We start from the raw sequence: 56,511 nt of genomic DNA on the forward strand, positions 1-56,511 counted from the left end.
GGCACCGTGGTCCAGGTCATGGGCGAGATCAAGGCGGCGGGGATCGACAAGCTCGGCATCGTGGCCGAAGAGCCTAAACGAGAGAAAAACAAGTAATTCTCTAGAGTTGATATAGACATGCGGCAGGGCCTTGGTTTTATTCTATCTTTTTTGTTCCACGCGGGTATATTCGCCTTCGCGCTCTATGGCGTGAACTATTCGGCCCCGCGCGTGAACCTGGACCGGCCCGTGTACAATGTGGACCTCATTTCGTTGGCTCCGCCTCCGGCCGGTCCGCCGGTCAAGGTGCAGGCCGAAGCGCAACCTTCGGCCGAGACCGCGGCCGTGCCCGTGGTCGAAGCGCAGCCCGAACAGGCCGAGGCCAAGCCTGTCCCCGTGGTCGAGGCCAAGCCCGAACCGGAGGTCAAGGACATCAGTCCCAAGAAGGTCGAAAAGAAGACGGTGGTCAAGAAAAAGGAAGAGCCCAAACCCAAACCGGAACCGAAACCAGCGCCCAAGCCGAAGCCCCAGAAAACGACCCAACAGTTGCTTGCCGAGGGCATGGCCGCAGCCAAGGCCCAGGCCAAGCGTGAAGAGGCGGCCAAGCAGAAAGCCTTGGCCAGCGAACTGGCCGCTCTGAAGAAGCAGGAGGGCAGCAGCGTTTACGCTCACGGCGGACAGCCTGGTGGGCAGGAAGGCGGCCGAGAGGGCGGTTTCGTGGGCGGTTCCGGTTCGGGACTGTCCGAGGTTTATGCCCTCATCGTCGGGTCGGCCATCAAGAAACACTGGCGCTACCCTGCTTTTGCAGGCGAGGCCAACCTGATGGTCACCGTTGAAATCACCCTCGCGGACGACGGCAAGATTCTTTCCTCGAAGGTCTTGGAATCTTCGAATAATCCTGAATTCGACAGTTCCGCCCTTCGAGCCATCAAGGAAACCGAATATGTGGAGAAGCCGCGAACCGCGCGCGACCGGCTCATCCGCATCAATTTCAACAGCCAGGAACTCTCAGAGTAAACGGTATGAAACGGATAACAATTCTTTTTGCAGCGTGTCTGCTCGTCTGCCTTACGGCCGCATTCGCCTCGGCCCAAGGCCCCCTGACCGTGGATATCCATGGTCCCGGCCAGCGCTTGGTCAACATAACCCTGTTGCCGCCCAAAGGGCTCGACGGCCAGCCCGTGCCCGAGGCTGCTGCCAAAGCCTTCAAGGAGTTGGTGGCCAACGACCTTGGCTACATCCCGTTTCTCAAGCTGGTTCCAGTGTCCGAACTCCTCGGCGGCGATCCGAGTCATGGCGTGACCGCCCAGGACATCGACTTCAAGCCCTTCCAGCTCGCTCGTGTGGATCTCTGCCTGACTACGGGGTGGAACGGCCAATACCTTGAAGCCCGCGTCTATGAGACTTTCAGCGGCCGCCGGGTGGTGGGCAAGGCCTACCGCGACGTGGCCGACAAGCTGCCGCTCGTGGCCGACCGGTTCTGTTCCGCTTTTCTGGAAGCCCTGACCGGCAAGAAGGGGTTCTTTGATTCGCCCATCGTCTTCGTCAAGCAGGATGGCAAGAGCAAGGAAATCTACACCGTATTGCCGCAGGGCAGAGGACTGACCAAGATTTCCGACCTGGGCGGTTTCAACCTGAGCCCGGCCTGGTCCGCCGAAGGCGACCAGATCGCCTTCACCCACATCGGCGACGATCGTCACGAACTTTGTATCTACGAAGCCAAGACGCATAAAATCCGTCGCGTAGCCAAGGGGCTGGGCGATACGGTCATCAGTCCGGTCTATGGCCCCGGCGATGTGCTCTATGCCTCCCTGAACCTCAACGGAACCACCAATATCTACGAACTGAGCAAGTCCTACAAAGTCGGCAAGCGGTTGGCGGGCAGCCCGTACATCGACGTCTCGCCGAGTTTTGACCGGACCGGTTCTCTGATGGCCTTCACTTCCGGCAGGGCGGGCAATCCGCATGTTTATCTCTTGGATATGAAGACCGGCCAGGTCCGGCGCGTGACCACCACGGGCAAGTACAACACCCATCCTTGCCTGAGTCCCGATGGCCGGTACGTGGCTTATACGCACCAGACTTCGGACGGCCATCGCATCTTCCTGCACGATCTTGAAACCGGCAGGGAAAAGCAATTGACCTTCGGGCCCGGCAACGACGAATACCCGGCTTTCGGCCCGGACGGTTATTTCATCGCCTTCGCCTCCAGCCGGACCGGGACCTATCAGCTTTATTTGACCACTCGGCACGGCGACACGCCGCGGAAGATATCCACAGGCAAGGGGGCCGCTTTCGCGCCCGCTTGGGATACTTCCCTACAGTGGTAAATTGTAATATGATCAGGGTTGATTTTTGTTGGGGAAAAGGTACATCGTAAAAATTGTGAAAACAGGGTGTCCTCGAAGCACTGCAAATATGGCCGGGCGACGGCTTTACCAAGGAGTGAGCATGAGAATCAAATGGTATGTCGGTATGGTGGCCCTTATGGCCGTGTCTCTTCTTCTCTTTGCCGGTTGCGCAAAGAAGTCCACAACCACGGAACCGGTTCAGAGCCAGGTCGAGGTGAAGGACGATACGCAATGGACTCCGCCCAAGCAGGAAGAGCCTGTGGTGGATGAGGCTGCCCTGGCCGCTGAGGCGGAGGCCCGCGCCAAGTCCGAGGCTGTCCAGGAATTGACCAACGTGACCATCCACTTCGCCTTCAATTCTTATGATCTCAGCGACGAGTCCCGTTCCGTCCTGGCCCAGAAGGCCACCATCTTGCGTAAGTTCAGGGACGTCAACGTGGTCATCGAAGGCCACTGTGACGAACGCGGCACCGAGGAATACAACCTCGCTCTCGGCGAGCGTCGTGCCCGCGCCGCCTACGAACACCTGGTCATCCTCGGCGTGGAGCCCGAGCGCATGAAGATTGTCAGCTATGGCGAGGAATACCCCGTCGACCCTGGCCACAACGAAACCGCTTGGGCCAAAAACCGTCGCGACGAATTCGTCATCAAATAGCCCCGCGCGTGATATTGCGAAAAAAACGCCGCCCCGATGGGCGGCGTTTTTTTGTGCGTCTTCGACGGTTCGGCATCCCCGTCCCCTTGCTGACCGTTTTGTGCATTTCGCGGATGTGTGGGGAATGTATTGGGGCAAGCGGACCGACGACCGGGGGAGGGATTCCGCCTACTCGCGTTCGCACGTCTCGCGAAGTGGCGTCAACAATTTTTGAGTGAGGCCAGGGTGGTGTACCGGTCGCCGGAAGCGTCCTTCCTCTAGCCCAACCTGGACAGGAGAAAAGCGATCACGTGCAGGCAGCCTAGGGCATAAAGTCCCGCCACACCATCGTCGAGCATGACGCCGAATCCGCCGGGAAAGGCGGTTTCGGCCCATTTGACGGGCCAGGGTTTGAGGATGTCGAAGATGCGGAACAGGACAAAGGCGATGGGTAGGTACCAGATGGGCAAAGAGAAGAAGAGCAGGGTGAGCCACTGGCCGAAAAGTTCGTCTGTGACCACACAGCCTGGGTCTTTTTCGTTCATGATGATCTCGGCCCGCCCGCAGGCCCATGTGCCGACGAGGAAGATGCCGAGCAGTACCGTCAAGCGCCAAGGCAGGGCGAGGCCGAGAAAAAGCCAGGGCGCGGCCACCACGGCGGCCAGTGAGCCCCAGGTGCCGGGAGCCTTGGGAAAATGGCCCACGGGGCCGAGGGTGGCCAGGGCGACGGCCAATTTGTCGAAGGGATTGGATGCGGACATTTGGAGGCTCCGGGCTGTGTTTTTCGCCTTGATAATCGGAAACGCGACGGCAGGCAATGTTCTTGACGGATTCTCCGAACGGGAGCTACCCTTTGCACGTTGTTGCGGCCCCCTTTAGGCGACGGCCGAACAATCATAGGAGATTGTTTGCAACTTTTGTCTTTGGATCTTGTTCGTTAGTCCCGTACCGCCCGCGACCAACTGGGGCCGGGTGGGGATCAATTGGTTACCGCGCCCTGGTGGGCGCGGGTCTTATTGTACGGACTTGAACAACAGGATTCAAAAATGACTATACGCTTGGAAACAGACAACGACATCGCCGCCATCCGCGCGCTCGAATACACCGCCTTTCGCCATCATCCCCAACACGCCCCCGGGGCCGAACCCACCGAGCACCTGATCGTTGACGCCCTGCGCGACTCGGGCCACCTGAGCCTGTCCCTGGTGGCCGAGGAGCGGAACCGGGTGGTGGGACATTTGGCCTTGTCCCCGGCCGTGCCGGGGAAGGGCGGCCAGGGCTGGTATCTTCTCGGCCCGGTGGGCGTATTGCCCGAACGGCAGGGGGCGGGCATCGGCTCGGCCCTGGTCCGCAAGGCCTTGCGGATCATGCGGGACCGGGGTGCGCACGGCGTGCTTCTGGTGGGCGACCCGGCCTTCTATGAACGATTTGGATTCCGCTCCCGGCCCGGGTTGACCATGGGCGGCGTGCCCCAGGAAAACGTCCTGGGCATTTCCCTGGACGGCACGGAACCCGAGGGCGCCGTGGTGTCTGATCCGGCCTTTTTCGTGACGGCCGGAGAGTAATCGTGAACCGAGGTTGAAACGGGGAGCGGGCCAACGGGTCCGCTCCCTTTCTCTTTCAAATTCAAGGGCACAGGATGCCGCTGTGCCGTGCCCGGTACTTGCCTGGCGCGGGAAAGACGATTAAGGTCTGCCGACCCCACTTAGTTCGGCCATGGCCGACAATCAAGGAGCAGACGCATGCAGCCCGCTACTGAGCAGGACCTTCCACGGATCGTCGAAATCTACAATTCAACGGTGCCGACGCGCATCGCCACGGCCGACACCGAGCCGGTCAGCGTGGAATCACGGCGGGCCTGGTTCAACGGCCATACGCCCGGCAAGCGTCCCATCCTGGTGGAGCGGCTGGACGGCGAAGTGGCGGCCTGGGTCAGCTTCGAATCGTTCTACGGACGTCCCGCCTATGAGCGTACTACCGAAATCAGCATCTACATCGCCCCGGAACATCGGCGGCAGGGACTGGGGCGCAGGTTGCTCGCGGAGGCCCTGGGCATGGCTCCTGAGCTGGGCATCCGGACCGTAGCTGCCTACATATTTTCCCACAACGAGGGCTCCATACGGCTGTTCCGGTCCTTTGGATTCGAGGAATGGGGCAAACTGCCGGACATCGCGGAGATGGACGGCAAGCGCTACAGCCTATCCATCCTGGGCAGGCACCTTACTCCGTAGCCGGTTGGATACTCCCGGTTTTGACGGGAGCCCGGTCGATGCGTATCTTTCAGGATCGAGCCCTTTCAAATTCTATTTGGAGCGAACATGACCGGAACACCCAAAGCTGCCGGGAAAAGCAGCATCACCCATATCAATCTGGACCTCGTCCTTGACAACATCATGGTCGGTCCACGGGCCACGTACCTCGACCTCGGTTGCGGCGCGGGAAATTATACCTTGGCCCTGGCCCGTCGGTTGGGTGCGGGGTCCTTGGTCTACGCCCTGGACCTGTGGGAGGAAGGGCTCGTCGCCCTGTCGGAAGCCGCACGGGAGGAGGGGCTGGGCAACGTCGAACCCAAGGTGGCCGACCTCTCCCGGCCGCTGGACCTGGCCACCGGCTCGGTGGACGCCGCGTTCATGGCCACGGTGCTGCATGATTTGCCGGAAGCGGCCCGCCCCGGACTCATGGAAGAGTTGAGCCGGGTGCTCGTACCCGGTGGGATTTTCGCGCTCATAGAGTTCAAGAAATTCGCACACGGACCCGGCCCGTCGTCCCCGGACAACCGCATCGGCCCGAAGGACGCCGATCGATTGACCGCGCCCCACGGATTCATCCGGGATGTGGAGGTCGATCTCGGCGAGTTTACCTATCTTGTCCGGTTTATCCGGGAATAGGGTGCGGAGACGGCCGTCTATTCGATGAAGCCTTTCTCGCGCATGATGTCGGGTTTGATGAACCGCGCCATGCCCGTCTTCATGCGGCTGAATCCCTGCTTCCGGTAGAAGCCTTCCTTGCCGGGGGCTGCGTAGAGGATGACATTGCACCCGGCGACGCCTTCCAGCACGGTGTCCATGATCAGGCCCCCGAGCTTCCGTCCCTGGTATTCGGGAAGCACAGCGCAGTCGTACACGGCGGCCTGGTACGTGCCGTCGGAAATGGCCCGACCGAAGCCGACCAGTTTGTCGCCGTCGTAGACGAAGACGACCGTGTGGCTCGCCGTAAACGCCTTGGCGTGCACCTCGGGGGCGTAATGCGCCATGCCGACCAGCTTGAGGATGTCCGCCACGATCTGCCAGTCAATGCCGGAGCAGTCTTTTTTTATCAGTAATTCCATTTATTTCTCATTGTTAGGGTGAAGGGAGACGCAGGCTTGTACAGTTCGCGATGCGGTTCCAATGTGCCTGCCGGGAAAGGTCATCAGTAGTTCCGTGTGGCCGGTGTGCGCATCCCGCCGTTCCTCCTCCGCGTGAAACCCCTGTTGCTCGTAAAAACGCACGCTGTTGCGATTTTCCGTATATACAGTGAGCTGCAAGGTGTCACGAAGTCCCTTGGCCTTTTGCAGCAGCATCGTGCCCACACCCATGTGCTGGCGGGGCGGCGAGACAAACAGGGCGGCGACCGTGTTCCCATGCAACGCCAGGAACCCGTCGACTTCCCCGCCGTCTTCGTGGACGAGAATTTCACTGTTCGGAAGATAGAGCTTCCGCATGTCTTCGACTTTCGATTCCCAGAATTCGCTCGGAATGAAGTCGTGGGCAGCGAGGGAGGCAGCAAGCCAGATTTTGAGAACCGGGTTCATATCCTTCGGCTGGAAGGGTCTTATCATGTCTTGTTCACGTCCTTTCGTGGCGTGAGCTCGGCCCGCGGGGGGCGGTTGCAGAGCCGCTACGGTGCGGTTGTTCGTTTTTTGACGATCTCGTTGCCGTAGGAGTTGTCTATTGAGCATAGCCAGACGCCGTCCGGGGTTTTGGTGAAGACATATGCCGCTTTGCGCTCCGTCTCGGGCAGATTCGGCGCGGATATGATCGTGTTGGCATGCACCAGAACGGTATCCCCTGCCTCCAGGATCGTCATTCCGTTCTGCTTCACCTGGAGTCCGTTCTTGAAATATTGGGAGATGGCTTCAAAAGCCTTGCTGATGGCGTCTCTCCCCTGGACGACTCGTCCCGGTTCGACCACCAGGATCGCGTCTTCGGTGTAGATGCCTTTCAGCGTATCGAAATCTTTAGCGACTATGGCTTTGTCCGCCTTTTCTATCTGGCTTTCCACGGGATGTTTTTTCAAACGGATTTCTCCTATATTCAAAATGGGTCGGTCTGTATTGCCGACAGGCCGTGATTGGCGTTTTACTTATTCATCGGGACAATGGCGCCCCGTCTGAGCAGGATTTCTGTCACCAGTGTCAAGGGTAGCCCATGACGCTGAACCGGATGGAGTGGAAAAATGCAACACCTCAAGAAGTTGTGATAGGTACTTGGGGCGGGACGACGAGTCTGGGGCGGCCTGTCGTCGACCGATATTCCTTTAATTACCCCTCTGGGACAACAACACCCCGGTCCAACAGCATTTCCAGCACCCGCGCCAATGGGAGACCCACGACGTTGGTGTAGGAGCCGCGTATGGCGGTGACCAGGAAGGTGCCGATTCCCTGGATGGCGTAGGCTCCGGCCTTGTCCATGGGTTCGCCGGTCTCAATGTAGCTCATTAATTCGCCTTCGGTGGAGAGGCGCATGTCCACGTCCGTGCTTACGGATTCGGACAGGATTTTGCCGTCGGGCAAGACCACGCAAAAGCCGGTGACGACCTGGTGAGTCGCGCCCGACAGGGTCGTCAGCATGTCCAAGGCGTCGAGCTTGGACTGCGGCTTGCCCATTATCCGTTCACCCAGGACCACTGCGGTGTCCGCGCCGAGGATCGTCGCGCCCCTGAATCGCGTAGCCACGTCCAGAGTCTTGAGTTCAGCCATGCGCAGGACGTAGGCGGCGGGCGTCTCTCCCGCTTCGGGCGCAGGCTCTTCAAGCCGGCTCGGGTGCACGTCGAAGGTCAGCCCGAGGTCTGACAACAGTTCGCGCCGACGGGGTGAGCCCGAGGCCAGGACGATGGGGGAGCGGTTGCGGAAAGGACCGTTTTTTATCATGCCCGAAATGTTCCCCATATCCCGATCCGCGTCAACGACGGACTCTTGACGGCTTGGCCGCCTTTGCACTGATTTGACCGTTCACGAACCGACAGTATCCACAGCTTTTGTCGTCATTCCCAGTAATTGCATCCATGGCAGGATTCTTGCTGCATATCGTGCGCGCGAAAACGCAGGAGCGACAATGCAGGAAACGGATACGAAAAGCGGACTGGGATTCACCTCGTTTCACCAGATGGAAGGATCGGACCCGAGCCGGGGCGCCAACGACTGGGCCGTGCCCTGGGCCGACCTGATGATGGTCATGTTCGTGCTCTTCGTGGTGCTGTTCATCTACGCGAGCAACCGCCAGGATGTGAAGGTCCTGTTCAGCAAGCAGTCCGCCGAAAATGCACAGTCCGCCAGCGCGTTGGATCCGCTTATCGGACTCATCGGACAGATCGCCAGCCGGGCCGGGGCCGACGGGTCCCAGGACGTGGTCCGCGTGCCCGAGAATGAAGTCCTGTACCGCTCCCGGACCAATGGCATCACCGTAATCCGTGAGGCTGCGGGTCGGGTGCGCGTGACCTTGCGCGGCGATCTTTTTTTCGACGGGAACTCCGGGCAGCTTAAGCCCGAATCCGCCGCCTACCTTGACGAAATCGGGGATGTGGTCCGGCTGAGCGTGGGGTTGGTCCACGTTATCGGATTTGCGGATCAGAGCGAGGCCGAGGGGGCGCAGAGCTTTATCCTGTCATCCGAGCGGGCGGCCAATGTGGCGGATCAGCTCATCAACCGGCTGCACATCGACCCCAAGCGCCTGGTGGTCACCGGCCGGGGGGCGTATCAGCCCGAGCTGCCCGATACGTCGGTGGCCAACCAGACCCTGAACCGGCGGGTCGAAATAGTCATTTCCAACAACAGTTGATTCATCGGAGGCCGTCATGGGCAGAAAAAATCTTATCGGCATCGCCTTGAGCCTGATTATCTTCGCGAGCAGTTTCCTGCTCACCGGGGCGGCCGGGGCATACTTCAATCTGGCGGCCTTCCTGGTCGTCCTGTCCGGCCTGAGCGCGGCCATGCTCATCAGCTATCCGGTCAAGCACGTGGTAAACGCCTTCACCGTGGCCAAGAACGTCTATGGCAACGGGCGGACCACGGCGGAGGAGATCGTCAACACCCTGCTGGACCTGTCGGTCAAGTCCAAAGTGGACGGCGTACTCTCCCTGGAGCGTTCGGCCAACAAGGCGACCAGTTCCTTCATGAAAAGCGGGCTGTGCCTGCTGGTGGACAATTATAAGGAAGAGGAGATCCGCGAGTGCCTGAACGCGGAAATGGCCTTTTTCAACCTGCGCCGCCAGCAGAGCGAACGGTTTTTCCAGACCCTGGCCCGCACGGCTCCGGCCTTCGGCGTGGCCGGGTCGGTCATTGGGCTCATCGGCCTGCTCATGGGCATCAACGACACGGCCGTGATCCTCAAGAATATCCCGGTGGCCTTCATTTCCACCCTGTACGGGCTGATCCTGTCCCATCTGGTGTTCGCGCCCATCGCCGAGAACATCAATTATTCCACCCGGGCCGAACTGCTCAACCAGAAACTGGTCATGGAAGGCATCGTGGCCATCAGCAAGGAGCAGAACTCCTACAAGCTCGAACGCAAGCTGGCCTCATTCCTGTCTCCGTCCGAACGCGAGGGCAAGACCGAGACCCTGCGGCGTATCACCCGCAAGTATGTACAGCGCAAGCGGCAACCCGTGGAACTGGAAGACATGGCGGACGGCGCGGAAGCGGTTGGGGAGGCGGGGGCAAACAAGGCCCCCGAGGCCGCCTGATGGCGGAAGGGGGCGGAAGCCGTCGAATCAGCTAAGGAAGGGGCCTTCGGGCTCCTTTTCTTTTTACCCGATTGTGCTAGGGTGCGCTTCACGGAGGAAAGGGGCGCATGGCCAAGATTCTGGCCGCCGACATCGGCGGCACCAATAGTCGATTCGCCTTGTTCGAGGCGCGGGGCGACAGTCTCGAAATACTGGATTCCATCTGGCTGGATACGCACGGGGCGCGGACCTTCCCGGAACTCGTGGAGCAACTCTGGGATAGCGATTTTCCGGTGCGGCCCGGTAGTTTCGAGGCGGCGGTCCTGGCTCCGGCCGGAGCCGTGTACCATGGCCTGACCTGCCCGGATCTGCCCAACGCCCCCTGGGGCATCGACCTGCGCGAGGTGGATTTCGGCACGTCCGCCGTGCGCCTGATAAACGATTTTTCGGCCCAGGCCTTCGCCTGCCGCACCGCTGCCGTGGACGACGCCCTGGTCATTCAGGACGGCCATCCGGCGGATGGCGACACCATCGGGGTCATCGGGGCGGGTACCGGGCTCGGCTATTCCGCCTTGCTCAAGGCCGGCGACAAGTGGATGGCCCTGCCGTCCGAGGGAGGGCACATGGCTTTTCCCTTTGTCGGCCGGGAAGAGGCCGAGTACGCGGAGTTCAACCGCGTCGAGAGCGGCCGCAACTGGCCGGAAGGGGATTCCGTGGTTACCGGCCTGGGCCTCCGGTTGGTGCATCGCTTCCTGACCGGCGAAGACTTGACGCCCAAGGAGATTTCCGCCGGGTTGACTCCGCAGAGCGAGACCACCAAGTGGTATGCCCGGTTCTATGCCAGGGCGTGCCGCAATTGGGCCATCGGGCTGATGACCACCGGCGGGATGTTCATCGCGGGCGGAGTGGCGGCCAAAAATCCCCTGTTCGTACAGGTGCCCGAATTCCTCGATGAATTTCACAACTCCCATGTCTATCAAGATTTTCTTCATACTATCCCGGTCCGGCTCAACGCCAATCAGGCAAGCGGCCTGTTCGGCGCGGCATTTTACGGCGCGCAGATGCTGACGGAGCACGGCGGGAAGCGGTGATTTCGTGCCCGGAGTGACGGAATCGCCCACCTTCGGGTGAGAACGCGGGGCGCGCCCCTTGATTAATTGCCCGGACACGGGTACGAAGCCCGACGTTCCGACATCGTGTGAAGGAGTATACCCATGGTTGACAAAAGCCGATATCAGAAGATGTTTCCGGTTTCCTGGGAGCAGTTGCACCGCGACTGCCGGGCGTTGTCCTGGCGGCTGGTGGAAAAAGGTCCCTGGAAGGGCATCCTGGCCATCACCCGGGGCGGACTGGTCCCCGCAGCCATCATCGCCCGAGAACTGGACATCCACCTCATCGACACCATCTGCCTGTCCTCCTATAATTGGAAGGAGCAGGGCGAGGCCAGCGTGCTCAAGGCTGCGGACAACGACGGCGAAGGCTGGCTGCTCATCGACGATCTCGTCGACACGGGCAAGACCGCCAAGATCGCCCGCGACATGGTCCCCAAGGCGCATTTCGCCACGGTCTACGCGAAGCCCGCTGGCCGTCCCACGGTGGACACCTTCATCACCGAAGTCAGCCAGGATACCTGGATTCTGTTCCCTTGGGACGCCGGTGCCCAATTTGTGGAGCCCATCGCCTTGGTCTCGGACTAGCTGGGCGTTTCCCCCGAAAAACATCTCCTTGAAAAACAAGGGAATCGCCGTGGCTGGAATAAATTGGGTCTTGCCCGATACCAACCACTGATATATGCATTTTTGATATGCAACCGCTAACGGAGAGGTCCTCATGAAGAAACTGCTGAAATTGATTGGTCTGCCTGCGGCCCTGCTGCTGGCGCTGTCCCTTTTCGCCTGCGGTGAAGCCCCGCAGCAGGAGAAAAAAGCCGAAGAACCCGCCAAGACCGAAGAGGCTCAGGCCCCCGCCGAAGAGCCCAAGACCGTTCAGGTCGGGTTCATCTACGTGTCCCCGGTGGGCGACGCCGGGTACTCCTACGCCCACGACCTTGGCCGCCAGGCCGTCGAAGCGCTGCCCTGGGCCACCACCAAGTACGCCGAGTCGGTGCCCGAGGGCGCGGATTCCGAGCGTGTGCTGCGCAACATGGCCCGCGAAGGTCTGGACATCATTTTCGCCACCAGCTTCGGCTACATGGACCCGGTCATGAAGGTCGCCAAGGAATTTCCCGATACCAAGTTTATGCATTGTTCCGGCTTCAAGAAGGGGCCCAACGTCAGCAACTACTTCGGACGCATCTACCAGGCCCGTTACCTGACCGGTCTGATCGCCGGTTCCATGACCAAATCCAACAAGCTGGGCTACGTGGCCGCCTTCCCCATCCCCGAGGTCATTCGCGGCATCAACGCCTTCACCCTTGGCGCGCGCCAGGTGAATCCGGACGTCAAGGTCCACGTGGTCTGGACCAAGACCTGGTATGACCCGGCCCTCGAAAAGGACGCCGCCAAATCCCTGCTGGACGCCGGTTGCGACGTCATCACCCAGCATCAGGATTCCCCGGCCGCCCAGGAAGCCGCTCAGGAAGCCGGAGCGTATTGCATCGGCTACAACTCCGACATGTCCTCCTTCGCTCCCAAGGCCAATCTGACTTCAGCCATCTGGAATTGGGGCCCCATGTACGTGAAGACCGTGGAAGCGGTCCGCGACGGCTCCTGGCAGGGTGACCAATCCACGTGGTGGTCCATGCAGGACGGCGTGGTCGATATCGCTCCCATGGGCGCCATGGTCCCCGACGACGTCAAGTCCATGGTCAACGCCAAGAGGGCCGAACTTATGGCGGGCAAGGACGCGATCTTTGCCGGACCGATCAAGAACCAGGCTGGAGAGGTGGCCATCGCCGAGGGCGTTACGCCGGACGATGGCGCATTGCTCGGCATGGGCTGGTTCGTGGAAGGCGTAGTCGGCACCACCAATTAAGTCGGTCACGTGCTGAAAATCCGCAAAAGAGATGAACCCTGGAAGTGGGGCGCCCTGGTTGTATTCCTGGGCGCCCTGCTCTTTTCCCTCGCGATCAGCGGCCTGCTCTTGGAGGGGCAGGGCAAGGACGCCTTTTATGGCCTGAGCGTGTTGTGGCAGGGAAGCTTCGGCAATGTCTGGTCTCTTGAGGACGTGCTCCTCAAGGCCATCCCGCTCTTCCTTTGCTCGCTCGGCGTGGCCGTGGCCTTCCGCATGCAGATATGGAACATCGGGGCCGAGGGACAGTTCGCCCTGGGGGCCATCGGGGCCACCTGGATGGCCCTGTCCTTTCCGGACCTGCCCCGGTTCGCGCTCCTGCCGCTCATGTTCGTCATGGCCTTCATCCTGGGCGGAATATGGGCCCTGATCCCGGCTGTTCTGCGTTTGAAGCTGCGGGTCAACGAAATCATCTCCACGTTGATGCTCAACTATATCGCCATCCTGCTCCTGGATTACCTCGTCTTCGGCGTCTGGAAGGATCCGGCCAGCTTCGGCTTCCCCATGACTCCCGAGTTTTCGGCCAGCGCCATCATCCCCCCCATCGGAAACAGCCGCGTCCATTGGGGGGTAGCCTTTTGCGCGGCCGTGGGCTTCGGCCTGTGGGCGTTCATGCGCTTCACCCGGCTGGGCTTCGAGCTCAAGGCCAGTGGCGAAGGCGCGCGGGTGGCCCGCTATGCCAAGATTCGTTACGGCATGCTCGTCCTGCTGGTCATGGGATTGTCCGGTGGCTTCGCCGGTTGGGCGGGCTGTGTGGAGACCTCGGCCATTCTCAACCGGCTTCAGCCGTCGCTCATGGTCGGTTACGGATACACCGCCATCGTGGTCGCCTGGCTGGCCCGGCTCGAACCGCTGAACATCGCCTTTGCCTCCTTTCTCCTGGCCGCGCTCCGGGTGGGGGTGGAGAACATGCAGCTCAAATTGCAGATCCCTGCGGCCTTCGGGACCATCATGGAAGGCATTATCCTTCTGACCGTCCTGGCCGGGCAGTTTTTCCTGACCTACAAGCTGGTCCGCAAACAGGGGCAGGAGTAACGTCATGTGGGATTTCCTCATACCGCTGTTCGCGGCCACGGTGCAGTCCGGCACTCCCATCCTGTACGCCACCCTGGGCGAGATGATGACCGAGAAAGGCGGGGTGCTCAATCTCGGAGTGGAGGGCATGATGGCGGTATCGGCCCTGGCCGCCTTCTGGACCAGCTTCGTTACCGGCTCTCCCTGGCTCGGTTTTCTGGCGGGCGGGTGCGCGGGCATGCTCATGGCCTCCCTGCATGCCTTCGTCTGCGTCACCTGTCTGGGCAACCAAGTGGTTTCAGGCCTGGCCCTGACCATTCTGGGCGGCGGCCTGACCCATTTCCTCGGCGTGCCCTACGTAGGCTTGGCCGCGCCCGGTTTCGATCCTTTCAATTTTCCGTTGCTTTCGCAGATTCCGGTGCTCGGGGACATCTTTTTCAAGCACGACATGCTCGTTTACGTATCCTTCCTCGTCCCGGTCCTGTTCTGGTTCTTTTTCCGGCGGACCAGCCTCGGCCTGCATGTGGCCGCTACCGGTGAGATGCCCGCAGCCGCCGCGGCGGCAGGGCTCAAGCCCATTCGGTTGCGCTATTTCGCGATCATCGCGGGCGGGTTCCTGGTGGGGCTCGGCGGGGCGTACCTGTCGCTGGCCTACACCCACTTGTGGACCAACGGATTGTCCGGCGGCCGTGGCTGGATCGCGGTGGCGTTGGTTATTTTCGCCTTCTGGCGGCCGGGCCGGGCCGTGGTCGGCGCGTATCTCTTCGGCGGGGTCATGGCCTTCCAGCTCCGCCTCCAGGCCGCAGGCACCCACCTGCCGTCCTCTCTGCTGCTCATGCTTCCGTACCTGTTGACCATCCTGGTCCTGATCCTGTCCGCCTGGCGGGGGCGCCGCATCGACGCGCCCGCCGCACTCGGCACCAACATCGAGCCGGAAGGATAGGGGCATGACGACCGATTTGAAATTTGTCCGCCCGGTGCGCACCCGGCTCATTCCCGAAGGCACGCCCCCCATGGTCAGCCTCAAGGGCTTGACCAAGCGGTTCGGCAAGGTCCTGGCCAACGACGGCATTACCCTGGATGTCTACCCCGGCCGCATCAAGGCGTTGCTCGGCGAGAACGGGGCGGGCAAGTCCACCATGATGTCCATGCTCGCGGGCCGCTACAAGCCGGACGAGGGGACCATCGAAGTGGACGGCGTGCCGGTTCGGTTCAATTCCTCCAAGGATGCCATCCGGGCGGGCATCGGTATGGTCTACCAGCATTTCATGCTCGTGGATTCCATGACCGTGGCCGAAAACGTCCTTCTCGGCCAGGAAGGGGGCTTTTTCGTCTCCCCGCGCGAAATGGAGCATCGGGTGGGCAAGCTGGCCGAGCGGTACGGGCTGAATATCGACCCGGGTACGCGTATCTGTGAACTGTCCATGGGCGAGCGGCAGTTGGTGGAGATTTTGAAGCTCCTCTATCGCGAGAGTCGCATCCTTATCTTCGATGAGCCCACGGCAGTCCTCACTCCGGAGGAGACCCGCAATCTTTTCGAAGTGTTGTGGCGTATGACCGAGGAAGGCAAGGCGATCATATTCATCTCCCACAAGCTGGAAGAGGTCCTGGCCCTGGCCGACGAGATCGCCATCCTGCGGCGTGGCCGCATCGAGGGCGAGCTGGACCCGGAATCCATCGAGTCCAAGGCGGAACTGGCCTCGCGCATGGTCGGCAAGGAAGTGCTCCTCGAAGTGGACCGGCAACCCGCCGAGATCGGCGACACGGTCTTGGAAATCAAAAATCTTACCGGCCTCGGGCTGACCGAGGTGGACCTGAATGTGCGCCGGGGCGAGATCGTGGCCCTGGTCGGCGTGGCGGGGAACGGGCAGAAGGCGTTGGTCGAGGCCGTCACCGGCCTGATCAAGCCGCCACTGGATACCGTGTTCATCATGGGCAAACCGTGGCGGCAGTTCTTTGCCGAATCGACTTGGAACCGCTCCATGTGCTACATCCCCGAAGACAGGCTCGGCCTGGCCACCCTGCCCAACCAGAACCTGGTGGACAACCTGCTTTTGACCACGCGCGAAGGATTTGCCAAGGGACCGTGGTTGAACAAGAAAAAGGCCGCCAAGCACACGGTTCGGCTCATCGAGAAATTCGACATCCGGCCCGGCCGCATCCATGCCCTGGCCTGGCAGCTTTCGGGCGGCAATTTGCAAAAGGCCGTCCTGGCCCGGGAACTTTATCGCGAACCCAAGCTCATTGTGGCCGAGCAGCCCACGCAGGGGCTGGACGTGTCCGCTACCGAAGAAGTCTGGAACCGGCTTTTGGAGACACGCGGCATGGCCGGGGTACTCCTGGTAACCGGCGATCTCAACGAGGCTCTGCAACTGGCCGACCGCGTGGCGGTCATCTACCGAGGCCGGATTTTGGGCGTACTCAAAAACTCCGGCAAGGACATCATCCGCAAGATTGGCCCGCTTATGGCAGGCATCGTCGAGTAGACGTCTCGTCGAGGATAATATATTTCCCGGTTTCCCCGACCGGATTTGACCCTATTAATCGTTCAGCAAGGAGACGGATATGAAATTCAACAAGATGCGTGTCGTTCTGGTTCTCGCCACAGCCCTGACGCTGTGCGCTTTCTCCCTGGCCCAGGCCGGCACCACCCTCGACAAGGTCATGGAAAAGGGCGTCATCACCGTGGGTAATTCCCCGGATTACCCGCCGTTCGAGTCCATCGGTGACAGCGGTGAGCGCGTCGGTTTCGATGTGGATCTGCTTAACGCCATCGCCGCCAAGATGGGCATCAAGGTCAAGTGGGTGACCATGGACTTCGCGGCCATCGTCACCGCCACCCAGAGCGGCCAGGTGGACATGGGCATGTCCGGTTTCTCCATCACTGCGGAGCGCGCCGAGCAGGTCAGCTTCTCCGACCCGTATATCGCCAGCGGCCAGGCCATCGTCGTGCGCAACGACTCGGACATCAAGTCCGCGGCCGACCTGAAGGGCAAGAAGATCGCGGTTCAGCTCGGCACCACCGGCGAACAGGAAGCCGACAAGATCGCGGGTGCCGAAGTGGTCAAGCCCGAGAGCTACAACATCGCCTTCATGATGTTGGGCAACAAGGTCGCCGACGCGGTCATCGCCGACCTCTCCGTGGCCGACGAGTTCGTCAAGCAGGGCAAATTCAAGCGTGCCGACGATCCCTTGTCCTACGAGGAATTCGCCATGATCACCCGCAAGGGCAACGATGCCCTGTTGCAGGCTTTGAACAAGGGTCTGGACGAGGTGAAGGCGGACGGCACCTACGCCGCCATCGTCAAGAAGTGGAACCTCTAATCTAGTCGTAACCGGGCCGGGGGCGCGTGTCCCCGGCCTTCTTTTTTCAGGAGGCTTGGCGATGGATTTTTCCCTGCTCTTCAAACATCAGGACATGCTTCTGCACGGGGCCTGGATCACCCTCCAGGTGACCTTCGGGGCGTTGGCCCTGGGGCTTGTCCTCGGCATTCTGGCCGGGACCGGGCGCATCAGCCGCCGCGTGCAGATACGGGTGATCGCCGACGCCTATATCCAGGTCATCCGGGGCACCCCCATGCTGTTGCAGATATTCTTCTTCTACCTCGGCTTTCCCCAGATCTACATGCTGGCCACTGGAGACGGATTCACCCCCGAGCCGTTGATTACCGGCATCGTGGCTTTGGGCATCAACAGCGGGGCGTACAACGCCGAGATCATCCGCGCGGGCATCCAGTCCATCAACAAGGGACAGATGGAGGCCGCCCGGGGTACCGGGCTGTCGCACGGCCAAGCCATGCTCCATGTGATTCTTCCCCAGGCCCTCAAACGGATGATTCCGCCGCTGGGCAACGAACTCATCGTTCTGCTCAAGGACTCGTCGCTCATTTCAACCATCGGCGTGACCGAACTCATGTTCACCGCCAAGGTCCTGGGGGCGCGCTATTACACCTATGTGCCGTTCCTGGTGGGCGTGGGCTGCATTTACCTGGTCCTGACCTTCGGCTTTTCACGGCTGTTCAACGCCCTGGAGCGCAAGCTTTCCTCGGGCAGCGGGGCGCGCGTGGAGAAGAAGGGGGGCATCCCGGATCTGGGATAACCTGCGGGCCAAACGCCTGAAGGCCCCTTTGCGATCACCGCAAGGGGCTTTCGGGAAAACCCGGTCCCCGCTTTTCGAGGAATCGCGCCGAAGGCGCAACAAAGGGAAAAGGGGCGCACGGCAGCGAAATCAGCCGGTTTTTTATCGCGAAACGATCTTCAACGCGTGATTTTTGCAATCAGGGAGCCAGGGAATGGTTCCCTTTTTTTGAGTCGTTCGGAAAGCGGGGGATGGAGGGAAGGTGGAGGAGGTCCGCCGTGGGTACGGCCCGGCGTATGAGCCGGGCGCTTCGGCTGCGGGCTACTGCTCCTTGATGAGCTTTATTTCCTGTTTTTCCAAGGTCACTTGTTTGCCGGTTTCATCGGTGAAGGCATAGGTATCCGTTGTCACATCGTATACGGGATTGTCTTGAGCGATGTATATCTGGCCGGTCGTGGTGGTGATCTTGTAGTTGGCGGTCATACAGGCCGCAAGGCCTACGGTCAGGAGGCAGGCGGCGAGCAGTTTGGGCAATGCGGACATGCGAAACTCCCGTTTGGTGATACAATGAGACGAAGATAGCCCCGGATCGCCCCATTTATCAACGGTAAATTGGAGAAAAGATCCGAAATTATCCGAAGAGCTTGCCCGCGCGGCTCAAAAAAGCGTCCACGCGTTCCTCGGACAGACCTAGCCGTCTCGTGATCCGCTCGATTTCATCCTCCGCATCGTACAGGGGATAATCGCTGCCGAACAGGATGCGATCCGGGGTGAAAGCGCCCACCAATCGTTTCAGCAGGTCGTCGTCCACGAAATCCATGACGCTGGAGCAATCCACGAACACGTCCAGACCGGCCAGGTGCTCCATGGCGTATTCCCATTGCTTGAGCCCGCCCATGTGGGCCGCGATCATGACCGGTTTGGGAAAGGCCCGGCGGAGGGCGGCCATTTTCTTCGGGCAGGAGGGATTCAAGTCGGGCGGCAGGTCGTCGCCGACATGGAACATGCAGATAAACCGCTCGTCTACCAACTCCATGAGATCGTAGAAAGCCGGATCATCCATGCGGAATCCCTGAAAATCAGGGTGGAATTTCAAACCCTTGATGCCGTTTTGCGCCAGCCGTTCCAGCTCTTCGCCGTTGCGGTCGTAGCCGGGGTGCAGGGTGCCGAAGGGGATGAATCGGGGAGCGGTCTTCTTCAGTTGGATGGCCCAGTTGTTGGCCGGGACGACCTGGCTGGGCGAGGTGGCGGCGGACAGGACTACGGCCTTGTCCAGGCCCGCCCGGTCCAGGTGGGCGATAAGATCGTCCGCCTTGCCGGTTCCCACCGGGGTTATGCCGTAGTGTTCCACCAGATGATGGACCGCCTTGTCGGCGATCTTGTTGTGGAAGGCGTGAGTGTGGATGTCGATTCGCATGACGGTGTTGTACTCGGGTGACCCCGGGCATGTAAACCGTTGTTTGAATGCCTTTTCGAAAAAAACTGGTACCAGATGGTTCCGTTATTGAAACAGCTCTCGGAGCCAATCCGGGATGGCCACCGGTCGGCCTTCGAGATTGACGCAGGCGTGTCCAGTCATACCGGTGGCGTGGAGCACCGTTTTGTCGTCATTCCAGATTTCATAGGTGAATTCGACCGAAGCACGGCCCCATTTGGAGATGCCGCAACGCACGTGGATGCGGTCGTCGTAGCGGATGGGGCTGCGGTAGCGGCATTGTGCCTCGCGTACGGGGAGCATGATGCCGCGCTCTTCGGCCACGCGGTAGCTGATGCCCGTTTCGCGCATGAACTGGCTGCGGGCCCGTTCGAACAGGTGCAGATATTCGGCGTGGTAGACCACAGCCATGGCGTCGGTCTCACCATAGGAGACATAGTGGCTGTACCAACCGTCGCGTTCGGGGAAGGGAGCTTTGGGAGCCATTATTTCATTCCGAAGGTTTTTAGGGCGTGGGCCAGCAATTCATGTCCCCGGTCCAGCTTCAGGCCGGAGGTCGCGGCGCTCCGCTCGCTGAACCCGTTCACGCCGGACGAGGCGCAGCCTGGACCGTTCAGGAGAAAGGGCACGGCGTCCGAAGTGTGGGTTTTTTCCTTGATGGGCGTGAAGTGGTCGCAAGTGACGATCCAGGCGGTTTCTTCGTCCTTCAGGGCTTCGCGCAGGGGCGCGACGATGCGTGCGTCGAACCGGGAGATGGCCTCCACCTTGTCGGTGGCGCTGCCGCCGTGTCCGCATTCGTCCGGGCCTTCCAGGTGGACGAAGACAAAGTCGTGGTCTTTGAGAAAATCGAGCGCCGCCGTCACCTTGCCCTCGTAGTTGGTGTCGAGCAGTCCGGTGGCTCCGGGCACGTCGATGACGGCCATGTTCGAGGCGAAGCCGAGTCCCTTGATCAGGTCCACGGCCGAGATGACCGCGCCGTCCAGGCCATAGGTCGCCTTGAAATCGGGCAAGTTCAGGGGGCGGCCCTGGCCCCACGGCCAGATGGAGTTGGCCGCCGACCTGTTCAAAGACCGGTCGGCCAGCAGCTCCTGGGCCTCGAAAAGCAGGTCCCACAGTTGCGGGCTGCGGGAAAAGGCGCGCAGATCCTGCTTGATGGGTTTGTCCGTGATGTCGTGGGGCGGATGGATGAACAGGCCCGCGTCGTCGGTCAAGGCCCCGTTTTTCTGGACCAGCAGGTGGCGGTACTGGATGCCGGGATAAAAGGCGTAGGTCTCGTTGCCGAGTTGCTCCTGGAGCCTTTCCACCAAGGGGCGCGAAATCTCGGACGCGATATGTCCCGAGGAGTAGTCGCGCATGATCCCGTCGATGGAGAGCTTGGAGACCGTGACCAGGTTGAGCCGCCAGACAAGATCGTTCGGCCCGAGTTCAAGCCCCTGGGCCGCAGCTTCGATGGGGCCGCGTCCGGTGTGGTAGGTGGCCGGGTCGAAGCCGAGCAAGGCCATGTTGGCCACATCCGAGCCCGGGGCCATGCCTTCGGGCACGGTCCGGGCCAGGCCGACCGCGCCGGTTGCGGCCAGTTCGTCCATGTTTGGCGTGACGGCGGCCTCCATGGTGGTCCTGCCGTCCAGTTCGTCCAAGGGCCAACCGCCCATGCCGTCCGCGATGAGATAGAGAAGCTTCATGTATAGTCCGTCTTACAGAATTCGGAATTTGACGCAGGGCTCCACCGAGAAGTCCATGGCGTCGATTTCGGCCAGAACAGCGTCCGCGTCGCGGGCCGAGGTCTCGTGGGTGATGATCACCAGAGGAATGCCTTCGGCTCCGGATTCCCCCTTCTGCACCGCCTGTGCGATGGAGACGTTGTGGTCGGCCATGGATCGGGTGATGGTGGCCATGACGCCGGTGCGGTCGGCCACGGTAAAGCGGAAGTAGTACTTGGATTCGGACTCCTGGGGCGGAAGAATTCCGGCCTTGGGGATCGGCTGGTTGTGGAAGCCCGTGTTGTCCGGGCCGGTGCAGCCGTCGCTGATCTTGCGCACCAGATTCATGATGTCCGCCAGTACGGCGCTGCCCGTGGGCAGGTCGCCCGCGCCCTGGCCATGGAGCATGATCGGCCCCACCGCGTTGCCTTCGAGGCGAACGGCGTTGTAGTTGCCGCCCACCCGCGCCAGCAGGTACGTGTAGGGCACCAGGGCCGGGTGCACGCCCGCTTCGAGCTTGCCGTGCACATCTTCGACGTGGGCCAGCAGCTTGATGCGGTAGCCGAATTCGCGGGCGAACTCGATGTCCATGGGCGTCACGCTGGTGATGCCCTGGACCGGCAGTTCGGCCAGAGGATAGTCCACGCCGTAGGCCATGCGGATGAGCACGCACAGTTTATGGGCTGTGTCGAACCCTTCAATGTCGAAGGTCGGATCCGCTTCGGCGTAGCCCAGGTCCTGGGCGTCGGCCAGAGCGGCCTCGAAATCCATGCCCTTGGTGGTCATTTCGGACAGGATGTAGTTGGCCGTGCCGTTCATGATCCCGAGCATTTTGACGATCTTGTCGCCGGCCAGGCTCTCCTTCAGGGTCTGGACGATGGGGATGCCCCCGGCGCAACTGGCCTCGAAGAGCAGACCCACGGAATTGTCGGCCGCGGCCCGAAAAAGCTCCAGGCCGTGCTCGGCGAGCAGGTGCTTGTTGGCGGTGACCACATGCTTGCCCGCGGCAAAGGCGTTGAGCACAAGGGCCTTTGCCGTGTCCAGGCCCCCCATCAACTCCACCACGATGTCGATGGACGAATCGTTGACCAAGTCGTCCGGGGCGTCGGTGAAGGTTACGCTCGGGCCCGGGTCAAAGGCCCGTTTCTTGTTCAGGTCGCGGACCAGGACCTTGGCGATCTCCACGCGTTTGCCGAGCCGTCGTTCGATGCGGTCGGCGTTCATGTCCAGGATCCGGGCCAAGCCGGAGCCCACCGTGCCGAAACCGCCGAGTCCGAGTCTGATTACATCCATGCTTACCCCTTTGCGAAAAATTTTCGTAGGTTGCGCACGGCCTGATTCGTGCGATGACGGTTCTCCACGAAGCTGAAGCGAACGTGGTCATCGCCATACTCGCCGAATCCGAGGCCGGGCGAGACCGCTACCTCGGCTTCCTGGAGGAGCATCTTGGAGAACTCCACGGAACCCATGTGTTTGAATTCATCGGGAATTTTTGCCCACAGGAACATGGTTGCCTTGGGCGGGGTGACGCACCAGCCGATGCGGTTGAGGCCTTCGCACAGGGCGTCGCGGCGGTCCTGGTACACGGCCATGATCTCGCGGACCGCCAGGTCCATGTCGTCCTTGGTGAACTTGGGGCAATCGTCGAGGTCGCCGTTCAGAGCGCAGGCGGCCGCGATCTGGATGGGCTGATAGATGCCGTAATCGAGATAGCTCTTGATCCGGGTCAGGGCGTTGACCATGTCCGGGTTGCCCACGCAGTAGCCCACGCGCATCCCGGCCATGGAGTAGCTCTTGGTCATGGAGAAAAATTCTACGGCCACGTCCTTGGCGCCGTCGGCCTGCATTAGGCTCGGGGCCACGTATCCGTCGAAGACGAAGTCCGCGTAGGCCAGGTCGTGGATGACATACAGGTCGTTTTCCTTGGCGAAGTCCACGATGCGCTGAAGGAAGGGCAGGTCCACGCACTGAGTGGTCGGGTTGTGCGGGAAGTTGATGATCAGCAGCTTGGGCTTGGGCCAGGTATGCCGGACGGCCGTTTCCAGGTTTTCGAAGAAATCCTGGCCCGGTCCGATGGGCACGCGTCGGACGTCGGCACCCGCGATGATCGAGGCATACGGGTGGATGGGGTAGGCCGGGTCCGGGGCCAGGACCACGTCGCCGGGCGAGAGCATGGCCAGGGCCAAGTGGGCAAGCCCCTCCTTGGCGCCCATGGTCACGCAGATCTCGCTGTCGCGGTCGAGCGTGACGTCGAAGCGGCGGTAATACCAATCCTGTACGGCCTTGCGCAGCCCTTTGATGCCCTTGGATGCCGAGTACTTGGAGTTGCCGGGCTTGTATGCCGCCTCTGCCAGCTTGTCGAGAATGGGCTTGGGGGTGGGCACATCGGGGTTGCCCATGCCCAGGTCGATGATGTCCGCGCCTGCGTGGCGCAGCTTCATCTTGAGTTCATTGACCTGAGCGAACACATAGGGGGGCAGTCGATCGACTCTCGCAAACTGTGACATGGCGGAAAACTCCTCAAAATGTATTAGTTCAAGGGAATTTTCTTACTCTGCACGGTGTACACTGTCAAAATGAAAAATGGGATGCGCGAGTCGCGGGACGACGGCGCGAAACCATGGATTCGCCGGTTGTGTCTTGACCTCGCTGGAAGTTTTTTTTAGCGTCCATTTTCCGATTGAAAACGTATCCGGCTGAAGCCGAAACACATAAGGAGCTATTTCATGGTTCAGAAATCCGAAACCATCTGGTTCGACGGCAAACAGGTTCCCTGGGACGAGGCCAACGTCCATGTGCTGACCCACGCTTTGCATTATGCCACCGCTGTTTTCGAAGGCATCCGCGCCTACGAGTGTACGGACGGTTCCTCCGAGGTATTTCGGCTGAGGGAGCACATGGTCCGCCTGGTCGATTCGGCCAAGATCCTGGGTCTCAAGATGCCCTATACCGCCGAAGAGATGACCGAGGCCACCATCGAGACCCTCAAGCGCAACAAGCTGTCCGGTGCCTATGTCCGCCCGTTGGTCTTCGTCGGCGAAGGCGCCATGGGCGTTTACCCCGGCGACAATCCGGTCCGTACGATCATCGCCTGCTGGCCCTGGGGCGCATACCTGGGCGAGGACGCCTTGGAAAAAGGCATCAACGTTCGTTGCAGCAGCTTCAGCCGCCATCATATCAATGTCATGATGGTCAAGGCCAAGGCCTCGGGCAACTACGTCAACTCCGTGCTGGCCAAGAATGAAGCCATCGCCGACGGTTTTGACGAGGCCGTTCTGCTCGACACCACGGGCCATGTCTCCGAAGGCACCGGCGAGAATATTTTTCTGGTCCGCGACGACGTCATCTACACTCCGCATCTGGACGGCGTGCTCGGCGGCCTGACCCGCGATTCCATCATCAGTCTGGCCGGCGATCTCGGGTACGAGGTTCGCGAGGAGCCCATCGCCCGCGACATGCTCTACACCGCCGACGAGGTTTTCTTCACCGGCACCGCGGCCGAACTGACCCCCATCAGCTCCGTGGACCGTCGCCAGGTCGGTGACGGTAAGGCCGGGCCGGTTGCCAAGCTGCTCCAGACCGAGTTCTTCAAGATCGTCAAGGGCGAAAATCCGGACTACGAGCATTGGCTGCATCGCTATCAGGCTTGATAGAAAGTCTAGAAAACCGGTTCATCATCTGGTAGGTAGGGGGAAATCCGGCGCGGAAAGTCGGGTTTCCCCTTTCTTCATGAACGATTCCGGCAAATCGCCGGTTCCGCGCCACAGCCCCAGGCACACCCATGAGCACAGCGAATCTCACGGCCAAGTATCGCCCCCAGACCTTCGAGGAAGTGGCGGGGCAGCAGGCGGTCAAATCCATCCTTTCCCGGGCGGCGGCCCAGGACAAGATCGCGCCCGCCTACCTTTTTTCCGGCACCCGGGGCGTGGGCAAGACCACCATCGCCCGCATTTTCGCCAAGGCGCTCAACTGCGAGAACGCGCCCACGGGCGAGCCGTGCAACCAGTGCGACCATTGCCGCCAGATCACTGCGGGCGTGGCCCCGGACGTCATCGAGATCGACGGTGCCTCCAACCGGGGCATCGACGACGCCCGTCGCCTCAAGGAGGACATCGGCTACGCGCCCATCGACGGCCGCTACAAGGTGTTCATCATCGACGAGGCGCACATGCTCACCAAGGAAGCCTTCAACGCGCTGCTCAAGACCTTGGAGGAACCGCCGCCCCGCGCCACTTTCATCCTGGCCACCACCGAGCACCACAAGTTTCCCGCGACGATCATCAGCCGTTGCCAGCATTATACCTTCAAGATGCTGCCCCAGGCCGAACTGGTCGCCCATCTCGAAAAGATTATGAATCTCGAAGGGCTGAAGTATGAATCCGGCGCGCTGACCATCATCGCCAAACGCGGCGCGGGTTCCGTGCGCGATTCCATGTCCCTGCTCGGCCAGGCCCTGGCCATGGGCGAGGACGTGCTCAGGGAGGCCGACGTGCGCGGTTTCCTCGGCCTGGCGGGCCAGGACGTCTTTTTCGGGCTCATGGAGTCCATGCACGCCCGCGACCTGGTGGCCGTGGGCCTGGTCCTGCGGCAGGTTTTGGACCAAGGGCTGGATCTCGGTTTCTTCCTGCGCGAACTGACCAGTTGCTGGCGGAACATGTTCCTGCTCCGGCAGGCGGGCGAGGCGGCCCTGCCGTTGCTCGGCCTGTCCGGCGAGGAAGCGGCGACCTGGATGAATTGGGCGGGAAAATTCGAGTCCGCACACATCCATGCCTGTTGGCAGATGACCCTGGACGGCCAGCGCAAGGTCATGACCAGCCTGGAACCGGCCCTGGCCCTGGAGCTTTTGCTTCTCAACCTGACCAGTCTGCCGGATTTGATAAACCTGGAGACCATGACGCCGCGCGGCGGCGCACCCCGTTCCCCCATGGGAGGTGGAGGGCAATCCGGTCCCGCGCAGGGCGGTTCCCGGCAGTCCGGGCCCGGCATGCAGGGCGGGCAGGGGGGTATGCCCTCCGGCGGCAGGCAGTTCGCCCCGCCCCAGCCCGTGTCTCCGCAGCCGCCCGTGCAGCCCCAGACCGCTCCGCCCACACGATCGGCCCGGCCGCCGCATTACGAGGCGAGAGAAGCCCGCCCTTCCGGCACCGTGCCGCCTCGGGCGCAGTCCGCGCCCGCATCCCGGCCCGAGCCAGAACCCGAGCCCGTCGGCCCCTCGGACGCCACGCCCCTGTCCGAATCCGCGCCGCAGCGGGTGCAGGCCGCGTCCATTCCCGGCCCGCGCGACTGGGACGGGTTCCTCAAGTTCGTGGAAGCGCGCAACGGCGAGGCCGGGGTCAAGGTGTCCATGCTTCATCTAACCGAAGGGGTGCGCGATAAGAACGGTCTCAAGATCGTCTGCAAAACCCGGACGATGTGTTCTCAGCTCAAGGAGAAGTCCACACGGGCTGCCCTGGACGGGCTGACCCGGGAATTTTTCGGTCCGATGGTTGAGGTTCGCGTGGAAACAGGCGATATTGCCGAGCCCAAATCGGACAAACAGCTCATGGAAGAGGCGGAAAACCATCCGGGCGTGATCAGGGTCATGGAGGCCTTCAACGCCCAGATGCTTTCGGTCGGTCACAGAAAACACTAAGCATATCAGTCGAGGAGAATATAATGAAAGGCATGAACGAGATGCTCCGTCAGGCCCAAATCATGCAGCGCAAGATGACCGAAGCTCAGGACGCATTGAAGACCAGGGAAGTGGAAGCGTCCAGCGGCGGCGGCATGGTCACCGTCAAGGTCACCGGATCTCAGGAGGTCACCGAGGTGCGCATTGAGCCGTCCGTCGTGGAGGCGGGCGACGTGGAGATGCTTCAAGACCTGGTCCTGACCGCGGCCAACGAGGCCCTCAAGAAGTCCAAGGAAATGATGGAAGAGGCCATGAAGGGCGTCACCGGCGGCATCAACATCCCCGGCATGTTCTAATTTCCGTCCGTCGTCCGGCGCATCGCGGCGGCCCGGAGTCTTTCCGCGCCGCCCGTTCGCCCATGGGCGGCCGATTTTTTTTAAGGAGTCGCATTGCAGAATCTTCCCGGACCGCTCAAGGGAGTGGTCGATCAACTGTCGAGCCTGCCCGGCATCGGCCCCAAGTCCGCCCTGCGCATCGCCCTGACCCTGCTCAAGATGCCCCGCGAACGGGCCGCCGGGGTGGGGCAGTCCATCATAGAGCTGCGTGAGCGGCTGTGCCTGTGCGAGGACTGCGCCTGTCTGGCCGAGTCCAGCCCCTGCGCCATCTGTTCCGACGCCTCCCGCGATACCGGGCAGCTCTGCCTGGTGCCCGAGTGGGATGCCCTCCTGGCCATGGAGGAGATGGGGATCTTCCGGGGCAAGTACCTGGTTCTCGGCGGCTTGCTTTCGCCTCTGGATGGCGTGGACCCGGGCCAGCTCGAAATCGACCGGTTGCGGCGCAGGCTGGACTCGGGTGATTTTTCGGAACTGATTCTCGCGCTGGGGGCCACCCTGGACGCCGAATCCACTGCCTCCTATGTCAAGAACATGGTGGAATCCGAGTTTCCCGACGTTGCGGTGACCCGTCTGGCCCAGGGCATTCCCATCGGGGCCGAGGTCAAGTTCATGGACAAGGAGACCCTCAAGCAGTCGCTGGTCCACCGGCAAAAGATGTAGGGATCGCATGAGCGACGAGCAACTCACCAGTCTGGACGACGTCGAAGTCGTCAGCGTCATCTATCACAACAAAGAGAACGGCTACACCATCGTTCGGGTTCGGGCCGGGAACGAACCGGGCCAGATCACCATTGTCGGCGTCCTCGGCGAACTGGCCGGAGGCGCGACCCTGAATCTCAAGGGCCGATGGATCGTGCATCCCAAGTTCGGCCGCCAGTTCGAGGTGTCCACCTTCGAGCAGGCGCGGCCCGCGACCGAGAACGGGGTCATCCGTTTTTTGCAGTCGTCCATCAAGGGAGTGGGGGAGAAGACCGCCACTCTCATCGTCGAGGAATTCGGCATCGGAGTCCTGGATCTTCTGGACGAGGATCCGGAACAACTCCTGCGGATCAAGGGCATCTCCAAGAACAAGCTCAAGGACATCATCGAATCCTGGGGCCGCCAGCGGGAGATCAAGAACCTGCTGGTCTTCCTTCAGTCCCACAAGGTGCCGACCACCTTCGCGGGCAAGATTTTTCATCTCTACGGTGCTCAGGCCGAGGCCAAACTGCGCGAGAATCCTTACGACTTGGCCTACGAGATCCGGGGTGTGGGCTTCAAGACGGCGGACCAGATGGCCCTGAAGCTCGGTTTCGCCCCGGACAGCGTTCAGCGGTTCGAGGCGGCCATCGCCTACACCCTGCTGACCTCCTGCGAACGCAACGGCCACTTGTTCATCCCCAAGCCGAAATTGCTTGAGGACGTGGCCCGCATGCTCGACACCACGGACTTCGACAAGCTGGAACTGGCCCTGTACGGGCTGGAAGAGAAGAAGCGCATCCGCATCGAGAACCTGTCCGAGCAGGGCATTTCCGAGGCGGTCTATCTCATGTATTTCTTCCACTACGAGAACGAGACCACCCAACGTCTTTACCAGCTCATCAGCCACCCCACGCCGATCTCCCGCAAGAAGATCGACAAGACCCTGCCCCGGGTGGAGGACAAGCTCGGCTTCACCCTGTCCGAAGAGCAGCGCGAGGCGGTCTTCGAAGCGTGCTCCAACAAGGTCTTCATCATCACAGGCGGGCCCGGAACGGGCAAGACGACCATCACCAAGGCGATCCTGTTGACCCTTACGGAACTTGGGCTCAAGGTCATGCAGGCCGCGCCCACGGGCAGGGCGGCCAAGCGTATGGCCGAGGCCACGGGCCATCCGGCCAAGACAGTGCACCGCATGCTTCAGTTCCAGCCGGACGGCGGGTTCCACTACTGTGAAGACCAGAAGCTCAAGGCCGACGTCCTGGTGGTGGACGAAGCCTCCATGGTGGACGCCCAGCTTTTCGTCTCTATCCTGCGGGCCCTGCCGCACACCTGCCGCCTGATCCTGGTGGGCGACGTCAACCAGTTGCCCAGCGTGGGGCCGGGCAACGTCCTGGGCGATCTGATCAACTCCCGTCGCGTGCCCTGCGCCGTGCTGACGCACATCTTCCGCCAGGCCCAGGAAAGTTTCATTGTGGTCAACGCCCACCGCATCAACGAAGGCAAATTTCCGCGTCAACACCCATGCCTGCCGCCCGAAGCCGACTTCTACTGGATTCCCCAGGAGGATCCGGCCAAGGTCCAGAGGCTTATCCTCGATTCTGTCTGCGAGCGCATCCCCGAGCGGTATGGTCTCGATCCCATGCGGGACATTCAGGTGCTCACCCCCATGCACAAGGGCGAGGTCGGCACCCAGGCCCTGAACGCGGCCCTCCAGGCCCGTCTGAACCCGGCCGGCCCCGGCGTGCGGGAACTCAAGCGCAAGTTCGCCATCTTCCGGGAGGGCGACCGGGTCATCCAGCTCAAAAACAACTACGACAAGGAAGTGTTCAACGGCGACCTGGGCTGGATTACCGAGGTCGATACCGAAGAGCATGAACTCATGGCCGAGTTCGACGGCAACTACGTGCACTTCGAGACCTCGGAACTGGACGAGCTCGGCCTGGCCTACGCGGTCAGCGTGCACAAGTCCCAAGGCAGCGAATATCCGGCCGTGGTCATGCCCATCGTGACCCAGCATTTTCTGCTCCTGCAACGCAATCTGCTGTACACCGGCCTGACCCGGGCCCGCGAACTGGCCGTGCTCATCGGTTCGGACCGGGCCTTCCACATCGGCCTGGCCAACGCCACATCGGGCAACCGCCACACGCATCTGGCCTACCGGTTGCGGGCCGTCTTCGACCAGAACCGTCTTTACTAACCCCGGCGTCGGGGATGCGTCCCCGGGCAGGCGGCTTGCAAAACATCCGAAAAAATGGTGTAAAATACCCTGGCCTTTTCGCCTGCGATGCTTATTCTCATCCACTGGGACGAAGGGCGGACGAACGCTCTGTCCACATACGCGAAAACAACAAAGTCAAGGAGACGGCAGTCATGCTCAGCGAAAAAATGGAAGATGCGCTCAATGCGCAGATGAACTGGGAAATCTATTCCGCCAACCTGTATCTTTCCATGGCTTCCCACTTCACCCACGTGGGCCTGTCCGGGTTCGCCACATGGATGAATGCCCAATATCAGGAAGAGATGTTCCACGCCATGCGCTTCTTCAATTACATCAACGGCGCCGGCGGCCATGCCAAGCTCGGCACCATCGACGCCCCGCAGCATGACTGGAAGACGCCTTTGGCCGCCTTCGAGGATGCCCTGGAACACGAGCAGGGCGTAACCTCGCGCATCAACGACATCGCCAACCTGGCCGTTGAGGAGCGCAATCACGCCGTGGGCATTTTCCTGCAGTGGTTCATCTCCGAGCAGGTGGAGGAAGAGGAGAGCGTCTCCGACGTGGTCGGCAAGCTCAAGCTCGTGGGCGACGGCGGCGGACTGTTCATGCTCGACCGCGACCTCGGCACCCGGGTTTTCACCCCGCCGACCAACGCGTAGTTAACCGCGACATTCGGCCGGGAGAACGCAAACCGTTTCTCCCGGCTTTTTTTCAACCGCAACCAGGGGAAGCCATGTCGAACAAAAACATCAACATCGTCATCGGCGGCGCGGCGGGCCAAGGGCTCGTGACCATCGGCCAACTGCTCTCCAAGGCCATCACCAGGGCGGGACACCACCTCCTTGTCACCCAACGCTACATGTCCCGGGTGCGCGGAGGGCACAACACTTACGCCATCCGCATGGGCGAGGAAAAGCCGCTTGGCGGGACCGAGTCCATCGACATCCTGGCCGCGCTCAACGCGGAGACTCTCGACAAGCACCTGGAGGCCGTGAGCGAAGGCGGACTGGTTGTGGCCGGGGCCGACCTCGACACCGAGGGGCTCAACGCCCTGCGCATTCCCTACGAGGAACTTGCGTCCAAACCGCTCTTCCACAATACGGCCATGCTCGGCGTACTCGGCCGGACCGTGAACCTGGAACCGGCCATTCTCGAAGAATTGCTCCGGCAGACCTTCGGCAAGAAGGGCGACGAAGTGGTCGAGGCCAATCTGGAGGTCCTGCGCAAGGCCTATGCCTGGGTCGCGGACCAGAATCACGATTTTTCCCGTACACTCGCGTCTTCCGACCCCAAGGGACGGATGATGCTCAACGGCAACGAGGCCATCGGCCTGGGCGCCCTGGCCGCGGGGTGCAACTTCGTTTCCTTTTACCCCATGACCCCGTCCACCGGCGTGGCCATGACCCTCATCGCCAAGGGCGCGCCGCTTGGGTTGCAATACGAGCAGGTGGAGGACGAGATCGCGGCCATGAACATGGCGCTCGGCGCGTCCTATGCCGGGGCCCGCGCCCTGGTGACCACCTCGGGCGGCGGCTTCGCGCTCATGGAGGAGGCGGTCAGTCTGGCGGGCGTGTCCGAGACCCCCATCGTCTGCGTGGTGGTCCAACGGCCCGGCCCGGCCACGGGACTGCCCACCCGTACGGAGCAGGCGGACCTCAACCTGGTGGTCCACGCGGGGCATGGTGAATTCCCCCGGGCCGTCTTCGCCCCGGCCACGCCCGAGGACTGCTTTTACCTGACTCATAGGGCCTTCGATTTGGCCGAGACCTATCAGACACCGATCTTCGTCCTGTCCGAGCAGTACCTGGCCGACTCCTACCGGGATGTGGCACCCTTCGATCTGGACGATCTGCCCGAGGTCGCTCGGCCGCTCCTGGAATGGGAGGGGGGCGAGTACAAACGTTACGCCCTGACCGATGACGGCATTTCGCCACGCCTGATCCCCGGTTTCTCGGAAACCCTGGTCAGGGCCGATTCCCACGAGCATGAGGAGAATTCCTACATCACCGAGGACAAAGCCGTCCGCGTGGCCCAGAATTCCAAGCGTCTGCGCAAGGAGGCGGGGTTATTCGAGGAGGTCATCGGTCCAGACCGTTACGGTGCCGATGAGCCCGATGCGCTTATGGTTTGCTGGGGGCCGACCCTGGGGGCCTGCCTGGAGGCCATGGACCGTTACGAGGGCGACAAATCCCTGGCCGTGCTGCATTTCAAGCAGGTCTATCCCCTGCGCGAGGAGCAGTTCATGGACTTCCTGACGAGCGCGGGCTCGGTCATTGCCGTGGAGGGTAACGCCACGGCCCAGTTCGCACAGCTCATCGCCCGCGACACCGGCTTCGTCATCAAGGATCGCATTCTGCGTTTCGACGGCCGGGCCATGACCTGGGAATATGTCCTCAAGGGCCTTTCCGACATCCTCTAGATCAGGAGCGACTTATGGTTTCCATCGAAGAATACGGCGAATTCAAGACCGCGTGGTGCCCGGGCTGCGGCAACTTCCCCATCCTGAAAAGCCTCAAGCAGGCCCTGGCCGAACGGGGGCTCGCGCCTCACGACATCATTATCTCTTCCGGCATCGGTCAGGCGGCCAAGTTGCCGCATTACATGCGCTGCAACATGTTCAACGGGCTGCACGGCCGATCCTTGCCCGTGGCCCAGGGCATCAAAATGGCCAATCCGCAAATGCATGTGCTCGTCACCTCCGGCGACGGGTGCAGCTACGGCGAGGGCGGCAACCACTTCCTGTCCGCCTTGCGGCGCAACATGGATCTGACCGTGCTCGTTCACGACAACCAGATATACGGCCTGACCAAAGGCCAGGCCAGCCCCACCTCGGCGCGCGGCCATGTGACCAAGGCCCAGCCCGAGGGCAATCGGTCCGACGGGTTCAACCCGGTGTCCACCGCCGTGGCCATGAAGGCGAGTTTTGTGGCCCGGGCCTTTTCGGGCGAGCCGGAACATCTCGTCTCCGTCATCAAAGAGGCCATGGCCCACAAGGGCTTTTCCCTGGTGGACATTCTCCAGCCCTGCGTCTCCTTCAACAAGGTCAATACCTATGCGTGGTACAAGGAACGCGCCTATATTCTCAAGGATCACGATCCTGAGGACTGGGCCGCGGCCATGACCCTGAGCGAGGAATTCGGCGAACGCATCCCGCTGGGCGTCATCTACCGGGCGGACAAGCCGGTCTTCGGACACGGCGGCAGACTGGCCGAACTCGCCTATGCCAAAAACGACTTGAAAGCGGTGTTGCAGTCGTATATCTAGGGCGGTTGCTGCACGAAATCCATTTTCAACAAGGACCATACATGAGCAACGAAGCGGAAAAAATTATCTACTCCATGTACAAGGTGACCAAGCGTCACGGGCAGAAGGAGGTGCTCAAGAACGTCTCCCTGTCCTATTTCTACGGCGCCAAGATCGGCGTGCTCGGCCTGAACGGTTCGGGCAAGTCGTCGCTGCTCAAGATCCTGGCCGGGGTGGACGATCGTTTCGAGGGCGAAATCCACGTCAAGGACGGCTATTCCATCGGCTATCTCGAACAGGAACCCCTGGTTGACGAGACGCGCACCGTGCGCGAGGTGGTCGAGGAGGGCGTTGCCGAGGTCATGGACATCGTCCGCGAATACAACGCCATCAACGAGAAATTCGCCGAACCCATGGAGCCCGAAGAGATGGACACCCTGATCGAAAGGCAGGGCAAGGTCCAGGAACTCATGGATGCCAAGGGCGCCTGGGACATCGACTCCAAGCTCGAAATGGCCATGGACTCGCTGCGCTGTCCCCCGGCCGATGCTTCGGTGTCGGTCATCTCGGGCGGCGAGCGCCGTCGCGTGGCCCTGTGCCGCCTGCTGCTCCAGGCCCCGGATATCCTGCTCCTGGACGAGCCTACCAACCACCTGGACGCGGATTCCGTGGCCTGGCTGGAACGGTATCTCTCCTCCTTCCCCGGAACGGTCATCGCCGTGACCCATGACCGTTATTTTCTGGACAACGTGGCGGGCTGGATTCTCGAACTGGACCGAGGCCGGGGCATCCCCTGGAAGGGCAACTATTCCTCCTGGCTCGAACAGAAGCAGAACCGTCTGGCTCAGGAAGGCAGGCAGGAGGCCGATCGCCAGAAAACCCTGGAGCGCGAACTCGAATGGATACGCATGTCGCCCAAGGGACGTCGCGCCAAGTCCAAGGCGCGCATCAACGCCTACGAGTCCATGCTTTCACACGAGGCCGAGCGGTTGGCCGATGATCTCCAGATCTACATCCCGCCGGGACCGCACCTCGGCAAGCAGGTGGTCGTGGCCGAACATGTGACCAAGTCCATGGGCGACAAGCTGCTCATGGAGGATGTCAATTTCATCCTGCCGCCCAATGCCATCGTCGGCATCATCGGCCCCAACGGCGCGGGTAAATCCACCTTGTGCCGGATGATCATAGGTGAGGAAAAACCCGATTCCGGCACCATAACCCTCGGGGCCACGGTCAAGCTGGCCTACGCCGACCAGAACCGCGCATCCCTCATTCCCGGCAAGACCGCCTATGAGATCATCAGCGGCGGGGCCGAGTTCATCAAGCTCGGCGATCGCGAGATCAACGCCCGGGCCTACTGTTCGCGCTTCAACTTCGCCGGAGCCGATCAGCAGAAAAAGGTGGACGTCCTGTCCGGTGGCGAACGCAACCGCGTGCATATGGCCCAGATGCTCAAATCCGGGGCCAACGTGCTGCTTCTCGACGAACCGACCAACGACCTGGACGTGAACACCATGCGCGCCCTGGAGGACGGCCTGGAGAACTTCGCAGGCTGCGTTCTGGTCATCAGCCACGACCGGTGGTTCCTCGACCGTATCGCCACCCATATCATCGCCTTTGAGGACGACGCCAAGGTGGTCGTGGTCGAAGGCAATTACTCCGATTACGACGCCGACCGCAAAAAACGCCTCGGCACCGACGCCGACCAGCCGCACAGGCTGAAGTTCCGCAGACTAACGCGATAATCAAATGAGAAAGGGCCGGTACAACCGGCCCTTTTTTTGTTTAATTATGCCTCCGGTGGCCCGAGGCGAACGCTTCCATTTATCGTCATGCGGCAATCTTCAAGTTTTACTTTAATAAGTTAGTCGCACGCGGCCGAGTCGGCCTTGCCGATGGCGGGACGGCGGTCGATGGCCACGGAATTGCCGGGGATGGATTTGGCGTATTTCTTGATGTGGGCGGCGCGTTCGCCGATTTCCATGAGAGAACAGGGGCCGTCGATTTCGATGACGCCCAGGGAGATGGTCACCAAGGGGTATTTGCGTTCCTTGTCGTCTCGGCCTTTGGCTTGTATCCAGCCGCGTTCCTGGTCTTCGAGGCAGTAGCAGTTTCGGACCAGCCTGCCGAAGCAGCGGGTGATGGATGTGCACAGCTTATGCACCGCGTCGGGCGGGGTGATGAGCACGAAGTCGTCGCCGCCGATGTGACACAGGCGGGCATCGCTGGGCGCGTGTTTGCGCGTGGCCCAGGACATGATGTCCGCGGCCAGCTTGATTATCCGGTCGCCATTCTTGAACCCGTAGGTGTCGTTATAGACCTTGAAATGGTCCAGGTCGCCGTAGATGATGGAAAACGGGCGCTTCTGCTTGATGCGCGATTCCACTTCCTGTTCGATGGCCACGTTCCCGGGCAGGCCCGTCAGGGGATTGGTGCCCTTGGCCATCTCCACCTGGATCTTGGCCAGGACGTTGAGCAGGTCCTGGACCGTGACCACGCCGTAGAGCAATCCCTTCCTGGTCACGATGATGTCGTCGTAGGTCTTGATGTGCTCGCGTTTCATGGCCGTTCGCGCGGCCTGTTCCACGGGCATGTCCACGTCCACGATGAGCGGGCTTTTGTCCATGACCGCGTCGATGGATCGCTTGTGGTACAGGGCGATGCCGAACTGGGAGGAGAGTTGGCGGTTGAGGTGGTACTCCATGACCAGCCCCTTGGGCACGTTGTCGCGGACGACCACGATGTTGGTGAAGCTGTCGTTCTTGCGGAAGAAATCATGAGCCGTGGAGACCAGGCAGTCCATGTCCACAGCGTATGGGGCCTTGGCCAGGTCGCCAACGGGCGGTGAGCAGATGATGTTGTTGGCGATGTCGCCCACTGTTTTGAGGTGGCGGCACTCCTCGTTGACGTCCGGCTTGGGCACGGCTGGCCGGGCCAGAAAGAATCCCTGACCGCAATGTACGCCGATGTCCTTGAGGCAGACGGCTTGGTCGCGGCTTTCTATGCCCTCGCCGATGATCCGGGAACCGATCTTGTCCGCGAAAGTGGCCGTGGTCTCCACCAGGGCTCGTTTGACCGGATCCTTGTGGATGTCGTCGATGAGGGATTTGTCCAGCTTGATGTAGTCGGGTTGAAGCTCGGCGATGAGGGCCAGTCCGGCGTAGCCCGCGCCCGCGTCGTCCACCGCGATCTGAAATCCCTGGCTTCGGTAGTGGGCCAGGGTGCGGTAGAATAGATCGAAGTCCTGGACCGAATGCTGCTCGGTGATCTCGAAAACCACGTTGTCCGGGACCAGACCGCATTTGTCCATGAGTTCCAGCGTCTGGCCCGGTGAAAAGGCGGGGTCCGCCATGGTCTTTGGGTGGATGTTCAGGAAGAGTTTCTGGCCGTCTTGGAGGTCGCCCACATTGCGGATGGCCGCTTCGCGGCAAAGTTTTTCCAGGGCGAAGAGGCGGCCCAGTTCCTCGGCGGTCTGGAAAAGCATGACCGGCGAGCGGAAGGCCGATCCCTCGGGCCCGCGCGCCAGGGCCTCCCAGCCCAGGATGGTATCCGTGCGGAAGTCGAGGATGGGCTGGTAGTGGGCCGTGACCCACCCCTGGACCAGGATGGTGTTGAACCGGCTGGTGATGGACAGCTCGTTCATGTTCAGCGGGCGGCTCTCCATGCGCTGGGCCGTTGTCAGGGCCCGGCTCAGGGTCACGCCCCATCGGTTTTCGTCGTCCGGGCAGGTGACCGGGGCAAAGCCCATGCCAAGGTCGATGCCCAGGCCCGTGTGGCGGAGCATGGTCGATTCCAGGTCCTTTTGGGCCTGCGTCTTGTATTCGTAAGCGATGTCCGCCGGATTGTTGTCCTGGGGCACCAGGAAGGCGGCCTTGCCCGGGATGGGGCGGGTAATGCGGACATTGCGCGCGTTATTGCCCGCCGCTGTGGCGGCGAGCGAGTCGCGGAGCTCTTTTTCAAGCAGGTCAACGAAATTTTGTCCGTACATCTCCCGGAGTTTGAGATAGTCCCGGATGGAGATGAGTACGAGGGTTCTGGGCAACATGCTTCCGGTCGGCAGGCCGGTCAGCATATCCGCAGGAAGTGCCGTGGGCATGGTCATTCCCCTGTAACCGAGTCGGGCGGATCGGCTGTGTGTTGACGAAGTTGCGTGGACGGAACGATCTCACCATTTCACCGCGCCGGCGGTGATGCAGGCACCGCCAGGTGACATGCGCTTTGACTCTGTTACACGCGTTGCGCGTTCGGTTGTTACCGGCCGGTGACGGGTTGCGCAAATTTTGGTTGCAGAACAAAAAAAGCAGCCCCCGGGGAGGCTGCCTACATTTGTTGAAGAGAGAGAAGCGGTTAGCGGTAATAAAGATTCCGTCCGCCGATGGTCAGAAAGGCCTGGTGCAGATTCTTGCGGATGTCCTTGCGGCTCCACACGCCCTGGATGTGACCTCGCGACAGGGCCTTGTAACAGTTGTGGTAGTTGGGCGGGATCTCCAGACCGGTGGTCTCCTTGATGACCCCGGGACCGGCGAAGCCGATGCGCGAGGAGCGCACCGCGTACTGGTAGGGAGAGCAGCCCAGGAACGAAGCCACGGGCCCGGCGTAGGAGTTGGTATCGTAGAGGACGATGTACAGGCCTCCTTCCTCGATGTAGCGGCGGACGGCCATGGTCACCCTGGGCATCTGAATCAATCCGTTGACGCCTTCCTGAATGCGGATGCCCGCCGTGCCGTGGATGTACGCCAGGAAGGGCTGATGCTTGGTCTGGGCCAGTTCCAGGGCGCGGATGAACTTCTCGCCTTCGGCCGCGCCCACCGAACCGCCCCGGAAATTGGCCACCAGGGTGGCGCAGGTCACACGCAGCCCCTCAAGGCTGGCGTTGAAGGTCAGGCAGCTCGATTGCAAGCCGGTCTTCTTCTTGGCTCCTTCGATGCGGGCGTCGAAGTTGGGGAATTGGGTCGGGTTGCCGGAGGCGATGTCCCGGTTGAACTCGCGCACCGAGCCTCGGTCGAAGACATTGTGGAGATACCACTGGTACTCCATGGGGAAGTTGTAGCCGCAGTTGGGGCAGACGCCCGCGTAATCGGTGAACAGGTCCCGGGCCCAGATGTCCAGGCATCCGCGTTTTTTGGAGTGCGGACAGGTGATTTCGCGGTCCACGCGCGCCTGGGGCGAGACATAGTCGCTGTCGTTGACCAGGGTGGGCGTTTCGGGCTCGGCCTGGGACAGGCCGGTCAGCTCCATCTCCTTCTGCTTGTCCATGCCCGGGGTGATGCCGATTTTACGCAGCAGGCCCCGGAACACGGCGTCGAACTTGGCCGTGATCACATGGACCTCGTCCGCGACCTCCTCCACGATGCGCTCCACACGGTGCTTGAACGGCTTGATCAGTCCGTACAGGATCAGGCTGGCCGTGTTGGAGACGAGGCCGGAACTGGTGGCGCTGAGTTTTTCCAGCAAGGAACGATTGTCCTGGTAAGCATGCTGGGCCATGCGCCGATATTTGCGAAATCGCTTGGCCACCAGCCGTTCACGGGCCTTTTCGTTCAGGGACCAGCGGACGATGACGTCGGTGTTTTTCTTGAAATGGCGCAGGGCCACGGCGCGGAACAGGCGCACGCCGCGTACGCTCAGGGCCACTTCGTCCGTGGCCCGGATGACCTGTTCGCGGACTTGCTTGAAAAAGTCGAAGTGGTCGGCCCGTGCGCCGAGCGGCGGCTCCTGGATGATCCCGTCGATGTAGCCGTTGGCCAGATTGTCCTGGGCGGTGATCTTCTGGGCCAGGGCGCAGGACTCGATAAGCTCGGCCGGTGCGCGTTCGGCCCCCCGGATATGGCCTTCGATGGCCGCCGCGCCCTCGGGCGAGATGACCGAGTAGTAGCCATGGGAGAGCATGAGCCGTTTGTCGGCCATGCCGATGGCCTCGGCGCCGCCGGAGCCACCTTCGGAGAAGATGGCCACGATGGGCACGTCGAGCCCGGCCATCTCATAGATGTTTTCGGCAATCTGCTGGGCTGCGCCCGGAAAGTCCTCGATAGGGTAGGAACCCGGCGTATTCACGTAGGCGTGGATGGGGATTTGTTCCCGGGCCGCGACCTTCATGTACTTGAGCGCTTTGGAATTGCCCCACGGCTTGATGGAGCCGCCGTTGCGGAACTCCTCGCCATGGCCTTTTTCCTGGCCCACGACCATGACCGGCTGGTTGATGATCTTCTTGCCACGGCGGCGGGTGATGTAGGCCCGGGCAATGAGCATGCCGGGGTCGATGGAGTGCTCGTCCTGGCCGCCCATTTCGGCGTAGTTGTCGTAGACGTTTTCAAGGATGTCCTTGAGACTGGCCCGCTGTGGATGGCGGACGATGCGCACCTTGTCCATGGCGGTCAACTGGGCGTCGATGGCGGCTTCCATGGCGGACAGCCGCTTATCCAGGGATTCCAGGGCCCGAATGGTCCGCTCTTCGGAGAGGTCCGCATTGTTCGCTTGGAATCCGTTGATTTCCGTAGCGAACGCATCGAGCTCGGGACGGGACTTGTTGCCCAGGATGTCGCGGGCGTAGTTGACCCGGCTCAGTAGGGATTGCAGGGTTTTTTCTATATTCATAGGCTTAGAATTCGAGAAGGTTGGCGGTTTTTGCGAGGAGGAAGGGGATATTCGATTTCATGGGTCCTCCGGCGGAGTCGGAACCGTTCAGCTTCAGGTCGTTCAGGAACTGAAGGCCGCGTTGCTTGGCCTCCTCCAGGTCCTTGCCCCAGATGATGGCCAGGGCCAGGTTGGGGTCGTACTCCGTGGGGATCTGGTAGGTGCGGTCGGTCGGTACGTGGGTATGGACGGCCAGCCAGTCCCGTTCCTGCCATTTGAGTTCCTCGATGCGGCCCACCCACGGGGCAAAGCCGTTCTCGGTGTCCTCGGCGATGAGCCGGTATTCGATGCCCACTCCGTCGAAGGTGATGTCTTCCTGGGTGTAGCCCAGCGGGTCGCCCAGGCCGATACGGATCTGTTCGCGCACCAGGTTCACGTCGCGGTCGCCCTTGACGGAACTGATGCAGGCCGACACGCCGTTCTCCACCTGGATGCGGGTGTTGACCTCCATGAGGAACGGCTCGCCGTTCGGGGTGACGATCCACTCCCAGGTGCCCACGTTGTCGTACTTGATTTCCTTGGCGATGGACAGGGAGTAGCGGGTGATGTCGTCGAGCACCTTTTGGGCGTCGAACCCGTAGGACAGGCCCTGGGGCCAAAAGCCCGGGGCCACCTCGATGCGTTTTTGCAGACCGGGTGACTGGATCGAGCAATTGCGGGTGCCGAAATGGACCGGGTTGGTCCCGGACCGGTCGGACACGATTTGCACTTCCAGATGATTGAAGTTGAACACGCGCTGTTCGATGAGCACGCCTTCGTCGTTGAAGGTTCGCAGGGAATAGTTGCGGATGCGCCGGTAGGTCTGGCGGAAACGGGCCATGTCCTCGCATTCGTCGATGCCCATGCCGCCGCCGCCCGCCGAGGCCTTGACCAGGACCACGGGCCGTTTGATGCCCATCTTGCCCTGGAATTCGAACAGGCTTTCGGCGATGGCCTCGGCCTCCAGCTCGTCGTAGATGGCCCGGTCCGAGCCTGGCACGGTGGGCACGCCCAGGGTGCGGGCGATGCGCTTGGTGTTGATCTTGTCGCCCAGATCGCGAATGACCTCCCAGGAGGGGCCGATGAAGGTCATGGGACGGTCCCGCTGGACCACGCGCCGGGCGAACCGGTAGTTTTCGGAAAAGAAGCCGTACCCGGGGTGGATGGCCGTGGCCCCGGCCTCGTCGGCCACGGACAGGATGTCCCCGGCGTCGAGATAGTTGTGGATACGGTACAGGGATTTTTCCCCGCCCAGCCTGCGGGCCACGTCCAGGTGGCCGGACTGGGAGTCCTCTTCGGTATACAGGGCCGCGAAGGGCAGGCCGAGGTCGGAACATGCCTCCATGATCCGCACGGCGATCTCGCCCCGGTTGGCAATGAGTATCTTGTGTCCGTCTATGCTCACGTTATGAATTCTCGTATTCTGATGTGGTTTTGGCGGTGCCCTAAATACCGTTTCTTCACCCTTCTTGCAAATCTTTTACCGAAGCGTTTTATTAAACAAATCAAATGCTTGTCATAAAACACCCGTTTTAATTATTAATTGTGGATTTTTTACTAAAAAATGTGTAGAAAATCGGTCCGGCAAGTTTTGACAGCATGTATTTGCCGGAATTGTCAATATGTTGAGGTTTGGATCAGGAGGGGTTCCGCATGGATTACGTTATTGTGGGAAATGGGGTTTCGGCCATCGGCGCCATCGAGGGCGTTCGCCAACATGACAAGACCGGGACCATCACGGTCGTCAGCGACGAGACCGTGCCGACCTACGGCCGTCCTCTCATTTCCTACTATCTTTCGGATAAGATCAAGTTCGAGACCCTGCCGTTCCGCCCCGAGGAATTCTACGAGCGGAACAAGGTGACCATGCGCCTGGGCTCGCGGGTCCTGTCCGTGGATCCCTCCGAAAAGGTCCTGACGCTCGATTGCGGCGATAAGATCAACTATGACAAACTATTGCTGGCGACGGGCGGCACTCCGGTCAAACCGAACCTGCCCGGCATCGACGGACCCGGCGTATACAATTTCACCACCGTGGCCCATGCCGAGACCCTCAAGGAATTGGTGGACAAGGTCAAGAAGGTGGTGGTCATCGGCGCGGGCCTCATCGCCCTCAAAGCCGCCGAAGGGTTCGCCGAAAAAGGGGTGGACGTCACCATCGTGGTCCGCTCCCGGATTATGCGCACCTACTTCGACGAGACCGCAGGCGAGCTGATCGTCGATCATCTGGAAAAGAACGGCATCCGTTTCATGCAGGGCACGGGCACCAAGGAAATCGTCCGCTACAAGGACGGCGCCATCAAGGGCGTGGAGACGGACAAGGGCATGGTCCCGGCGGATGTGGTCATCGTGGCCGCCGGCGTGCGCCCGAACATGGGGCTGGCCGTCCAGGCCGGATTGACCACCGAGAAAGGCATCCGCGTGAACGATTATATGGCCACCAGTGATCCGGACGTCTTTGCCGCGGGTGACGTGGCCGAGGCCAAGGACCTGTTGACCGGCGAATACACGGTCCGTCCCATCTGGCCCAACGCCTACACGCAGGGGCGCTATGCGGGCCGAAACATGGCTGGCGCCGAAAATCCGTACACCGGCGGCCTGTCCATGAACTCCATTACCTATTACGGGCTGCCGACCATTTCCGTGGGCGAGACCAACCTGGCCGATGACGACGAATTCGAGACCGCCGTGTTTCTGGACCGGGAAAACTCGATCTATCGCAAGCTCATTTTCAAGAACAACGTGCTCGCCGGTTGCATCCTCATCGGAGCCATCGACGCGGCCGGGTTTTACACCAGCTTCATCAAGAACGGCTTTGAACTGGACGAGGCGGGCAAGGAACGGCTCATGGAGGGGGATCCCTCTCCGGCCCTTTGGCCCGACAGCTTCATTGAGGCCATGATGAACAATCCCTAGGCCGCCATACCGCGTAAAGGAAAAGGGCCGTCCTGAGGGGCGGCCTTTTTTTGTGGAATACCCCTTCAATTTACCAAAGAGCAAGTCGCCGTCAAAGGCTGTTTTGCGGCGATATTCCGATGAATTCGTCTTGATTTGTCCCATCCCGGGGTTCCCCTTTCGGTGGCGCGTCTTGTCTGGCCCGGTCCAACTTCGCTGTCCGGCGGCGCAGCGGGAGGGCAAGGGTCTCCCCTGCATCCTGCTTTTGCCCCGCCGCTGTCCCTTGCCATGCGATTTTTCACAACGGAAAGGGAGGCAACGAGAGACGTTGCTTTGGGGGCGGTTCCGGGGCCTGGGCATCTCTTATTTCGTTTTGAGAGTGAAGACGCAGTCCCACCCGCAATCGGGCGGATCCGCTTTCAGGTGAGCGCAGCGCTCGCTGTACAGGTCGCAAAGGACTTGGTCCCGGCCGAGTTCGCCAAGTTCGCAGAACAAGGTTTCAGCGGTGACGAAATCACGGTCCTCATAGGCCTGATGGGCGCGTTCGTGGAGCGAGAGTTCTTCGCGTCGCGCCTCGGCTTCTTCCAGAGTATACACGGTGTAGATGGTTACGGGCTTTTCCTTGCCCTTGACCCGCACATTGTCCAGGATGCGAAAGTAGTAACCGTCTCCGCAGGCGTCCTTGACGGCCTGGCTGACCACGATTTTCTGGCCGTAGTACTTGGTCAGCCCTTCCAGGCGCGAAGCGAGGTTCACGTTGTCGCCGATAAGGGTGTAGTCGAAGAGGTCGGCCGAACCCATGTTTCCCACGCGCACCAGGCCGCAGTGAATGCCGATGCCCACGGCGATGGTGAATCCGTATTTTTCCTGGAAACGCTCGTTGAGCTCTTCGAGTTTGCGCTGCTGCGCCAGGGCCGCGTGCAGGGATTTTTCCTGATGGTTCTCGATGTCCAGGGGCGCATTCCAGAAGGCCATGACCGCGTCGCCGATAAACTTGTCCAGCGTGCCCTCGTGTTCGGTGATGATTCGGGTCATGGGCGTCAGGTAGTCGTGAAGCAGGTTCGTGACCTGGGTAGGGGAGAGCTTTTCGGACAGGGAGGTGAAATTGCGCACGTCCGAGAACTGGATGGTGATTTCCTTTTCCTGCCCCTCCAGGCTCAACGTGTCGGGGTTGTCCATGATCTGCGAGATGACCGAGGGAGCAAGGTAATGGGCAAAGGCCCTGTGGATGTACCGTTTGGCGATTTCCTCGCGCCAGAACTTGATCATGGTCAGGGTGATGAAGGTCAACCCCAAGGTAAGGTAAGAGTACATGGGCGAAATAAAATAATTTTGCTCCCTGTAGAAGAAGACGGCTCCGTACCACATGGCGCCCCCCATGCCGAGCACTGGCAGGATGATCCAGGACGCCCGGGTCCACACGAGCAGGAATGTGGTAACCAGGCCCCCCAGCAGTATGCCGAGGAATTCCAGGCCGGGAGCCCAGTCCGGCACCGAAAGGACCTGGTCGGAGAGGATGTTGTCGAGGAGGGTGGCGTGGGCTTCCACACCGGGAAAACTCGGATCCAGCGGCGTGGCCCGGATGTCCTTGAGCCCCGAGGCCGAAGTGCCGATGAAGGCTATCTTGCCGCGCAGGCAGCCGGGCGGCAATGTCCTGGCGAGCACGTCCGAGGCCGAAATGTATTCGAAGGTCCGCATGGGCCCTCGATAGTTGATGAGCATCTGCCCGCCGGCATCCGTGGGAATGACCATGTCGTTGAGCTTGATGCTTTCGATGCCCACGGGAGACATCTTGATGATGAGGTTTTGTTCTCCCGAGGCCAGCATGAGGGTGGCCAGGGCCAAGCTGGGGTAAAAATGCCCGTTGTAGCTATAGAGCACGGGCATGCGGCGGTATACGGAATCCGGATCCGGATTGATGGTTATGAAGCCGCATTTCGGGGCCGCTTCGGCCAGGATCGGGATAGGGCAGACCAACTGCTCTCCCTTGGGCAGACAGTCGTGGGGGGACGGCGCGCCGGGAGGCGACAGGACGGCCACCTTGGCGGGCCGCACCCGGCAATCGTGTTCGGCTACGGCTTTGTCTCGGCTGAAGTCAAAACCGAGGACATAAGGGCCACCCGTGAGATTGTGGGCCAGCAACTCGTCGTAATCCATGAGGTCTTTGGGCAACCCCTCGAAACGCATGTCGATGTGGAGTTCGCGCTTGACGTCGGCTTGCATGATCTGCGGCGACGTCCGGTCCGGTTCGCTGAAGATGATGTCCGAGGCCACGGCGACGGCCCCATAGGAGGTCAGATACTTCAACAGCAGGGCCACACGGTAGCGCGGCCAGGGCCATTGGCCGAGTTCGGACAGGCTTTTTTCGTCCAGGTCGATGATCACCGGGACGTTGGTGGCTGGTGGCTGGTGGTATTGGCGAAGGTAGTTGTCGTAGATCTTCAGGTTGAGCAGATACAGGAATTTCGGCTGGCTGATGTACAGCACACTCATAATCGCGGCGACCGATATACCTGCCCCCAGGAGTATCAGTTGGTCCTTCTTGAATATTCGTTTCAGCAGTTCCAGCATGGCTACCGACCGCGATGATTGTTATATAATTGATTATTACAGATAACCATCCGCGTATAAAGAAAAAGCTGCCATGTCTGCAAAAAAAGCCGCGTGGCGGCAAAGGCTGAGAAAAGCGTCTTGCATTTCGGTTGACTGCGCCGCACGCCTAGATGTTCCGATAGAGCATCATGCAGCCGAGCAGGAAGACCAGGCCCAGGGTGAGCTGGCGATACCCCCGGTCGGAGAGGTGCTCATAGGCCTTGGCGCCGAGAAAGATGCCGGCCAGCAGGGCGGGCAGGGAAAGGGCGTAGAGGTGCAACACTTCGCTCGTGATCATGCCGGATGCGGCCTGAAGGGAAATGATGAGTAGGCCGGACAGGGCGAAGAAACTGGCCAATGTGGCCTTGGCTTGCTCCTTTGTCCAGGATTGCAGGGCGGTATAAATGATGACCGGCGGGCCGCCGACGCCCAGACTGCCACCGAGCAGTCCCGAGCAGAACCCGGCCAGGACTGTCAGCGGCGTCCCGGAGTTCCGGGGTTTCGGTCTGGATAAAAACTGATGGCCGGTGAAGAGTACCGTGATAATGCCCACAACGATGGACAGTCCCTGGGCGGGAGCATGCTGGAGGGCATAGACCCCCAGCGGGATGCCGGTCATACCTGCGGCCATCAGTGTGAAAGCGCATTTGAGTTGGACACTCTTGCGCAATCGCACGCTCAGGTAGAGACTGATGATCACCGCCAGAAGGCTCATGAGGGGCACGCTGGTTTTGATGCTCAGAAAGAATCCGAGCAGGGGGATGGCGATAAGGCCGAATCCGAACCCGGTCATGCCCTGAAGAAAAGCGGCGGCGAGCACTATGAAGAAGACAGCGGTTGTTTCGAGCATGGACCGTGGGTACTGCATTTGTGTCCGGCTGCCAATGGGCGGACGGCCAAATAGGACGGAAAAACAGTTGCCACCAAATTGGCTCACAGGGTATAGCTATCTACAAATGCGAATCCGTTTTTAACTAATCCTAGTTTTTCAGGAGGTTGAGTTATGGCCATTGTTATTGATCACGATGAATGTATCGGTTGTGAATCCTGCGTCGAGATCTGTCCCGAAGTCTTTGAAATGGATGCGGATGGGGAAAAGGCCACGGTCATCGCCCCCGATTCCACTCTGGACTGTGTGGATGAGGCCATTGAGACCTGCCCCAATGAGGCTATCTCTAAGTCGTAATTAAATTGCTGAAAAAAAAGACCGCCTCGGAAAGGCGGTCTTTTTTTCGTCTGCGGAAAGCGGCTACTGCATGCCGGAAAAAATCGTCCGCACCTCCTCGATGCGGTCGCGGCTGCCCGTGAAATCCAGGAATTCGCCTCGAGACAGGGCGTGAACCTGGATCAGCCCCGCCTGTGGATCGTAGTAGAATTCCGCATCGTCCATGGTGCGCAATACGCTGCTCTTGAATTCGGCGCGCAGGTAGTTGCCCTCGGTCAGGAGCACCTTGCCGCCAAACACGGATTCCACGGCGTTGCCCAAATCGACCATTACCTTGTTAGGATCCCCTGAGGCTTTGATCGGGTTGATTTTGTTCTTGGCGTCGGTGGCCTGCGAGGAAACGCAATCCACGTTGTCCGGGCAGACAGCGAACCGGCCATCGGTCATGCCCAGGTTCGGGATCTTGGTGGAGCAGGCGAAAAGGGCTGCCAGGGAGACGACGAGCAGGAAGGTCACAAGTGGCTGTTTCATGGGCTTCAATCTATTGTGAAACCGAATGAAAAAGCAACCCCTTTTCCATGAGAGGGAGAGGATCAGTGGGAACGGGTGGCCATGACCACGCCGCTGAAAATGAGTGCGAATCCCACTCCGTGAACCATGGTTATGGGCTGGCCGAGCAGCAGCCATGCCCCGACCCCACTGAAAACCGGTATAAAATACTGAAGCAGGGCGGCGTTGTCGGGGCCGATGTGCATAATGGCGAAGTCCCAAAGGGAAAAGGCCGCCAGCGAGGCCAGGATGCCTACGTATAGGATGACGACGAATACGGCCGGTGTGAAGCTCCAGGTCGGGGCGAAATATTGTTCCGCCAGCGCCGCCGGGAGGAGGGGGAGGGTCCCCAGGAAAAAGGTCGCGCCGAGATAGGCCTTGCGGCTGATGGTCGCGGGCTTGCGTTTGACCAGGATGGAATACACGGCCCACAGGAGTCCGGCCAGAAGCATGACGACGTCACCCGCGTGGAAGGCCATGTGGATGAGTACGTCGAGGCTCCCCCTGGTGGCGACGACCAGCATACCCGTAAGGGCGATGGCCAGTCCGGCCCAACGGAGCGGGGTGATGCGTTTCTTAAGGCAAATGCGCGTCAGGATGACCACGAAGACCGGGGTGGAGGAGGCGAACAGGGCCATGTTCACGGTACCCGTGGTGCGTGCACTGACGTAAACCAGGGTGTTGAACAGGGTTATGCCGGTTATGGCGGCGGCCAGCAATTCCCACCGATGGTCGAGCAGGGCCTGCATGTCGCGCCGCATGTCGCGCAGGACGAAGGGCAGAAAGGCCGCGGTGGCCGTGATCCAGCGCAGGGCGGCCAGGGTCACGGGCGGAATATCGTTCACGAACCCGCTGGCGATGAGAAAGTTCCCGGACCAGATGGTTACGGCGAGCAGGGCGAAGAAAAATCCCAAGGAACGGTTGCCGGGCATGGAAGACGGATAGTCCAAGCGGAACGACTTGGCAATCGCTATGTGCCCGGAGTCGGCGGCTTTACAGAGGGCCAGCCGAAGCGGCCCAGGTCGATACGGCCCGTCTCGTCGAACCGGACGCCCTCGGCCAGGAGGAGCCGCTTCTGCTCGTCATGTCCCTGGAACCTGCCCAGGGAAATTCTTCCTTCGCGGTTGATGACCCGGTGCCAGGGTAGATTTTCCGTGCGCGAACAGGAATGCAGGATTCTGGACACCTGGCGCGCACCCCGCCGATTGCCTGCCAGGGCCGCCACGGTGCCGTAAGTACTCACTCGGCCTTTGGGGATGGCCCGGATGGTCTCGATGATCTTCTGGGTGAACGGGGAAGCCATGAGAGTGGATACATCGTCGAGCGGCCGGAAGGCAAGGGATCCGGGATCAGAAGAACGCGGCCCATAGGCCGGACAGGGGCATGACCAGGAGCAGGGCTGGGATCATGCTCGCCACCGGGAACTGCTTGATGCCACAAATACGGAATCCCGTGGCCAGCATGATCAGCCCGCCGCAGGCCGAGAAGTCGGCCAGCATATCCGGAGTGGTCAGGGGCAGGATCAGGGCCGAGGCGTAGTAGAGCAGGGCCTGCACGGCCAGTTGCGGAATCACCAGGATACCCACGGACAATCCCATGGTGGAGGCAAAGATGGGGGCCGTGAACAGGTCGAGGATGGCTTTGACGATGAGCAGGGTCGGGTCGCCGGTCATGCCTTCGCTCATGGCTCCGTATACGCCCGTGCCGCTCAGGCAGAAGAGGACAAGTAGGGCTACGAACTTGTCCAGGAATTCCTCCTGGCTGAGGTCGCCGCTGGGCCGGATGACCTTGTCGATGAGTGTGCGGGTCTTGCCCGCGCCCTTCTGGACCAGGGATTCCAACTGGACGAGTTCGCCGAGCACGGAGCCGACCACCAAAGCCAGAACCACCGGGGCCAGGAATTTGACCTTGATGATCATGGCTACGCCCAACCCCATGGAGGCGCAGCCGAAGACCATGGGCATTTTGAGCCGCAGGTTCATGCTCAATTTGGGGCCGAGAAGCGCCCCGGCTACACTGCCTACGACCAAAGCCGCACCGTTGACGAGAGGACCGATCATGCAAGAATCCTTGTGCTGGACGTGAAAAAAACGCGTCCGCATGTTTTGAAGATGAAGAAACAAGCGGTTATCGACGTTGTTGAGCGTCGTTGAGATTTGCCGAATCAAGAGGAAACAGGAGGCGGGATCAACTGTCCGAGGTGAAGCCGAATTCGATCTCCGATTTGGTGTAGAAGACGCGCAGGCCGCTTTCTGCGAATCGGGTCATGAGCGCGTCGCATTCTTCGCCGGTCAGAGCCAGGGCCACCTGCACGGGCGGATCTTCGAGGTCGAAGAAGTTGTCCGAATGGAATCGGCCGTCGTGCCCGAACCCTTCCTTGCCCGAAAACAGGGTCGCGCCGCGCACGCCGATATGCCGGGCCTGCTCGACGATCCATGTGGCCACGGGCAAGCCGTCGTGTTCGCGGCTCTGCTGGGTAAAAAAGGTAACGAAATATCCTTGCATCGCGTCAATCCTGGGCTGGGAGATGTAAAAATGGGGCCATCGGCTGGGAACGAGAATCGTTCGGCGCGGACCGGGGACGGGAAAATTCCGTCTGAACGACGAAACGCTACACCCGACCGGGACGGGACTCAACCCATTACTGAAACGGGGAGGTTTTGGCTGACAATAACCTATAATAATGTGCTTTATTCTGGAGTATTCGTCTTAGCCCAGGGCCACATCCAAGATCATCATTACCGTAAAGCCGAAGACCACGCCCATGGTGGCCAGGTCGCCGTTGCCCGAAGATTGGGACTCGGGGATGACCTCTTCCACAACGACAAAGATCATGGCGCCTGCGGCAAAGGCCAAGGCGTAGGGCAGCAGGGGCCGGGCCACAAGCACAGCGGCCGCGCCCAGCACAGCGGCCATGGGTTCAACCATGCCCGAGGCCTGACCGTACATGAAGGATTTCATGCGCGACATGCCCTCGCGGCGCAGGGGGACGGCCACGGCTGTCCCCTCGGGAAAATTCTGGATGCCGATGCCCATGGCCAGGGAGATGGCGCCGGCCATATTGGCGCTGTCGAGCCCGGCGGCCACGGCTCCAAAGGCCACGCCCACGGCCAGCCCCTCCGGGATGTTGTGCAGCGTGATGGCCGTGACCAGAAGGGTGCTGCGCCGCCAGCTCGTCTTGACGCCCTCTGCCTCGGACATGGGCGCGTTCAAGTGCAGATGGGGCAAAACCATGTCCACCAGCCGGAGAAACACCGCGCCGAGCACGAACCCCACGGCCGCCGGAACGAACGCCCAGGTGCCCATGCCGCCGCTCATCTCCAGGGCCGGGGCCAGGAGCGACCAGTAGCTGGCGGCCATCATCACGCCCCCCGCGAAACCGAGCATGATGTCCAGCGTCTTCTTGGAGATATCCTTGGCCGTGAAGACCAGAGCCGCGCCGAGGGCGGTTACGCCCCAGGTGAATAGGGTAGCCAGGAAAGCTTGAAAAATGGCATTTTGCTCCATGAACCAATCCATACGAAGGCTCCTTTGACTGAAGACGGAACGGGCGGCGCAAGGACGATCAGGAAATGTAAAACCGAAGGGTCGCGAGGACAAGGATAAATTCGTCCGCCGACGGGCGCGGGCCGTCTCGGCGTTCTCGTTTTCCTAATGGACGTCGAGATGAAGACCGGACGGAATGCCGAAAGGGACAGGGGCGACGAGGGTGTGCATGGCAATGTCGCGGACCTCGCCATGCGGGGAGAATGGTTTTTACCCAATGCTTAGGTGGGCCGCCCGCCTGCTTCAGTCCTCCGAAAGGCAAAAGAATTGTGGCGAGGACGATCCAGGACTATGGGTGAGTGCAGGCAATTCATTGATTTTAAAAATTATCTTTCCATATTATCCCACATTCGCGGCTTTCTCGCACTTATTTCCCGCAAGATCGGTAGGAATAAATGTTCCATGTTTCACAATTGCCGTTTGACATGCGTATCGAGTTTTTGTAGTCCAACTCCCCGGCGCATGGGAAATTCCCCCGCCCGCGCCATTTGGCAGAGAGAGTTCAATGACATGTGTCCGTCCGATTTTGTGTCGCCTTCCCTATGTTGATTGGGAAAAATAGCACAAGCGCTGGTTCTGAAATCGTCCATGGGTTTGCCGTAACGGCAGAGGGCGGTTGCGAGGCCGGGCGCGTCGAAAAGACCATGCCGGGGGGTATTTCTCCAGAGGTTTGAAACCTCTCCTCTCCGCCGCGGGAACGCGGGGGGTCGCGATGACGCGGGCCCTTGGTTGTCGGAACCGTTTTGCATAATCGTTTGCGTCGATGTGCATCTGTTCCCGCATTGCTTTGTAGGGATCGTCTCCGTCCGAAAGGCGAACGCGCGAGACCTCTTCGGCGGCCCGAATTCGGGATTATGCCGGAGGGATACGGTGGCTTTATGCCGTGGAATGCCGCGCCATCGGATGGAACGAGTCATGGCTTGACCGGCTTTTCCGGTTTGAATCTTAAAAGAAATGGATTGAATACAATGGATAACGCACATCGTCAGGTCGCTCCCATGCGCACCGTACCGACTGCCCGCCGCAATGTTGAACATTTCATCCCCGAAGCGGATGTCTGCACCAAGGAAATCGATTTCGTCGTGGATAACGGCAGCATCGACTACGTCAACTTTTCGGGCGGCTGCGAAGGCAACCTTAAGGCCATCGCCGCCATGATCGAGGGCATGAACGTGGACTTCGTCCTGGACCGTTTCAGCGGCATCACCTGCGGCTCCAAGTCCACCTCCTGCATGGATCAGTTTTGCCACGCCTTGCAGGAATACAAGGCCAAAATCCAGTCCCGGTAAACCCTTCCCGTATCCGGCTTGCGCCGAATGCAGCAGGCAGAACAAGGGCCGACGGTTTGACCGTCGGCCCTTTTTTATTGGCTAATTGGTGAGAAGAGGGGCAGCGCCGCTGCGGTTATTTTCTGGTGTAGACGAACAGGATGATGGGTTCGGCACCGTACTCGTCATCGGCTTGAAGCCCCCTGTCGAGCAGCCGGGACATGGCTTGTTTGGCGTCGTCTTCCGAGAAAAGCAGATAGTTTATGAGGTGGCGGTCGTTCCGGCTGTCCCGGTCCGAGCCTTTCTCCTCGATGCCGACATACCAATTCTCGACAAGTCCGCCATGGTGGCCGATGTGCCGTATTGCCTGTTCCACCACGGCATCCCTGGATTTTGCTTCATGCGGATAACTCATGGGCAACTTCCTATAATGTAATCGGCCAGGAAGCAATGCCCGGCTTGAACCTCCCCCCGCCGAAACGATGGCGCATCAATGGCGCAAAGCTGAAAAAGCGCCGCCAAGACAGCCAAGACAACCAAAAAGAGACCCAGAACGTGTCCGGGTCTCTTCAAACTTTCCTGGCGGAGAGGGTGGGATTCCAGAAATGGAATCTGCAACCTTTGTTATCATTGATGTTTTTGTCTTCGTGTTCCGAGGCTAGTGTAGCAGTCTTGTGTGTCACTTTAAAACAATGTTTTTTGATATGCTCCTATCATTGACGCGGAATAAAGCCAGCAAACTGTGCATGTCGTCTCAATGTTGTTTGAATGGCACTGGCAATGGTTGATGGCATCGTATTCTCGGCGTTATATGCTTTCAGTTCTACTATTATTTTTGATGGTAAAATTGGTGTTCGGTCAATAAAAATATCTGCTCGAACTTTGCTATATGAGGATATTAGTGTTTCCTCATGTACAGCATTTAATCCTATTTGTGATATGCATGTTGCCAATCTTTTACCCAAGTGTGTTGGTCGCTGGGTTACCATTGGATACCACGCACGAGCTTCATCAGCACGTTTAGATTCTCGCTCTCTTAACGGTGCATATGAATCAGGAGACCACTTTCCAGACGCAACTGATATGAAATGTGTCTTTTGAAATCTATCCAGATAGCTTTTCCCTGGAATATATGAATCATCATCGAGGTTTTTGCAGAGAGGGTGAATGTCGGCAGCAGCGATCGGAACGATCCTCACATCAAAATACAGTCGTGCCCTGTTGTACTCACGAAGGGGCAAAGTGTTTTGATCTTCAGAATTCAATTGCCTATACCATGCATTCCAATCAAGCTTGTAGCCCTGTCGAGGGTCAGAAAACTGTAGAACTCTTGATATTCGAAGACCATCCGTAACTGGCCAAAGAATTACAACCATATAGTCTGAAAGGTCATGAAGGGCTGTAATATACTGGGCAAGTCGGCCACCAACCTCTTCAATGGCTGAACCAAGGGTAACAGAGTCGTCGCTTATTTGTTGAAGATCCATCTCCAAAATTTCACAATCAGAAAGATCTTTGTCCTGGTTGTGAAACTGAAATGTTTCTTGAATAATACTTGGCCAGCCCGATTTGTCGATGCTGATAATTTCAAAGTCGTTAGAGACCAGGATGCGTTGATTTCGGCTTGTAGCCGCAGCAAGGTCGTTCTGAAAGTCGCGGCTTGTGGTTAACCATATAAATAAAATTTGATTGAGGTTGCTGCGATCTCGATCTAGCAAGCTTAACGTCTCGACAAACGTAGAGGGAACTGACGTGCTTTGCGCAGCAACCTCTTCATATTGATCGACGACAGCAACAAGGCGTCGGAGTTTCCCCTTTTTGGACATTATTTCCAGAGTGTTTTTTAATGATGAAGCGTCCTCGATCGCGTGACGAGGGAGTTGTTCAACATACAACTCGGGGAGGTGTGTTCCAAGTTCTAACGCTGCAGAGGTTTTGCCACTTCCACTCTGTCCATAAACAGGAAGAAAACGGATGCCGCCGCTAACTTCCATAGAAGCGAAAGCTCGTTTAACTAAAGAAAGTAAAGACTGGTTCGGTTTCAATCGACCACGAAAAGCCATATCCAAATCTTCATACCGAGAGGGAAGGCGAAGCGACATATAGACCTACAAGGGTAGACAGTGTAAAAAGCAATATGAAATTAAAACATAAAATATATATCAGGACGCCGTTCTCGTTGGCAAGGAATAGTTACACGCTGTTGTCAAAATGATGATTGCCCTTGTGGTCACATGAATTTTATGGATCGATTGGGAATACTGGCTACCAACCAAATACATCTTTACCCATCCCAGAAGACAGATACTCCCAAAGAGAAACACTCCCAAGGAGAAAGCCCGTCCAGCAACGTAGGCAAGGCGGGCATTTGCGGACGCCGTATGAGACGTCCAGGCTTACGATTTGACCAATGCCCCAGGGAGACAGGCCAGGACGGGTCAGAAACGAAATTTGGAAGCCGATTTCGCCTATCCCTTGATAATCCTGTACAATGTCTGGCGGCTGATGCCGAACTTTGTTGCCAAGACCTTCTTCTCCTCGTCATCCGCAATCTCGACGTCGAAATCACCGTTTTGAACCAATTGCATCTATTTTTGCATATCGTCGTCAAAAAACAAGAAAAAAGGGGCTGCGTTTTTACACGTAACCCCTTGAGAGGGTGTCTATGTGATTTTATATCTATATTGCTGTAGTTATTTGAGATAAAAAATCACATTTTTTTTATTGCCCCCATAGTTGCCCCCAAGTCTAGCCGGTAAGGGCATGGCGGAGAGTGACCTACGTTGCCACGGACTTGAAGGGCTGCTAACGTCGCCCCATGTCTGTGAGCAATAATGAGGTGGATACATCATGCAAGCCAAGAAAAGCACCCGGCGAGTCAGCATCCTAGAGTCGATCTTCGACGTTCTCACAGACCACGAAGTTTATGAAACAATCAACTACCGCAACCTTGATGAATCGAGAATCAAGCAATACCTCCACCAACCTCTTCAACGCATGACTATCAACGTCCTCCAGGAGCACGGAGGATGCCAGCCAGACAGAGCCAAGACTGTTGCCCGCCAAGCTCTGCGGTGGGAGGGGGATCAACAGACGACAGTCAACAACTTCATGTTTTTCGGAGTCCAACACCGGCCTGACTTCGACCTGAATATTTTGAACACCTCCTTTGCTATCGAAATTAAACGCGGTCAGGGTGGGACGGACATACGCAGCGGCATCGGCCAGAGCCTTGTCTACACGACCCTATATGACTTTTGTGCCTACCTGTTCATTGATACTTCAGCCGATAAACGGGTGGTCAACGCTTTTTCCAGCGAGCGAGAACAGGCTTTCGTTGAAAAGCTCTGGCGGGACCACAACGTGATGTTCAAGGTTGTCTAAGCCCTACCTGGAGGATAATCATGCCCACGTATCGACTTGAACCAATTGACCTCAACCATCCTGAATATTCAGGGGTTGAAGTGACGATGGATATTCTGGGTAGCTCTGGTAGAAATAAGTAGCCAAGATGATGGATTACAGTGCGTTCAATCACGTTTTCCGTCTGCACATATTAGATAGGACTAGTTATGTCGCGATTGTTTCTCTTTGCGGATGAATCTGGTGATTTTTGTTTCACAACCGGCGACAACATAAGTAAATTTTATATTGTCTGCACTGTTGTCATGGAGTCATGTGAGATTGGTGATAGTCTTCTCGCTTTAAGGCGAAGTTTGTCCTGGGATAATAAACCATTGAATGATTTTTTTCATGCCACTTGCGACAAGCAAGTTATTAGAGATGCTGTATATGCTGAAATTTCAAAATTTGATTTTTCTATACAAGCAACCATAATGGAAAAGCGTAAGGCCCAACCACAAACGAGGGTAACAGAAGAAAGATTTTATAAATATGGTTGGTATTACCATTTCATGCATTCATCTGGTGGATATCTAGACGCTAATGATGAAATACATGTGACAGTTGCAACCATTGGTACGAAAAAGAAAAGGACAGCGTTTGAAGATGCTGTCCGAGATGTCATCCGACAAAAGCTTTATAGGCACCAATGGGAAACATCATTTTGGCCTTGCCAAACTGACCCATGCTTGCAGGTCGCGGATTATTGTACTTGGGCTATCCAAAGAAAGTGGGAAATGGGAGATACAAGATCTTACGATCTTATAAAAGACAAGATCAACTATGAGTACGAATTGTTTAAGCGTGGAACACAGTTATTTTATTGAAAAAAATAAAGTGGCCGCATTCCCGACTATCCCTCATGGAGAAGTGCCCAGGGGCTCTTTTTATCGGACGCCAACCACTATTTCAAAATGTATTATTTATGCCAAGGTGGCAAGCTGTTTTTGCTCTTTTAATCGGTTTGAGTAGGACCGATCCCGAAGGACCGGCCCCATTGCCACGATGGAGAATCGCGAGCGCGGTTAAGCGGCCTTGGGTAACGCAACCCGCCACACGTTACTGGAGAACTCGGCTTCAAGTCCGGAGCGCAGAACATCCACCACGGCTGCCACATGTTCGGCATCGGCCTCGGCATCATCAAGCATGACCTGGACCCAAGAAAGCCCTGCGGACTCCAGAGCCATATCACGGGCGCGCTCCAAAGTTTCGCCGG

General features: G+C 59.7%; 55 protein-coding genes and 1 pseudogene (1 of these 56 only partly in view). 31 read left to right on the plus strand and 25 right to left on the minus strand.

What is annotated here, in order from left to right:
* The 4 genes and pseudogenes from J0909_RS18480 to pal all read left to right on the plus strand — a co-directional run.
* A pseudogene (locus J0909_RS18480) lies at nt 1–96 on the plus strand (protein TolR); the annotation flags it as partial.
* 21 nt (nt 97–117) lie between these two features.
* Nucleotides 118–996: a cell envelope integrity protein TolA gene (gene tolA, locus J0909_RS16865; RefSeq protein ID WP_207264694.1), complete on the plus strand. Its 879-nt coding sequence runs from the start codon at nt 118–120 to the stop codon at nt 994–996.
* Nucleotides 997–1,001: 5 nt separating this feature from the next.
* Complete coding sequence (locus tag J0909_RS16870) at nt 1,002–2,309, plus strand: beta-propeller domain-containing protein (protein ID WP_207264695.1); 1,308 nt, start codon at nt 1,002–1,004, stop codon at nt 2,307–2,309.
* A gap of 121 nt (nt 2,310–2,430) precedes the next feature.
* Complete coding sequence (gene pal / locus J0909_RS16875; RefSeq protein WP_207264696.1) at nt 2,431–2,985, plus strand: peptidoglycan-associated lipoprotein Pal; 555 nt, start codon at nt 2,431–2,433, stop codon at nt 2,983–2,985.
* A 257-nt stretch (nt 2,986–3,242) separates the two neighbouring features.
* Here pal and J0909_RS16880 read toward each other — a convergent pair whose 3' ends face one another.
* Nucleotides 3,243–3,725 carry a phosphatidylglycerophosphatase A family protein gene (locus tag J0909_RS16880; RefSeq protein WP_207264697.1) on the minus strand — a complete coding sequence of 161 codons (483 nt, stop codon included), beginning with the start codon at nt 3,723–3,725 and terminating at the stop codon, nt 3,243–3,245.
* A 285-nt stretch (nt 3,726–4,010) separates the two neighbouring features.
* On the opposite strand from J0909_RS16880, the gene J0909_RS16885 reads away from it, so the two are divergent.
* The 3 genes from J0909_RS16885 to J0909_RS16895 all read left to right on the plus strand — a co-directional run bounded on the left by J0909_RS16885 (nt 4,011) and on the right by J0909_RS16895 (nt 5,852).
* Nucleotides 4,011–4,529, plus strand: a complete 519-nt coding sequence (locus J0909_RS16885) for a GNAT family N-acetyltransferase (RefSeq protein ID WP_207264698.1) — start codon at nt 4,011–4,013, stop codon at nt 4,527–4,529.
* A gap of 177 nt (nt 4,530–4,706) precedes the next feature.
* Nucleotides 4,707–5,195 carry a GNAT family N-acetyltransferase gene (locus tag J0909_RS16890; protein WP_207264699.1) on the plus strand — a complete coding sequence of 163 codons (489 nt, stop codon included), beginning with the start codon at nt 4,707–4,709 and terminating at the stop codon, nt 5,193–5,195.
* Nucleotides 5,196–5,282: 87 nt separating this feature from the next.
* Complete coding sequence (locus J0909_RS16895; protein WP_207264700.1) at nt 5,283–5,852, plus strand: class I SAM-dependent methyltransferase; 570 nt, start codon at nt 5,283–5,285, stop codon at nt 5,850–5,852.
* Nucleotides 5,853–5,869: 17 nt separating this feature from the next.
* Here J0909_RS16895 and J0909_RS16900 read toward each other — a convergent pair whose 3' ends face one another.
* The 4 genes from J0909_RS16900 to J0909_RS16915 form a co-directional block, all read right to left on the minus strand.
* A complete protein-coding gene (locus J0909_RS16900) occupies nt 5,870–6,292 on the minus strand; it encodes a GNAT family N-acetyltransferase (protein ID WP_207264701.1) in 423 nt (140 codons plus the stop codon).
* Entirely contained in the window at nt 6,293–6,784 is a 492-nt protein-coding gene (locus J0909_RS16905) for a GNAT family N-acetyltransferase (RefSeq protein ID WP_207264703.1), read from the minus strand.
* A 59-nt stretch (nt 6,785–6,843) separates the two neighbouring features.
* Nucleotides 6,844–7,242, minus strand: coding sequence for a YybH family protein (locus J0909_RS16910; RefSeq protein ID WP_207264705.1), 399 nt, complete (start codon nt 7,240–7,242; stop codon nt 6,844–6,846).
* A 244-nt stretch (nt 7,243–7,486) separates the two neighbouring features.
* Complete coding sequence (locus J0909_RS16915) at nt 7,487–8,113, minus strand: Maf family protein (protein WP_286182115.1); 627 nt, start codon at nt 8,111–8,113, stop codon at nt 7,487–7,489.
* A gap of 166 nt (nt 8,114–8,279) precedes the next feature.
* On the opposite strand from J0909_RS16915, the gene J0909_RS16920 reads away from it, so the two are divergent.
* From J0909_RS16920 to J0909_RS16965, 10 genes are all read left to right on the plus strand, one after another.
* Nucleotides 8,280–9,002 (plus strand): OmpA/MotB family protein, encoded by a 723-nt coding sequence (locus tag J0909_RS16920; RefSeq protein WP_207264706.1) that lies wholly within the window; start codon nt 8,280–8,282, stop codon nt 9,000–9,002.
* Nucleotides 9,003–9,018: 16 nt separating this feature from the next.
* The gene (locus J0909_RS16925; protein ID WP_207264707.1) at nt 9,019–9,906 is read left to right on the plus strand and encodes a motility protein A; all 888 of its coding nucleotides are present in this window, start codon (nt 9,019–9,021) and stop codon (nt 9,904–9,906) included.
* Nucleotides 9,907–10,013: 107 nt separating this feature from the next.
* The gene (locus tag J0909_RS16930; RefSeq protein WP_207264708.1) at nt 10,014–10,976 is read left to right on the plus strand and encodes a glucokinase; all 963 of its coding nucleotides are present in this window, start codon (nt 10,014–10,016) and stop codon (nt 10,974–10,976) included.
* Between the two features lie 123 nt (nt 10,977–11,099).
* A complete protein-coding gene (gpt, locus tag J0909_RS16935) occupies nt 11,100–11,582 on the plus strand; it encodes a xanthine phosphoribosyltransferase (protein ID WP_207264709.1) in 483 nt (160 codons plus the stop codon).
* 133 nt (nt 11,583–11,715) lie between these two features.
* Nucleotides 11,716–12,858, plus strand: coding sequence for a BMP family ABC transporter substrate-binding protein (locus tag J0909_RS16940; RefSeq protein ID WP_207264710.1), 1,143 nt, complete (start codon nt 11,716–11,718; stop codon nt 12,856–12,858).
* 9 nt (nt 12,859–12,867) lie between these two features.
* Nucleotides 12,868–13,929 carry an ABC transporter permease gene (locus tag J0909_RS16945; protein WP_207264711.1) on the plus strand — a complete coding sequence of 354 codons (1,062 nt, stop codon included), beginning with the start codon at nt 12,868–12,870 and terminating at the stop codon, nt 13,927–13,929.
* 4 nt (nt 13,930–13,933) lie between these two features.
* Nucleotides 13,934–14,851, plus strand: coding sequence for an ABC transporter permease (locus J0909_RS16950; protein WP_207264712.1), 918 nt, complete (start codon nt 13,934–13,936; stop codon nt 14,849–14,851).
* A gap of 4 nt (nt 14,852–14,855) precedes the next feature.
* A complete protein-coding gene (locus tag J0909_RS16955) occupies nt 14,856–16,394 on the plus strand; it encodes an ABC transporter ATP-binding protein (RefSeq protein WP_207264713.1) in 1,539 nt (512 codons plus the stop codon).
* Between the two features lie 79 nt (nt 16,395–16,473).
* A complete protein-coding gene (locus tag J0909_RS16960; protein ID WP_207264715.1) occupies nt 16,474–17,232 on the plus strand; it encodes a basic amino acid ABC transporter substrate-binding protein in 759 nt (252 codons plus the stop codon).
* A gap of 61 nt (nt 17,233–17,293) precedes the next feature.
* Complete coding sequence (locus tag J0909_RS16965) at nt 17,294–18,007, plus strand: amino acid ABC transporter permease (protein ID WP_207264716.1); 714 nt, start codon at nt 17,294–17,296, stop codon at nt 18,005–18,007.
* A gap of 300 nt (nt 18,008–18,307) precedes the next feature.
* Here J0909_RS16965 and J0909_RS16970 read toward each other — a convergent pair whose 3' ends face one another.
* From J0909_RS16970 to J0909_RS16995, 6 genes are all read right to left on the minus strand, one after another.
* The gene (locus J0909_RS16970; RefSeq protein WP_207264719.1) at nt 18,308–18,529 is read right to left on the minus strand and encodes a YgdI/YgdR family lipoprotein; all 222 of its coding nucleotides are present in this window, start codon (nt 18,527–18,529) and stop codon (nt 18,308–18,310) included.
* An 88-nt stretch (nt 18,530–18,617) separates the two neighbouring features.
* Nucleotides 18,618–19,403 carry an amidohydrolase family protein gene (locus tag J0909_RS16975; RefSeq protein ID WP_207264721.1) on the minus strand — a complete coding sequence of 262 codons (786 nt, stop codon included), beginning with the start codon at nt 19,401–19,403 and terminating at the stop codon, nt 18,618–18,620.
* A gap of 84 nt (nt 19,404–19,487) precedes the next feature.
* Complete coding sequence (locus J0909_RS16980) at nt 19,488–19,907, minus strand: acyl-CoA thioesterase (protein ID WP_207264723.1); 420 nt, start codon at nt 19,905–19,907, stop codon at nt 19,488–19,490.
* Nucleotides 19,907–21,103, minus strand: a complete 1,197-nt coding sequence (locus tag J0909_RS16985; protein WP_207264724.1) for a cofactor-independent phosphoglycerate mutase — start codon at nt 21,101–21,103, stop codon at nt 19,907–19,909. The genes J0909_RS16980 and J0909_RS16985 overlap by 1 nt, the downstream gene beginning before the upstream one ends.
* 12 nt (nt 21,104–21,115) lie before the next feature.
* Nucleotides 21,116–22,414, minus strand: coding sequence for a homoserine dehydrogenase (locus J0909_RS16990; protein ID WP_207264726.1), 1,299 nt, complete (start codon nt 22,412–22,414; stop codon nt 21,116–21,118).
* A gap of 2 nt (nt 22,415–22,416) precedes the next feature.
* On the minus strand, nt 22,417–23,628 hold the full coding sequence (locus J0909_RS16995) for an aminotransferase class I/II-fold pyridoxal phosphate-dependent enzyme (RefSeq protein ID WP_207264728.1): 1,212 nt from the start codon (nt 23,626–23,628) through the stop codon (nt 22,417–22,419).
* A gap of 219 nt (nt 23,629–23,847) precedes the next feature.
* Here J0909_RS16995 and J0909_RS17000 point away from each other — a divergent pair, with 219 nt between their 5' ends.
* The 9 genes from J0909_RS17000 to ettA all read left to right on the plus strand — a co-directional run bounded on the left by J0909_RS17000 (nt 23,848) and on the right by ettA (nt 35,011).
* Entirely contained in the window at nt 23,848–24,771 is a 924-nt protein-coding gene (locus tag J0909_RS17000; protein ID WP_207264730.1) for a branched-chain amino acid transaminase, read from the plus strand.
* Between the two features lie 131 nt (nt 24,772–24,902).
* Nucleotides 24,903–26,750 carry a DNA polymerase III subunit gamma/tau gene (gene dnaX / locus J0909_RS17005; RefSeq protein WP_207264732.1) on the plus strand — a complete coding sequence of 616 codons (1,848 nt, stop codon included), beginning with the start codon at nt 24,903–24,905 and terminating at the stop codon, nt 26,748–26,750.
* A 23-nt stretch (nt 26,751–26,773) separates the two neighbouring features.
* The gene (locus J0909_RS17010; protein WP_207264734.1) at nt 26,774–27,085 is read left to right on the plus strand and encodes a YbaB/EbfC family nucleoid-associated protein; all 312 of its coding nucleotides are present in this window, start codon (nt 26,774–26,776) and stop codon (nt 27,083–27,085) included.
* A gap of 93 nt (nt 27,086–27,178) precedes the next feature.
* Complete coding sequence (gene recR / locus J0909_RS17015; RefSeq protein WP_207264736.1) at nt 27,179–27,784, plus strand: recombination mediator RecR; 606 nt, start codon at nt 27,179–27,181, stop codon at nt 27,782–27,784.
* Nucleotides 27,785–27,791: 7 nt separating this feature from the next.
* The gene (recD2, locus tag J0909_RS17020) at nt 27,792–30,002 is read left to right on the plus strand and encodes an SF1B family DNA helicase RecD2 (protein WP_207264738.1); all 2,211 of its coding nucleotides are present in this window, start codon (nt 27,792–27,794) and stop codon (nt 30,000–30,002) included.
* 173 nt (nt 30,003–30,175) lie between these two features.
* Nucleotides 30,176–30,682 carry a ferritin gene (locus tag J0909_RS17025; RefSeq protein ID WP_207264740.1) on the plus strand — a complete coding sequence of 169 codons (507 nt, stop codon included), beginning with the start codon at nt 30,176–30,178 and terminating at the stop codon, nt 30,680–30,682.
* 74 nt (nt 30,683–30,756) lie between these two features.
* Nucleotides 30,757–32,442, plus strand: coding sequence for a 2-oxoacid:acceptor oxidoreductase subunit alpha (locus J0909_RS17030; protein ID WP_207264742.1), 1,686 nt, complete (start codon nt 30,757–30,759; stop codon nt 32,440–32,442).
* Nucleotides 32,443–32,456: 14 nt separating this feature from the next.
* Entirely contained in the window at nt 32,457–33,287 is an 831-nt protein-coding gene (locus J0909_RS17035) for a 2-oxoacid:ferredoxin oxidoreductase subunit beta (protein ID WP_207264744.1), read from the plus strand.
* A gap of 41 nt (nt 33,288–33,328) precedes the next feature.
* Nucleotides 33,329–35,011 carry an energy-dependent translational throttle protein EttA gene (gene ettA, locus J0909_RS17040; RefSeq protein ID WP_207264747.1) on the plus strand — a complete coding sequence of 561 codons (1,683 nt, stop codon included), beginning with the start codon at nt 33,329–33,331 and terminating at the stop codon, nt 35,009–35,011.
* Nucleotides 35,012–35,130: 119 nt separating this feature from the next.
* Here ettA and J0909_RS17045 read toward each other — a convergent pair whose 3' ends face one another.
* The 3 genes from J0909_RS17045 to J0909_RS17055 all read right to left on the minus strand — a co-directional run bounded on the left by J0909_RS17045 (nt 35,131) and on the right by J0909_RS17055 (nt 41,283).
* Nucleotides 35,131–37,362, minus strand: coding sequence for a GGDEF domain-containing protein (locus J0909_RS17045; RefSeq protein WP_207264749.1), 2,232 nt, complete (start codon nt 37,360–37,362; stop codon nt 35,131–35,133).
* 251 nt (nt 37,363–37,613) lie between these two features.
* Nucleotides 37,614–39,860 carry a carboxyl transferase domain-containing protein gene (locus J0909_RS17050; protein ID WP_207264751.1) on the minus strand — a complete coding sequence of 749 codons (2,247 nt, stop codon included), beginning with the start codon at nt 39,858–39,860 and terminating at the stop codon, nt 37,614–37,616.
* Nucleotides 39,861–39,864: 4 nt separating this feature from the next.
* Nucleotides 39,865–41,283 (minus strand): ATP-binding protein, encoded by a 1,419-nt coding sequence (locus J0909_RS17055; protein WP_207264753.1) that lies wholly within the window; start codon nt 41,281–41,283, stop codon nt 39,865–39,867.
* Between the two features lie 248 nt (nt 41,284–41,531).
* Here J0909_RS17055 and J0909_RS17060 point away from each other — a divergent pair, with 248 nt between their 5' ends.
* Entirely contained in the window at nt 41,532–42,794 is a 1,263-nt protein-coding gene (locus J0909_RS17060) for an NAD(P)/FAD-dependent oxidoreductase (RefSeq protein ID WP_207264755.1), read from the plus strand.
* Between the two features lie 342 nt (nt 42,795–43,136).
* Here the strand turns inward: J0909_RS17060 and J0909_RS17065 are convergent, their stop codons facing one another.
* Complete coding sequence (locus tag J0909_RS17065; protein WP_207264757.1) at nt 43,137–45,344, minus strand: CHASE2 domain-containing protein; 2,208 nt, start codon at nt 45,342–45,344, stop codon at nt 43,137–43,139.
* Nucleotides 45,345–45,492: 148 nt separating this feature from the next.
* Nucleotides 45,493–46,233 (minus strand): sulfite exporter TauE/SafE family protein, encoded by a 741-nt coding sequence (locus tag J0909_RS17070; RefSeq protein ID WP_207264759.1) that lies wholly within the window; start codon nt 46,231–46,233, stop codon nt 45,493–45,495.
* 135 nt (nt 46,234–46,368) lie between these two features.
* Here J0909_RS17070 and J0909_RS17075 point away from each other — a divergent pair, with 135 nt between their 5' ends.
* Nucleotides 46,369–46,551, plus strand: a complete 183-nt coding sequence (locus J0909_RS17075) for a ferredoxin (RefSeq protein ID WP_207264761.1) — start codon at nt 46,369–46,371, stop codon at nt 46,549–46,551.
* Nucleotides 46,552–46,614: 63 nt separating this feature from the next.
* On the opposite strand, the gene J0909_RS17080 is transcribed toward J0909_RS17075, so the two are convergent.
* The 6 genes from J0909_RS17080 to J0909_RS17105 all read right to left on the minus strand — a co-directional run bounded on the left by J0909_RS17080 (nt 46,615) and on the right by J0909_RS17105 (nt 50,598).
* The gene (locus tag J0909_RS17080; protein ID WP_207264763.1) at nt 46,615–47,061 is read right to left on the minus strand and encodes a DUF1499 domain-containing protein; all 447 of its coding nucleotides are present in this window, start codon (nt 47,059–47,061) and stop codon (nt 46,615–46,617) included.
* Nucleotides 47,062–47,123: 62 nt separating this feature from the next.
* Nucleotides 47,124–48,011 carry a DMT family transporter gene (locus tag J0909_RS17085; RefSeq protein WP_207264765.1) on the minus strand — a complete coding sequence of 296 codons (888 nt, stop codon included), beginning with the start codon at nt 48,009–48,011 and terminating at the stop codon, nt 47,124–47,126.
* A 38-nt stretch (nt 48,012–48,049) separates the two neighbouring features.
* A complete protein-coding gene (locus J0909_RS17090; RefSeq protein ID WP_207264767.1) occupies nt 48,050–48,382 on the minus strand; it encodes an MGMT family protein in 333 nt (110 codons plus the stop codon).
* 46 nt (nt 48,383–48,428) lie between these two features.
* Nucleotides 48,429–49,139, minus strand: coding sequence for a DUF554 domain-containing protein (locus J0909_RS17095; RefSeq protein WP_207264768.1), 711 nt, complete (start codon nt 49,137–49,139; stop codon nt 48,429–48,431).
* 127 nt (nt 49,140–49,266) lie between these two features.
* Entirely contained in the window at nt 49,267–49,584 is a 318-nt protein-coding gene (locus tag J0909_RS17100) for a DUF190 domain-containing protein (protein WP_207264769.1), read from the minus strand.
* Nucleotides 49,585–49,788: 204 nt separating this feature from the next.
* Nucleotides 49,789–50,598: a ZIP family metal transporter gene (locus tag J0909_RS17105; protein WP_207264771.1), complete on the minus strand. Its 810-nt coding sequence runs from the start codon at nt 50,596–50,598 to the stop codon at nt 49,789–49,791.
* A gap of 995 nt (nt 50,599–51,593) precedes the next feature.
* Here J0909_RS17105 and J0909_RS17110 point away from each other — a divergent pair.
* Nucleotides 51,594–51,914 (plus strand): TIGR03905 family TSCPD domain-containing protein, encoded by a 321-nt coding sequence (locus tag J0909_RS17110; protein ID WP_286182117.1) that lies wholly within the window; start codon nt 51,594–51,596, stop codon nt 51,912–51,914.
* A 115-nt stretch (nt 51,915–52,029) separates the two neighbouring features.
* Here the strand turns inward: J0909_RS17110 and J0909_RS17115 are convergent, their stop codons facing one another.
* On the minus strand, nt 52,030–52,308 hold the full coding sequence (locus tag J0909_RS17115; protein WP_207264773.1) for a hypothetical protein: 279 nt from the start codon (nt 52,306–52,308) through the stop codon (nt 52,030–52,032).
* A gap of 298 nt (nt 52,309–52,606) precedes the next feature.
* Nucleotides 52,607–53,956: a hypothetical protein gene (locus tag J0909_RS17120; RefSeq protein ID WP_207264774.1), complete on the minus strand. Its 1,350-nt coding sequence runs from the start codon at nt 53,954–53,956 to the stop codon at nt 52,607–52,609.
* 787 nt (nt 53,957–54,743) lie between these two features.
* Here J0909_RS17120 and J0909_RS17125 point away from each other — a divergent pair.
* Both J0909_RS17125 and J0909_RS17130 read left to right on the plus strand, forming a co-directional pair.
* The gene (locus J0909_RS17125) at nt 54,744–55,277 is read left to right on the plus strand and encodes a hypothetical protein (protein WP_207264776.1); all 534 of its coding nucleotides are present in this window, start codon (nt 54,744–54,746) and stop codon (nt 55,275–55,277) included.
* A gap of 188 nt (nt 55,278–55,465) precedes the next feature.
* Nucleotides 55,466–56,122 carry a DUF3800 domain-containing protein gene (locus tag J0909_RS17130; RefSeq protein ID WP_207264778.1) on the plus strand — a complete coding sequence of 219 codons (657 nt, stop codon included), beginning with the start codon at nt 55,466–55,468 and terminating at the stop codon, nt 56,120–56,122.
* 198 nt (nt 56,123–56,320) lie between these two features.
* On the opposite strand, the gene J0909_RS17135 is transcribed toward J0909_RS17130, so the two are convergent.
* Nucleotides 56,321–56,511, minus strand: the 3' end of a protein-coding gene (locus tag J0909_RS17135) for a hypothetical protein (protein WP_207264780.1). Its footprint extends 625 nt past the window's final position; 191 of the gene's 816 nt are visible here — the last part of the coding sequence; its start codon lies off the right edge, out of view; the stop codon is at nt 56,321–56,323.

This window comes from Desulfovibrio sp. Huiquan2017 (genome assembly GCF_017351175.1).
Lineage (GTDB): Bacteria > Desulfobacterota > Desulfovibrionia > Desulfovibrionales > Desulfovibrionaceae > Pseudodesulfovibrio.

Bases quoted from the DNA above. Each gene is read 5' to 3' on its own strand.
- J0909_RS17080 (WP_207264763.1), bottom strand. From the start codon at position 47,061: ATGAAACAGCCACTTGTGACCTTCCTGCTCGTCGTCTCCCTGGCAGCC.
- tolA (WP_207264694.1), top strand. From the start codon at position 118: ATGCGGCAGGGCCTTGGTTTTATTCTATCTTTTTTGTTCCACGCGGGT.
- J0909_RS17050 (WP_207264751.1), bottom strand. From the start codon at position 39,860: ATGAATATAGAAAAAACCCTGCAATCCCTACTGAGCCGGGTCAACTAC.
- J0909_RS17030 (WP_207264742.1), top strand. From the start codon at position 30,757: ATGTCGAACAAAAACATCAACATCGTCATCGGCGGCGCGGCGGGCCAA.
- J0909_RS17000 (WP_207264730.1), top strand. From the start codon at position 23,848: ATGGTTCAGAAATCCGAAACCATCTGGTTCGACGGCAAACAGGTTCCC.
- J0909_RS17100 (WP_207264769.1), bottom strand. From the start codon at position 49,584: ATGCAAGGATATTTCGTTACCTTTTTTACCCAGCAGAGCCGCGAACAC.
- J0909_RS16925 (WP_207264707.1), top strand. From the start codon at position 9,019: ATGGGCAGAAAAAATCTTATCGGCATCGCCTTGAGCCTGATTATCTTC.
- J0909_RS16980 (WP_207264723.1), bottom strand. From the start codon at position 19,907: ATGGCTCCCAAAGCTCCCTTCCCCGAACGCGACGGTTGGTACAGCCAC.
- J0909_RS17090 (WP_207264767.1), bottom strand. From the start codon at position 48,382: ATGGCTTCCCCGTTCACCCAGAAGATCATCGAGACCATCCGGGCCATC.
- J0909_RS17075 (WP_207264761.1), top strand. From the start codon at position 46,369: ATGGCCATTGTTATTGATCACGATGAATGTATCGGTTGTGAATCCTGC.
- J0909_RS17110 (WP_286182117.1), top strand. From the start codon at position 51,594: ATGGATAACGCACATCGTCAGGTCGCTCCCATGCGCACCGTACCGACT.
- J0909_RS17130 (WP_207264778.1), top strand. From the start codon at position 55,466: ATGTCGCGATTGTTTCTCTTTGCGGATGAATCTGGTGATTTTTGTTTC.
- J0909_RS16915 (WP_286182115.1), bottom strand. From the start codon at position 8,113: ATGGGGAACATTTCGGGCATGATAAAAAACGGTCCTTTCCGCAACCGC.
- J0909_RS16905 (WP_207264703.1), bottom strand. From the start codon at position 6,784: ATGATAAGACCCTTCCAGCCGAAGGATATGAACCCGGTTCTCAAAATC.
- J0909_RS17085 (WP_207264765.1), bottom strand. From the start codon at position 48,011: ATGCCCGGCAACCGTTCCTTGGGATTTTTCTTCGCCCTGCTCGCCGTA.
- J0909_RS17035 (WP_207264744.1), top strand. From the start codon at position 32,457: ATGGTTTCCATCGAAGAATACGGCGAATTCAAGACCGCGTGGTGCCCG.
- J0909_RS17065 (WP_207264757.1), bottom strand. From the start codon at position 45,344: ATGCTGGAACTGCTGAAACGAATATTCAAGAAGGACCAACTGATACTC.
- J0909_RS16920 (WP_207264706.1), top strand. From the start codon at position 8,280: ATGCAGGAAACGGATACGAAAAGCGGACTGGGATTCACCTCGTTTCAC.
- pal (WP_207264696.1), top strand. From the start codon at position 2,431: ATGAGAATCAAATGGTATGTCGGTATGGTGGCCCTTATGGCCGTGTCT.
- J0909_RS17010 (WP_207264734.1), top strand. From the start codon at position 26,774: ATGAAAGGCATGAACGAGATGCTCCGTCAGGCCCAAATCATGCAGCGC.
- J0909_RS16995 (WP_207264728.1), bottom strand. From the start codon at position 23,628: ATGTCACAGTTTGCGAGAGTCGATCGACTGCCCCCCTATGTGTTCGCT.
- ettA (WP_207264747.1), top strand. From the start codon at position 33,329: ATGAGCAACGAAGCGGAAAAAATTATCTACTCCATGTACAAGGTGACC.
- J0909_RS16880 (WP_207264697.1), bottom strand. From the start codon at position 3,725: ATGTCCGCATCCAATCCCTTCGACAAATTGGCCGTCGCCCTGGCCACC.
- J0909_RS16985 (WP_207264724.1), bottom strand. From the start codon at position 21,103: ATGAAGCTTCTCTATCTCATCGCGGACGGCATGGGCGGTTGGCCCTTG.
- J0909_RS16895 (WP_207264700.1), top strand. From the start codon at position 5,283: ATGACCGGAACACCCAAAGCTGCCGGGAAAAGCAGCATCACCCATATC.
- J0909_RS17120 (WP_207264774.1), bottom strand. From the start codon at position 53,956: ATGGCTTTTCGTGGTCGATTGAAACCGAACCAGTCTTTACTTTCTTTA.
- J0909_RS17070 (WP_207264759.1), bottom strand. From the start codon at position 46,233: ATGCAGTACCCACGGTCCATGCTCGAAACAACCGCTGTCTTCTTCATA.
- J0909_RS16940 (WP_207264710.1), top strand. From the start codon at position 11,716: ATGAAGAAACTGCTGAAATTGATTGGTCTGCCTGCGGCCCTGCTGCTG.
- J0909_RS16970 (WP_207264719.1), bottom strand. From the start codon at position 18,529: ATGTCCGCATTGCCCAAACTGCTCGCCGCCTGCCTCCTGACCGTAGGC.
- J0909_RS17105 (WP_207264771.1), bottom strand. From the start codon at position 50,598: ATGGATTGGTTCATGGAGCAAAATGCCATTTTTCAAGCTTTCCTGGCT.
- J0909_RS16900 (WP_207264701.1), bottom strand. From the start codon at position 6,292: ATGGAATTACTGATAAAAAAAGACTGCTCCGGCATTGACTGGCAGATC.
- J0909_RS16885 (WP_207264698.1), top strand. From the start codon at position 4,011: ATGACTATACGCTTGGAAACAGACAACGACATCGCCGCCATCCGCGCG.
- J0909_RS17115 (WP_207264773.1), bottom strand. From the start codon at position 52,308: ATGAGTTATCCGCATGAAGCAAAATCCAGGGATGCCGTGGTGGAACAG.
- J0909_RS17045 (WP_207264749.1), bottom strand. From the start codon at position 37,362: ATGCCCACGGCACTTCCTGCGGATATGCTGACCGGCCTGCCGACCGGA.
- J0909_RS16975 (WP_207264721.1), bottom strand. From the start codon at position 19,403: ATGCGAATCGACATCCACACTCACGCCTTCCACAACAAGATCGCCGAC.
- J0909_RS17095 (WP_207264768.1), bottom strand. From the start codon at position 49,139: ATGATCGGTCCTCTCGTCAACGGTGCGGCTTTGGTCGTAGGCAGTGTA.
- J0909_RS16960 (WP_207264715.1), top strand. From the start codon at position 16,474: ATGAAATTCAACAAGATGCGTGTCGTTCTGGTTCTCGCCACAGCCCTG.
- J0909_RS17025 (WP_207264740.1), top strand. From the start codon at position 30,176: ATGCTCAGCGAAAAAATGGAAGATGCGCTCAATGCGCAGATGAACTGG.
- J0909_RS16930 (WP_207264708.1), top strand. From the start codon at position 10,014: ATGGCCAAGATTCTGGCCGCCGACATCGGCGGCACCAATAGTCGATTC.
- gpt (WP_207264709.1), top strand. From the start codon at position 11,100: ATGGTTGACAAAAGCCGATATCAGAAGATGTTTCCGGTTTCCTGGGAG.
- recD2 (WP_207264738.1), top strand. From the start codon at position 27,792: ATGAGCGACGAGCAACTCACCAGTCTGGACGACGTCGAAGTCGTCAGC.
- J0909_RS16955 (WP_207264713.1), top strand. From the start codon at position 14,856: ATGACGACCGATTTGAAATTTGTCCGCCCGGTGCGCACCCGGCTCATT.
- J0909_RS16990 (WP_207264726.1), bottom strand. From the start codon at position 22,414: ATGGATGTAATCAGACTCGGACTCGGCGGTTTCGGCACGGTGGGCTCC.
- J0909_RS17125 (WP_207264776.1), top strand. From the start codon at position 54,744: ATGCAAGCCAAGAAAAGCACCCGGCGAGTCAGCATCCTAGAGTCGATC.
- J0909_RS17060 (WP_207264755.1), top strand. From the start codon at position 41,532: ATGGATTACGTTATTGTGGGAAATGGGGTTTCGGCCATCGGCGCCATC.
- J0909_RS16950 (WP_207264712.1), top strand. From the start codon at position 13,934: ATGTGGGATTTCCTCATACCGCTGTTCGCGGCCACGGTGCAGTCCGGC.
- J0909_RS16965 (WP_207264716.1), top strand. From the start codon at position 17,294: ATGGATTTTTCCCTGCTCTTCAAACATCAGGACATGCTTCTGCACGGG.
- J0909_RS16870 (WP_207264695.1), top strand. From the start codon at position 1,002: ATGAAACGGATAACAATTCTTTTTGCAGCGTGTCTGCTCGTCTGCCTT.
- J0909_RS16890 (WP_207264699.1), top strand. From the start codon at position 4,707: ATGCAGCCCGCTACTGAGCAGGACCTTCCACGGATCGTCGAAATCTAC.
- dnaX (WP_207264732.1), top strand. From the start codon at position 24,903: ATGAGCACAGCGAATCTCACGGCCAAGTATCGCCCCCAGACCTTCGAG.